Below are 57,671 nucleotides of genomic sequence, written 5' to 3' on the forward strand. Positions count from 1 at the left end.
GCGCCGTCTGCGCTGAACTCCAGCACCGACGGCGCACCGTCGAGGAAGTCGGTCCAGGCGGTGAGCTCGCGTGCTTCGCGTGCCTCGTCCTCGTGCGCCGTGAGCAGGCGCGCGAAGTCGGCGAACTGGGCAGGCAGCGGGCGCCGGAGTGCTGCGGAGCCGCTCCTTCGCGCCGTGTACGCGGTTGCGAGATCGTGGGCGAGGGGGGCCAGCGAGGCTCCGTCGGTCGCGATGTGGTGGATGACGAGCTGGAGCAGCCAGGATCCGTCGCCCTGCTCGGAGAGTCCCGCGCGGAAGGGCAGGTCGCGAGTGAGGTCGAAGCCGGCGGAGGCGTCGACCGGCTCGCTCTGGAGCAGGCCGGAGACCGGGGCGTGGATGCGCTGCACGGGTGCCCCGTCGGCCTCCGGGTAGCTCGTGCGCAGCACCTCGTGGCGGGCGACGAGGTCGTCGAGCGCGCCGACGAGCGCCTCCCGGTCCAGTTCGCCGTCGAGCCGAGCGCTGAGGACGACGTTGTAGTCGCCGGAGCTCGGCGCGAGTCGGTTGAGGAACCAGAGGCGGGCCTGACCGGGGGAGAGCGGGAGCGGCTGTCCGGCCACGCGGGGGTTCGCTGCCGTCCACTCTCGAAGCGGCGGGCGCGTGCTGGAGACCACCATGTGGGCGCCCTCGGTGCGCTCGCCGGTGCGGCCGAGCAGCGCCAGCAGGCCAGCAGGCGTGGGGGCGTCGAAGATCGCGCGGAGCGCCGGTGCGGTGCCGAAGCGCGTGCGCAGCTCCCCGGCAAGCGCGACGGCGAGCAGGGAGTGCCCGCCGAGGCGGAAGAAGTCGTCGTCCAGTCCGACCTCGTCGAGGCCGATGACGGCGGCGAACGCCGCGCAGATGGCGCGCTCGTCCTCGGTCTGCGGGCGCCGCGAACCCGCGGCGGACTCGGGCGCGGGCAGCGCTGCGAGGTCGACCTTCCCGTTCGGGGTCAGGGGCAGACGCTCGAGCACGGTGACGCTCGAGGGCACCATGTAGTCGGGCAGTGCGGCACGGGCGTGGGCGGTGACGGTCTGGCCGTCGGCGGTCCCGGCGACCCAGGCGACGAGCCGCGCGCTGTCCTGTCCGGCAGGCGCGTGGATGGTCGCGACTGCGGCATCCACGCCAGCCGCGCGCTCGAGGCTGCGTTCGACATCCCCGAGCTCGATGCGGTAGCCGCGCAGCTTGATCTGGTCGTCGTCGCGGCGGAGGAACTCGAGCTCGCCCGATCCATGGCGGCGGACGATGTCTCCGGTGCGGTAGAGGCGGGTGCCGTCGCCGGAAGGGTCGGCGATGAAGGCGGTCGCGGTCTCGGCGGCTCGCCCGCGGTACCCGTGCGCCTCCGAGGCGCCGGCGAGGTGGAGCTCTCCCGGCACTCCGTCCGGCACATCCCTGAGGAACGCGTCGAGCACTCGCGCGGTCACGTTCGCGACTGGCCGGCCGATGCGCACGTGTCCTGGTTCGCTGATGCGGGTGACGACGGAATCGACGGCGAACTCGCTCGGGCCGTAGAGGTTCCACGCGTCGACGCCGTCCGCGGCGAGGAGGGAGTCCCAGAGCTCTCGCGAGACAGCCTCGCCGCCGAGCGCGATGAGCAGGGTCGTCTCCCGGTGCGCGGCCCGGTCGAGGAGTCCCGTGCTGATGAGCTGTCGGACGTAGGAGGGCGTGGTCTCGAGCACGTCGATCGCGGCGTCGTCGACGCGCTGCACGAGCTCGTCGGCGCTTCGTCGCGTGCCGTCCGTGGCCATCACGAGCGTTGACCCGGCGGCGAGCCAGAGGATCGGGTCCCAGGCGGCGTCGAAGCCGAGGCCGGCGACGTGGAGGACACGCGGGGCTCGCCCGTCCAGGCGCGAGCGCAGCGGGGCGATCATGGCGTCCTCGTGCTGCGCCTGGACGTTGGCGAGCGCGGAGTGCGGGACCTGCACGCCCTTGGGAGTGCCGGTCGTGCCCGAGGTGAACACGAGGTAGGCGGGCTGCTCGGGGCGGGGGAGCTCTGGCAGGCTCGTGTCCTCGGCGCTCTCCCCGAGCGCGACGAGCGCGGCGGGGGAGGCTGCCGGAGTGCCGGAGTCAGCGGCGAGGGCGGCGAGGCGGTCCGCATCGCTCGCGACGAGCAGCGCGGGCGTGCTCGCCTCGAGGATCTGCGCGATGCGCGCGTCCGGGTAGTCGATGTCGATGGGAACGGCGATCGCTCCGCTGCGGAGCGCGGCGAGCACGAGCGTCACCGCGTCGCCCGATCGCGGAAGCGCGACGGCGACGCGATCGCCGGGACGCACGCCGGAGGCGACGAGCCCCAGGGCCGCGGCGTCGACGCGGGCTCCGAGCTCGGCGAACGAGAGGTGTTCGTGCTCGTCCTCGAGCGCAGAGGCCTGGGGTGCGCGGCGGATGCTGGCCGCGAGCACGTCGAGGACGGTCCCTTCGACGGTCAGCGAGCGGCCACGGGCCTGCGTGTCGATGCGGTGCCGCGTCGCGGCGTCGACGGCGGGGATCTCCGAGAGGGGGCGCTCGACCGACTCGACCATGGCGGCGAGCATCCGGTCGACCGTGTCGCGCATGCGCTCGATCGTCGATTCGTCGAAGAGGGCGAGGTCGTAGGCGAGCGCGGCCTCGAGCGGCCCCTCGTCGCCAGCGGGCGTCGAGAAGTCGAGCATGAGGTCGGTCTTCACGCCCGCCGTCGTCACTTGGCCAGGGACGGTGACCTCGACGTCGCCGAGGTCGAGCCGCGCTGGTTCTGTGTTCTGCAGCGTCAGGAGCACCTGGAAGACGGGGTGGCGATCGGCGACGCGAGGGGGGCGGACGGCGTCGACGACAGCATCGAACGGCACGTCCTGGTGCGCGTAGGCCTCGGTGTTCCCCGCCCGGACGCGCTCGATGAGCTCGGCGAGGGTCGGGTTGCCGACGAGCGAGGTGCGCAGCGCGACCGTGTTGACGAAGAAGCCCACGAGGCGCTCGAGCTTGGGGTCGACGCGGCCCGCGACCGGCGTGCCGAGGACGATGTCGGTGCCTGCGCCGTGCTGGCCCAGCGCGGCGGCGACGGCAGCGTGGAGGACGATGAAGAGGCTCGTGCGGTGCTCAGAGGCGACGCGGCGCAGCGCGAGGTGGCGTTCGGCGTCGAGCTCGAAGGCGAGGTGACCGATGTCGCTCGGCCGGCTCCCGCGCTCGCGGTCTCGCGGTAGGTCGATCTCGTCCGGTGCGCCCGCGAGGGCCCGGCGCCAGAAGTCGAGCTGAGTGCTCATGGCGCTCGTGGAGTCCTCCTCCGAGCCGAGCGACTCCCGCTGCCACAGGGTGTAGTCGGCGTAGGAGACGGGCAGCGCGGGGGACGGGGCGGCGCTCGAGCCGGCGGACTCGGGAGCCGTGCGCGCCGTGTAGGCGGCGGAGAGGTCGGCGGCGAAGGGCGCGAGCGACCAGCCATCCGAGGCGATGTGGTGCATGGTCGCGACGAGCACGTGCGAGGTCGCGGAGCGGCGCAGGAGCACAGCGCGCAGGGGAACCTCGACGGTCACGTCGAAGGGGCGCAGCGATTCCTGCCTGACGATCTCGTCGACCCGGTCCGCGGGGACCTCGACGGCCGTGAAGGAGGGGGCGCCCTCGTCGATCGGGAGGATGCGCTGGCGCGGCTCCCCATCGATGTACGGGAAGACGGTGCGCAGCGGCTCGTGGCGCTCCGCGACGTCCCGGAACGCCCAGCGGAGGGCGGCAACGTCGAGCTCGCCGTCCAGGTGCAGAACGACGGGGATGTTGTAGGCGCTCGAGCCTGGCTCGAGGCTGTTCAGGAACCACAGGCGACGCTGGGCGAGTGAGACGGGGAGCTCGTACGAGTGGGGTGTCGGAACGAGCGGGAGCGTCCGAGCGGCGTCGGCATCCTCGGCATCGAGCGAGGCGAGGCCTGCGACCGTGGGCCGCTCGAACACGTCGCGCACCGTGACCTGGCGTTCGAGGCGCTCGGAGAGCTTCGAGGCGAGCTTCGTGGCGAGCAGCGAGTGCCCTCCCGCGGCGAAGAAGTCCTCGTCGACGCCGATCGAGGTGATGCCGAGCACGTCGGCGAACGCCTCGGCCGTGACGCGCTCCGCGCGGGTGCGGGGCTGCTGCACGGGGTCGCTCGGCGCCTGGTCCGGCGCGGGAAGTGCGCGCCGGTCGAGCTTCCCGTTCGGCGTCATCGGCAGCTCGCTGAGCGCGAGCACGCTGCTCGGAACCATGTAGCCCGGCAGCTCGGTCGCGAGGGAGGCCCTGGTGCGAGCGGCCAGGTCCGTGATCTCGCTGTCACCGGTCACGTAGCCGACGAGGCGGGCGGATGCGCCTTCGCCGACCACGATCGCGGCGGCGGCCGAGACGCCGGGCTGCCGACGCAGCGCGGCCTCCACCTCGGCGAGCTCGACTCGGTAGCCGCGGATCTTGATCTGCTCGTCGATGCGGCCCAGGAAGCGGAGCGAGCCGCTGCGGCGGCGACGCACGACGTCTCCGGTGCGGTACATGCGCGTCCCGTCGCCGGCGAAGGGGTCGGCGAGGAAGCGCTCGGCGCTGAGGCCTGGCTGCCCGACGTAGCCGGAGGCGACGTTCGCGCCGGCAAGGTACAGCTCGCCGATCGCGCCGTCGGGAACGGGCGTGAGCGATGCATCCAGGAGGTAGTGGCGCGTGTTGCGCACGGAGGTGCCGATGTGCGGCTCGGAGCCGCTCTCGATCGGCGCGATGAGGCTGTCGACGGTCGTCTCCGTCGGCCCGTAGAGGTTGAGGGCGCGGACGTCCGGCTGGGCCGCCAGGACATCCCAGAGCGCGGGTCCGACGGCTTCCCCGCCGAGCGCGATCTCGGTCGGGTAGCGGTCCTGGTCGAACAGCCCGCCGGCGATCAGCGCCTCGGCGAACGACGGGGTCGTCTCGATCGCGTCGATCCCGTGCTCGGCGAAGTACGCGGCGAGCCGCTGGGGGTCACGGCGGACGTCGTCGTCGATCATGTGCAGCTCGTGGCCGGCGAAGAGCCAGAGCAGCGGGTCCCAGGCGGCGTCGAACGAGAGGCCAGCCGTGTGCGCGACCCGCGCCGGCCTACCGAGGCGCTCGGCTGCCGGGTCGAAGATCTCTGCCCGGTGGTGCTCGAAGAGGTTCCGGAGGGCGAGGCGGTCGACGCCGACGCCCTTGGGGCGGCCGGTGCTGCCCGAGGTGAACACGACGTAGGCCAGCTCGGAGGGAGCCACCGTCGGAAGGCCGCTGGGGTCCGCCGTCTTCCGACGCCAGGCGACCGACGTGTCGGCGTCGATCGGGAGGGTCGCGACCCGCCACTGCGCTCCCGCCGCCAGGTCGCGCTGCTCCTGCGCCTTGCTCGTGAGCAGGAGCGCTGGCTGTGCGTCTTCGATCATGTTGCCGACTCGGTCGATGGGGTACTCGGGGTCGAGGGGGACGTACACGCCGCCGGCCTTGAGCACCGCGAGCACCAGTACGGGGAGGTGTCGGCTGCGCTCGATGCGCACGGCGACCGTGCGCCCCGCACCGACGCCCTCGCCAACGAGGTGGTGGGCGAGCCTCGTCGAGAGTGCGTCCAGTTCAGCGAAGGTGAGCGTGCCGTCTGCGGCGACGACCGCCGTCTCCGCGTCTCGGACCGCTGCGACCTTCGAGAAGGCACGCAGCACGGACTCCTGGCCGATCGGGACATCGTCGCCTGAGCCCTGCTCGAGGAGCCCCGCGATCTCGTCGGCGCGCACGACGTTGGCGTCGGTGACGGTGGTGGTCGCCGGCTCGTCGAGGACCTGCGAGAGCAGCTCGAGCATCCGCCAGGCGTGCTCGCGCAGGACGTCGCTCGTGTACAGCTCCGCGTCGCCCTCGAGCTGGAGCGTCGGCGCGGCGGCCTCGCTCGTGAGCCCCGAGATGACGACGGACAGGTCATGCACCGGTCCCGTCGACAGGATGTTCACGGTGCCGCGAGCGCGGCCGAAGACCAGCTCGTCGATGACCGGGAGGAGATTGACGGAAGGGCCCGCGAGCGCGTGCGTCTGGGCCACCTCCTCGACTCGGAACTGCTGGTGGGCGACGGCGCCGCGGACCGCGTCACCGGCATTGGCGATGACCTCGGAGAGGCTGAGCCCCGCGGAGACGTCGACGCGCAGGGGGAGGATGCTCGAGAGCATCGAGGGGGTCGTCTTCGCGACCTTGCCGCGCCGCGCTGTGACCGGGAGGCCGAGGGAGACCCGCGCCTGTCCGGTCATCTTCGACAGGTACAGGGCCACGAGGCCCACGGCCGTCTTCGGCAGGTCGCGGCCCAGCGCTCGCAGACGAGCCGCGTCGGCCTCCGGGATGCTCGTCGAGACGCGCACGACGCGCTTGGCGGCGCGTCCGGTCGTGCCCTCGAGGCCCGTGACGACGCTGTCGTCGGCGAGCTGGGCGCGCCAGTAGTCGGCATCCGCCTCGTGCTTCTCCGACGACGCGTACTCGTCGAGATGCTCGTGGAGCTCGTGCAGGCCGGGCAAGGGAGACGCGCTCCTCGCGGCGAGGTGCGCGATGGGCCCGGACAGGAGCGTGCCGAGCACGCCGCGAGGGGCGCTCTTCTCGAGCCGGGTGTACGCGCCGGCGAGGTAGCGCAGGCCGACGACGGCCGAGTAGCCGTCGAGGAGCACGTGGTGGACGCGCTGGAACAGGAGCCAGCGCTCCTCGGCGACGCGGTACAGCGTCGTGCCGAGCAGGTCGCCGCCGGTCATCGACCGGGGCGTCTCCAGCTCGAGGTCCATGCGCTCGCGGGCGACCCGGACCGCCTCCTCCTCGCCGAGGCGACGGAGATCGGACGCCGTGAGGAGGTCGGCCGTCGGGGAGGGGCGCTCGAGCACGGCGTACGGCCCGTCGCCGTCCTCGGCCAGGACGAGGCTCATCGCGTCGAGGTCGGCAACCGTCTTCGTGAACGCGATCCGCAGCAGCCCCTCATCGACCTGGCCACGGAGATCGAGGTACTGCCCGATCTGGTAGCTGGGGTTCTCGGGGTCGAGCTGCTGGGCATACCAGATGCCCAGCTGCGCTGCCGTGAGGGGAAGGCGATCTGGGGAACCCGCGGTGGTCTGCTGGTCCGTCTCGATGCGGCGGCTGGTCTCGGTCACTGTGCGCTCCTCATAGAGGTGCCGAGGTCTCCCTCGGCACCTGATGTCCTGCTCGGCGTGCGGCGCTGGCCGCTGGGCTGCCTCCTTCGGACGGAGGCGGACCCGCTACTGGAACTGGCCGATCTGGAGAGAGTTGAGGAGACCGCCGAGGTCGATGAGCGGGCCGTCGATCAGGGGGCCGTTGATGAGGGCACCGCCGGCCAGCGTCGACACGGAGCTCGAAGCCGACGCGGGTGCGAGCTCGGCGGCGCTCGCGGGAGCGGCCGTCAGGGCGACGGCGCCGAGGGAGAGGGCTGCGGCCGTGGAGAGGCTGGCGATGGTCCGAGTCGTCGTCTTCTTCATGTGTTGCTCCTCAATTCGCTGTGTCCGGGGTTGGTCACGGGGGTCGTTCGGAGCGCATCTGGCGGCGGTTTGGCAACAATCCCGCGTCTCTCGGGCATTTCACAGCTAGCCTGAACCCGTGTTCGACTGGCTCATAGCGCTCCCCCCACTTCTTGTCGTCCTCCTCGTGGCGGTCATCGTCACGCTCGAGAGCCTCGGCCTGCCCCTTCCGGGCGAGAGCGTGCTCATCGCAGCAGTGCTCATGAGCGTCGCGGGCACGGGTATCGACCCCTGGCTGCTCGCCGCTGCCGCGGCCGTCGGTGCCATCGTCGGCGACTCGATCGGCTACTACATCGGCAAGCGCTGGGGCGCCCGCCTGCTGCGCTACCTCTCGCAGCGGTACCCGAAGTACTTCGGCGTCGCGCGCATCAACGCCGCGGTCGGGCTCATGCAGAAGTGGGGCGCGTACGCGGTCTTCTTCGGTCGCTTCATCGCGCTCCTCCGAGTCTTCGCCGGCCCGCTCGCCGGCGCCATGGCCATGCCGTACGGGCGCTTCCTGCTCGCGAACGCGCTCGGCGGTATCGCCTGGGCCACGGGCGTCACCGCCATCACCGTCGCGCTCGGGAAGAGCGCCCTCGCACTCATCCACGCCTTCGGCTGGGCCGCGCTCGCGGTCGCCGCGGTCCTGGTCATCGTCCTCGTCGCGATCGTCGTCTATCGAGCCCGGCGCCGACCAGAGGGTGCGGAGGCGACGAGCGAGACCGAGCAGGAGCTCGACCTCCTCATCCCCGCGGCGAAGGACGCGCAGGACTCCACCCCGGGAGACGCCGCCGCTCGCGACGCCCTCGCCGCAGCCGTGCGCCCGATCGTCACCTTCGCTCGCCGGGCCCCATTCACGACCGCGCTCTCGCTCGTCATCATCGCCATCGGCATCGCGACGGGGGCCATGTGGCACCTCTCACGGGCGCAGCCCTGGTACGGCGATGTCGCCTTCGGCATCCCGCCGCTGGAGGCCGGCATGTGGTGGACCCCCATCACCGGATCGCTGCTCGGCGGCGGCGCCTGGCACTACGCGCTCCTCATCGTGCAGCTGCTCATCGTCGGCGGCGTCTTCGAGTTCCGCTTCGGCTGGAAGCGCACCGCACTCGTGTTCCTCGGCGGCCAGACCCTCGCGGTGCTCGGCACCCTCGCCATCGTCGCGGCGCTCGCCCCGACCGGCTGGGAGTGGGCGACGCGCCTCGCCGACGACCTCGACGTCGGCGCATCCGGCGGCATCGCCGCCCTCACCGCGGCGCTGGTCTGGGTGCTGCGTCCGCCGTGGCGCCTTCGACTCGGGCTCGCGCTCGGGGCGCTCGTCTCCCTGCGCCTCCTCTACGTCGGCGACCTCGCCGACATCGAGCACTTCCTGCCGGTCACCGTCATCTTCACGATCTACGCCGTGCAGCGCCATCGCAAGACGGGCCTCGCGACGAGCACGCGCGAAGACCGGCTGATCGCGTTCACGGCCCTGATCGCGCTCGGGACGGCCCAGGTCGTCGCCGCGTTCTTCTCGCTCGACGGCCCGCTCGGCAAGACGGACGCGGAGACGGAGACGTGGGTGGGCGTCGCCATCGACGTCGTCGTCATCCTCCTCGTCGCCAACGGGATCAGGCGGGGCCAGCGCTTCGCCTGGGTCGTCGCGGTGGCGCTCGGCGTCTTCAACCTCCTGGAGCTCGCCCTCATCGTCGTCGTGGTCGCGACCTCCGGCAGCCTCGACGAGGGCCTCACCATGAACTTCGCCGGCTCCCTGCTCTGGGTGCTCGTCGTGGTCTTCCTCATCGTCGCCCGCCGCTCGTTCGCGGTCCGCGTGCGGCCGTCGAAGAACTCCCTCTCAGGCGAGCGCCGAGGAACGGTCGAGGAGGCTCGCGAGATCCTCCCGAGGGTCGGCGGCAGCACGATCTCGTGGATGACGCTCTGGCCGCGCAACCACTACCTGCTGAGTGCGAAGAAGGACGGCTACATCGCCTACCAGGAGTACTCGGGCGTCGCCCTCGCGCTCGGCGACCCGGTCGCGCCGAAGGAAGAGCTCAGCGACCTCATCCACGACTTCGCCTCTCGGGCCGAGCTGGCCGGGCACACGCCCGCCTTCTTCTCGGCGACCCGCGCGACGGTGGATGCGGCCCCCGCGAGCTGGCAGCGCGTGCAGGTCGCGGAGGACACGATCATCGACCTCCCCGGGCTCGAGCTCAAGGGCAAGCCATGGCAGCCGGTGCGCTCCGCCGTGAACCGTGCAGAGCGCGAGGGCATCCGCTTCAAGATGACGACCCTCGCCGAGGAGCCATGGGCGGTGCTCGCGCAGGTGCGCGCGATCTCGGAGGACTGGGTCGGCGACAAGGGACTGCCGGAGATGGGCTTCACGCTCGGCGGCGTCGATGAGGCCCTCGACCCGGCCGTGCGCCTCGGCATCGCGATCGACGACGACGGCAGCGTGCACGGCGTCACGTCGTGGCTGCCGGTGTACGGACAGGATGGCGCGGTCCGCGGCTGGACGCTCGACCTCATGCGTCGACGTGACGGTGGCTTCAAGCCCGTCATGGAGTTCCTCATCATCTCGTCGGCCCTCGCCTTCCGGGACGAGGGCGCCGCCTTCGCCTCGCTCTCCGGAGCGCCGCTCGCGGGCTCGGGGCAGGCGGAGGCGACGGCGCTCGACCAGGTGCTGAGCCAGGTCTCCGAGATCCTGGAGCCGCTCTACGGCTTCTCCTCGCTGCACAGCTTCAAGACGAAGTTCAATCCGCGATACGAACCCATGTACCTGCTCTACCGCGACGAGGCCGACCTCCCGCGCATCGGCATCGGTCTGACGCGCGCCTACCTCCCGACGGCGACGACGGGTCAGCTCATCAGGGCGGGTCTCGGCGCGGGCAAGTAGTGTCTCGCGTCCTTCGCGCCGAGCCGGGCCGCGTCGGCGAGCCACTGCTCGCGACGCCGCTCGGTCGAGGTCTTGACGGGGGAGTAGCGGGTGACCGCGATGGGCCCGAGGCCGACGAATCCGAGCACGTGGGTCTTGAGCTGCCTGATCGGCGTGTTGCCGGTCAGGCGCAGGTAGATGCCGGGGCTGTCTGCGGTGAGGATGATGCGCGCGCTGCGTCCCTTGAGCAGGCCCTTCGGCAGCGGGCCGGAGGCGTCGTAGGCCATGCGCGGCAGGAGCAGCCGGTCGAAGAACCCCTGCAGGAGTGACGGGACCGAGCCCCACCAGACCGGGGTGACGATCACGATGCGTGCGGCGTCCTGGATCGCGCTCCAGGCTTGCTGCAGATCTGGTTCGAGCTCCTGGCGCCTGGTGTAGCCGCGTCGGAGATTCTGATCGAAGACGAGGTCGCGGACTGCGAGGACCTGAGCGTCGCCGTGGGCGTCGGCATAGCGCGCGGCGAGGGCCGCGCAGAGCGAGTCGGGGTTGGGGTGGCCGTCGATGACGAGGGTGTGCATTCGGGCTCCAGAGCCTTGAAGTGGACAGTGTCAAGATGGGACGACAGCCAGCTTAGCTATGATGTTGCTCATGTCAAGATCGGATGCGCCGTACCACCACGGCAACCTCGGCCCGGTCCTCGAGGCCGCAGGCATGGAGCTGCTCGCGCAGAAGTCGCACGCCACGATGAGCCTCCGGGAGCTGGCCCGCGAGGCGGGTGTCAGCCACAACGCGCCGTACCACCACTTCGGAGACAAGGCCGGGCTCTTCAAGCGCCTCGGCGAGGTGAGCATGCAGCACCTCGTGCACGCGGTCAGCTCGGCGGATGCTCCCGGGGCCGCCCCACAGGAGCGTGCCCTCGCGCTCACCGTCGCCTACGTCGAGTTCGCCGTCGAGCATCCACATGCCTTCACGCTCATCTACGACCCGGAGGTCTGCATCCCGGGGGCGCCAAGTGCCACGATGGCGCCACTCATCCAGGAGCTCGAGGGGCTGCTCGGGAATGCGGCCGCCGGCCTCGACCCGGAGGCAAGCCCCGCCAGGATCGAGGCACGTGCCACGGCGCTCTGGGCAACCGTGCAGGGCCTGTCTCACCTCGTGATCGCGGGCCACCTCACGCTCGCCCAGGTCCGGCCAGCGCTCGCCGAGTCGCTTCGGGGCTAGGCGGACCGGCCGAGCGCGGATGTGACGCGGGAGTTATGCCAGCGACGCGACGACGGCGGCGATCCTGCGTTCGCGAGTCGCGTCGGCCTTCGCTGACTCGACTTTGGTGATGTGGGCCTTCCTGGCGCTCGGTGAGAGGGCATCGAAACGCGCCAGCGCGCCCGCGTCGTCGAGCGCCTCGGCGAGGTCCGCCGGCACCTCCGTGGTGCGCGGCTCGGTGTCGAGCTCGATGACGACGGTGATCGGGTCACCACCCTGTATGCCCGTCTCCTTGCGCTTCTCTGCGCTGAACGAGATGAGGAAGCGCCCGCCCATGACCGCGACAGTGCTCCGGTACGTGTAGCCGTTGACGGTCACGACGACGGCCGGCTTCTTTCCTGCGCCGAGCCGCTCGATGACCTCCACCGGCACCTCGATGCCCGTGTTCCTCCCCATGAGGCTCATGGTCGTCGTGAATTCCATGCCGAGATTGTTTCACGGTATTCCCTGCCGGGATGCCTCGAAATGTCGGCGGCCTGTGCCACGATCGGATGGTGTGACGAGGCCCGTCGTCCATAGGAGAGAAAGGGACGACCATGGCCGTCATCCTCAACCCGTACATCCACCTCCTCGACAACGCGCGCGAGGCGCTCGAGTACTACAGGGAGGTGTTCGGGGGCGAGCTCGTGCTCAGCACGTTCGGCGGCTCCGGCATGCCGATGGACCCCTCCGAGTCGGAGAAGATCATGCACGGCCAGCTGACGACTGCCAGCGGGTTCACGATCATGGCCTCCGACACGCCCTCCTTCATCGAGCCCAACCCCGGACGAACGGTCGAGATCTCGCTCAGCGGCGACGCCGCCGAGGAGCTTCGCGGATACTGGGACAAGCTGGCCGACGGCGGCGAGATCGAGCAGCCGCTCGTGCAGGCGCCGTGGGGAGACACCTTCGGGATGCTGGTCGACCGTTTCGGGGTCGCATGGATGGTCAACATCCTGGGAAGCTGACGAGTGCCCGAAATGCGTTCGGCCTGGCTGCGCCGTACACTTGACGCCGACCTACTGCGAGGTGAGTGACCCTGGTGCCATCGAGTTTCGACGTGACGTCGCTTGCTTCTCTCGACACTTCTGCGTTGCCGCGAATCGGACGAGCCGTTGGGCGCGGAAGCGCGCACGCCAAGCTCATCCTGTTCGGCGAGCACGTCGTCGTCTACGGGAAGCCGGCCGTCGCGCTTCCGCTGCGTGCCATGCGCATGCGAGCGACCGCCTGGCGCGAGGGCACTGAGCCGCGCTTCGAGTCCGACCACTACACGGGGCCGCTCGCGGCAGCTCCGGAGATCGTGGAGGCTCCGAGGAAGGCCATCGAGGAGACGCTGCGCGCGATCGGGGGCGAGCTCGCGGGGCTCACTGTCGCGGTCCGCGGCAACATCCCGCTCGGACGAGGACTCGGGTCGAGTGCCGCGGCGGCCGGCGCGATCGTCGACGCCGTCTCCCGCCTGCACAACGTGACGCTCTCCGGTGGTGAGCACTTCGCGCTTGTCCAGCTGGCCGAGCAGGTGGCGCACGGCAAGCCGAGCGGGCTCGATGCGCTCGCAACGACCATCCCGTCGCCCATCCGCTTCCAGAACGCGAGCGCCGTGCCCGTGCCGGTCGCCCTCGATGCCTGCTTCGTGATCGCCGACACCGGTGTGCACGGATCCACGCGCCAGGCTGTCGACGACGTGCGCACCTCGCTCGAACGCGACCACGACGCCACGATGTCGATCATCGACGCCCTCGGGGACCTCTCCGACCTGGCCATCACCGACCTCGAGACCAACGAGGCACGCTCGCTCGGCTCCCGGATGTCGGAGGCGCACGCGCTGCTCTCCAGTCTCGGCGTGAGCCACCCAGCCCTCGACGAGCTGGTCGAGGCTGCGACCGGCGCTGGCGCGTTCGGCGCGAAGCTCACGGGAGGCGGGCTCGGCGGGTGCATCGTCGCCGTCGTCGATCGGGGAAACGCAGCGGTCGTCGCGGCTGCGCTGCAGAGCGCTGGTGCGATCCAGACCTGGAGCGTCACCAGCACTGGCACGCCGCTGTGACCGCGACCGCCGTCGCCTACCCGAACATCGCGCTCATCAAGTACTGGGGGAAGCGCGATGAGGCGCTCATCATCCCGCAGACCTCGAGCCTGTCGCTGACGCTCGCGGTCTACCCGACGACGACGACCGTCTCGCTCCTGGGGGAGGGCCAGTCCCACGAGATCCTCCAGGACGGCACGGCTATGCCGGAGGCCGCGGCCGCCAAGGTCGCGCGCTTCCTCGACCACGTCGGCGAACTCGCCGGCAGCGCGCGGTCAGCGCGGGTCGAGACGAGCAACGCGGGACCGACGGGCGCTGGCCTCGCATCCTCCGCCTCCGGCTTCGCCGCGCTCGCAGCGGCAGCATCGTCGGCGTACGGCCTCGACCTGTCGCCGAGGGAGCTGTCGCGGCTGGCACGGCGCGGCTCGGGCTCGGCCTCACGCTCGATCTTCGGCGGCTTCGCCGTCTGGAACGCGGGCACCGACGACCTCAGCTCGTACGCCGAGCCGGTCGACGATGCGCACATCGACGCCGCCATGGTGCTCGGCATCGTCAACGCGGGGGCGAAGTCGATCTCGAGCAGGGAGGCCATGCGCCGGACCGTCGAGACCTCCCCATACAACGCGCCATGGGTCGAGACGAACCCAGGCGAGCTGGCGCTCATGCGCGATGCGCTCCGCCGTGGCGACTTCACGGAGGTCGGCGAGATCTCCGAGCGAAACGCCCTCCGCATGCACGCGGCCATGCTCGGGGCCGTGCCCCCGGTCCGCTACCTCACGGCGGGCAGCATGGCGCTGCTCGATGCCGTCGCCGCCCTCCGACGCGGTGGGCTCGAGGCCTACGCGACCATGGACGCCGGGCCGAACGTGAAGACGCTGTGCAGGGCCTCCGAGGCCCCGGCTGTGCGTGACGCGCTCGCATCCGCGGCCCCAGGCACCGAGTTCGTGATCGCCCCGGCCGGTCCGGGTGTGGCGGTCACGAACGCCGACGCACAGGCAGACGCCGCCCCCGGAGTGGTGCGGTGATCGTCGCCGAGGCACCGGGCAAGCTCTTCGTCAACGGCGAATACGCGGTCGTCGAACCGGGCAGGCACGCCGTGATCGTCGGTGTGTCGAGACTCATCCGAGCGAGCCTGCGGGCTGCCTCGGCCGACGAGGGCAGCACCGTCAGCTCGCACCAGTTCGGCGCGCAGCCGGTCCCCGTGAACATCGACGGCGACCTCGTCTCGATCGATGCCCCCGGGGCGGACCTCGTCCGGGAGTGCATCCGAGTGCTCGTCCAGCTGGCGCACGAGCGTGGCATCGAGCCGCAGCCCTTCGCGCTCGACATCGAGAGCGAGCTCGACGACGTCAGCGGTCGCAAGTTCGGCCTCGGCTCGAGCGGCGCGGTCGCCGTCGTCACCGTCCGCGCCGTGGCGGAGCACTTCGGCATCAACGTCGGCGACGACGCGGTGTACCGCCTCGCGAGCCTCGCCACGATCGAGCTGCGCCCCGCCGCATCGTGCGCCGACATCGCGACGAGCACACTCGGCGGGTGGGTGCACTATGCCTCACCGGATCGCCTCGCCGCTCGCGAGCTCCGACGCCGCAGCGGGGTCGAGGCGAGCCTGGTCGAGGCCTGGCCCGGACTCGTCCTCGAGGCGCTTCCGTCCCCGAGCTCCGTCGTCCTGCACGTGGGGTGGACCTCGGCGCCGGCTTCGACCGCGGAGCTCGTCAGCACCCTGCACGCCGGAGATTGGCGATCGACCGAGCAGTACGCGGCCTTCCTGACGGAAAGCGACCGCATAACGGCCGCGCTCGTCGCCGCCGTGCGTGCCGAGCGCAGCGAGCTGGCCCTCGCGGCCATCCGCGACGCCGAGGCCAACCTCGAGGCGCTGGACGAGCTGAGCGGCATCGGCATCCGCACCGAGGCGCTCTCGGCGCTCATCTCGGCAGCACGCTCGGTCGGGATCCCCGCGAAGACCTCCGGGGCCGGTGGCGGAGACTGCGGCATCGCCCTGGCACCCGCCCACAACGAGGAGCTCGATGCCGCGTGGCGCGCCGCCGGCATCGAGGTCCTGGATCTGCACGTCGTACCGCACCGTCGAGTTGGAGTTCGAGAACATGGCTAACCGCAAGGACGAGCACGTCGACCTGGCACTCGCGCAGCGTTCCGGCATCGTCCGGAACGACTTCGACGATGTCCGCTTCATCCATCACGCGCTCGGCGGGGTCGACCGGGCGACCGTCTCGACGGCCGTGCAGGTGGCTGGCGCGAGCTGGCCGGTGCCGTTCTACCTCAACGGGATGACGGGCGGCAGCGAGCGCACGGGCATCATCAACGGCGACCTGGCGCGCGCAGCTCGCGAGACCGGGATCGCGATGGCCGCTGGCTCGCTCTCCGCCTACCTCAAGGACGCATCGACGGCCGCCAGCTTCCGCGTCATCCGTGACGAGAACCCCACCGGCTTCGTCATGGCGAACGTCAACGCGACCGTGTCGCCGGATGACGCTCAGCGCGCCGTCGACCTGCTCGAGGCGAACGCGCTGCAGATCCACATCAACTCGGTGCAGGAGACGGTCATGCCGGAAGGCGACCGGGACTTCGCCGCGTGGCCCGCCGCGATCGAGTCGATCGTGCAGCGCGTGAGCGTGCCGGTCATCGTGAAGGAGGTCGGCTTCGGACTCAGCGCGAGCACCCTGGAGCGGCTGGCCCAGCTCGGCGTGCAGTACGCCGATGTGAGCGGGCGCGGCGGCACCGACTTCGCCAGGATCGAGAACTCCCGGCGCCGCCTCGGCGACTACGCGTCCCTCGTGGGCTGGGGCCAGTCGACGCCGGAGGCGCTCATCGAGGCTGACTCGAGCACTGCCGCTCTGCCGGTCCTCCTGGCGTCGGGGGGAGTGCGCACGCCCCTCGACGTGCTCCGCGCTCTCGCGCTGGGCGCGCGGGCGGTTGGGGTCTCCGGGCACTTCCTCGAGGTGCTCGTCGAGCACGGGGTCGAGACGCTCATCGAGCACATCCGCTCCTGGCAGGAACAGCTCACATCGCTCCAGACGATGCTCGGCGCCGTCACCCCTGGCGCGCTCAGCCAGCAGGAGCTGGTCCTCCACGGCGCCCTCCTCGACTTCTGCACCTCCCGCGGCATCGACCCGGCCACCGTCTCGCGTGCACGCGGGCGGGGCATTCTCCCATCGAAAGGACAGCGATGAGCACCGAGCTCCTCGACCACGCACCAGTTCCGCTCAAGTGGGTCGGTCCGGTTCGCGTGACCGGCAACGTCATGGAGGGTGAGCAGCTCGTGCCGCTCGCGACCTACGAGCAGCCCCTGTGGCCGTCGGTCGGCCGTGGTGCCAAGATGTCGATGCTGGTGCCCGACGGCATCAAGGCGACGCTCATCGATGAGCGCATGAGCCGCTCGGTGCTCTTCGAGGCAGACGACGCCGGCGTCGCGCTCAAGGCGCTCCGCGAGATCGAGGCGCACATGCACCTGCTGCAGGAGGTGGTCGCGACCAGCAGCCGATTCGCGCGCCTCATCGACCTGCACGCGCAGATCGCCGGCAACCTGCTCTTCCTGCGCTTCGAGCTCACGACCGGGGATGCTTCCGGCCACAACATGGTGACGCTCGCCTCTGAGCGACTCATGGACTTCATCCTGCGTCGCTGGCCCGAGCTTCGCTACGAGTCCATCTCTGGCAACTTCTGCTCAGACAAGAAGGCGACTGCCGTCAACGGCATCCTGGGCCGGGGCAAGAACGTCGTCACCGAGCTGGTGCTCCCGCGCCGCACCGTCGAGCGGTGGCTGCGATCGACCCCTGAGAAGATCGCCCAGCTCAACGTCCGCAAGAACCTCATCGGCACGATGCTCGCCGGCGGTCTCCGGACGGGCAACGCGCACTACGCGAACATGCTCCTCGGGTTCTTCCTCGCGACCGGCCAGGATGCGGCGAACATCGTCGAGGGCTCGCAGGGCATCACCCATGCGGAGGTGCGCGACGGCGACCTGTACTTCTCCTGCACGCTGCCCAATCTGATCGTCGGCAGCGTCGGAAACGGCAAGGGTCTCGACTTCATCGAGGCGAACCTCGCCCGACTCGGCTGCAAGGAAGAGCGAGAGCCCGGAGCGAACGCTCGGAGACTGGCCGTACTGTGTGCGGCAACCGTTCTCTGCGGCGAGCTCTCCCTCATGGCCGCCCAGACGAACCAAGGCGAGCTCATGGCCTCGCACATCAAGCTGGAACGCGCCGCGAACTGAGCGACGCTCGGAGACGATCGAAGACTATGACTACACCAATCGGCATCCACGACCTCGCGTTCGCGACGGGGTCACGCGTGCTCGACCTCTCGGTCATCGCCGAGCGGCTCGGGACCGAACTCGAGAAGTACACGATCGGCATCGGCCAGGAGCGGATGAGCATCACCGCGGCCGACGAGGACGTCGTCACGATGGGTGCGGCCGCGGCCAAGCAGATCATCGACCGGCACGGCGTCGAGGGCATCAGGACGGTGCTCTTCGCGACGGAGACCGGCATCGACCAGTCGAAGGCCGCCGGTGTGTACGTGCACCAGCTGCTGGACCTTCCGGCGACCTGCCGCGTCGTCGAGCTCAAGCAGGCCTGCTATTCGGCGACCGCCGCGCTGCAGTTCGCCACCGCCCTGGTCGCCCGTGATCCCCGTCAGCGGGTGCTCGTCATCGCCAGCGACGTCGCGCGCTACGAGCTCGGCTCGAGCGGGGAGCCCACGCAGGGCGCGGGGGCTGTCGCGATGCTCGTCGCTGCGGACCCGGACCTGGTGGTCATCGAGCCAGGCTCCGGAGTCTTCACGAGCGACATCATGGACTTCTGGCGGCCGAACGGGCGAGTCACCGCGCTCGTCGATGGAAAATACTCCATTCGCGCCTACCTGCAGGCCGTCGAGAACGCCTGGAGCGATTACGCGGCCCAGGGTGGATTCCCGATCAGCGAATTTAGCCGCTTCTGCTATCACCAGCCGTTCACCAAGATGGCGTCGAAAGCGCACCGTCACCTCATCAAGACCGCGGGTGGCGATCTCGACGCCGGGGTGCTCGACGCGCAGATCGCATCGACGCTGAAATACAACAGAATCATAGGAAATACCTACACCGCATCGATCTATCTGGCGCTCCTCAGCCTCTTGGACAGCGATGAGGACCTCGAGGCAGCGAAGATCGGGTTCCTCAGCTATGGCTCCGGAAGTGTCGCGGAGTTCTTCGCGGGGACGGTGCAGCCCGGATATCGACAGCATTTGCGTGCCGAGGAGAATCGGGCGGTTCTCGAGGCGCGAGTCCCCATCGACGCCGCGGAATACCTCGTGTGGCATGAGCGACGCGACCCGAGTGGACTTGGCGAGTTCGCGCTCCCCAACGAGACGCCCGGTCCATTCCGACTGGCGGGATTCACGGATCTCAAGCGGGAGTACACCTCTACGCAGTGATTCCACTGGCCGACGGCGTTAGCATTCGGGTATGAGCGAGAACATCACCGTCGGAGTCGCCGGAAACCAGCCTGGAATCGTCGCCACGCGATGGGCGGCCGCGCGAGCATCTCGCGGTCGGAAACGTCTGAAGCTCGTGCACATCGTCGATCCGAGGATCGCGGGGGCCGGAAACCCAGACCTCCTCATCGAAGCGGAGAGCGCTGCGGCTCGCATCCTCCAGGAGGCCGCGGAGGCGGCGCTTGCCGTGGACGCGGCGCTCGAGGTCGAGACGGCCGTCATGACCGGCGCCATCATCGAGACCCTCACGGAGCTGTCCAAGACGTCCAGCCTCCTTGTGGTCGGCAGCAACCGGGGGGAGTCCTCAGGGCGGGCGAGTGGCACGCACAGCGTGCGCGTGGCCGCAGCCAGCGAATCTCCGGTCGCCGTGATCCCCGATGTCGATCTCTCGGGCCGGCGCGGGGTGGTGGTCGGGGTCGACGGCTCCGACCTCTCGGAGCACGCTCTTGCCGTGGCGGCTGAGGAGGCGAGCCTGAGCGGAGAGCCGCTCATCCCGGTGCACGCCTGGCACGCCCCGAACGTCTACGGCGGCGGCGTCATCGTGACCGGCGACTTCTTCGATGAGCTCCGCCTCTCGGCGGAGGAGACGCTCTCACTGGCCCTCGCCGGGCTGCGGGGGCGCTACCCGGATCTCGAGATCACGCCGGTGGTCGTGGAGGGCATCCCGGACATGGCGATCGTCGATGCCGCCCCTTCGGCGTCGCTCGTGGTCGTCGGCAGTCGTGGACGCGGCACCTTCGCTCGTCTCCTGCTGGGTTCCGTGAGCCACGGGGTCCTCGCGCACCTCGAGACGCCGACCATCGTCGCCAAGTAGGGCGTCTCGCTGCCGCGTTTCCCGAGCGTTTTCATGGGGAAGAAGTCGTGAATGCGGCGGGTGAGTGACGAAAGGAGGGCCGGACGGCATTCGCCGTCTGGCCCTCTTCTCTGCGTGCGGTCCGTTCCGGGTTGCCCCTGCGGCCGCTCAGTCCCGCAGCTTAGGAGTTCGCCGCTTCGAAGTCCTCGATGATCGAGCCGGGAATGCGGCCTCGGTCGGAGATCTTGTGTCCTTCAGCGCGAGCCCAGGCACGAATTGCCGCGAGGTCGCGCTTCGGACGGCTGGAGCTGGAACCCGTCGACTTGTTCTTGCGGGTCTTCGCTACCGTGCGGGCCGCCGACACGTAGTCAGCGAGCGCGTCGCGCAGCTTCTTGGCGTTCGCGTCCGAGAGATCGATTTCGTAGTCGGTTCCGTCGAGGGCGAATTGGACGGTCTCGCCTTCGCCTTCGGCGAGTGAACTCGAGTCGATGTCGTCGACGAGCTGATAGATGACTTTCCGAGCCATGTGGATCCCCTTCGTTTAATGCAGAGCGAATACATGCTAGATGATTATCCGGTGATTTGAATCCAGGTTCGTCCAGAAGGCCGAAGTCGGTGCCGAATTCCCCGAACACTAGGTGACGACACGACGAGGTCACGCACAGCCGAAGGGATTTCGGTTGCCGATCCCGCGGCCCGCCGGAATGCCACTCGGACGCTCGGGAGCGAATGACGGCACCTCAGAGCGGACTGGTGGCTGGTGCGGGCAGGATACGATTTCGACAGCTATGAATGTTCTTCAGGGATTCGCGGTCATCGCCGTCATCGTCACGGTGGGCGTGTTCCTGGCACGCAGTGGCGTGCTCGGGCAGACCGGGCAGACCGGCCTCTCGAAGCTCGCGTTCAACGTGGCGACGCCGGCGCTGCTCTTCACGCTCATGGCAGACGCGCACCTCGAGGTCCTCTACTCGAGCCAGTTCGTCGTGACCGCGATCGCGATGACCGCCGTGGCACTCGTGTACGGCGCCATCGGCGCGCTGCGCAAGTGGGGGCTCGGCACGACGACCTCAGGTGCGATGGCGGCAAGCTACGTCAATGCCGGCAACCTCGGCATCCCCATCGCCGTGTATGTCCTCGGTGATGCGACGCTGGTCGCTCCGGTGATGCTCGGACAGCAGCTCATCATGGGTCCCATCTTCATGACCCTGCTCGATATCGCCTCGCGGGCCGAGGACGCGCCGAGGCTCCGCTGGTGGCAGATCGTGCTGCGTCCGTTCCGGAACCCCATCGTCATCGGTGCGCTCGCCGGCATCGTCGTGAGCGCATCCGGCATCACCATCCCGCCCTTCCTGCTCGATCCGCTCGAGCTGCTGGGGGGCATGAGCGTTCCTGCCATGCTGCTCGCGTTCGGCATGTCCCTGTGGGGCAACGCGATCCCCTTCCGGGAGCCAGAGCGGGCTCCTGCGATCGTGGCCACCGTGCTCAAGGTATTCGTGCATCCGGCGCTCGCCTGGCTCATCGGGGCGTGGCTCTTCGGCCTCGATGGGGCGGCTCTGCTCATCGTGGTCGTCACCGCGGCCCTGCCCTCCGCGCAGAACGTCTTCACCTACGCCAGCAACTACGGGGTGGGGATGAGGGTCGCGCGCGAAGCGATCCTGGCGTCGACGTTCCTGTCTGTTCCGGTCATCTTCGTCGTCTCGCTGCTGCTCTCGAAGTAACGAGAGCAGATTGACGCTGGCGCTTCGAATTCGAGGCGGGCTAGCGTGGGGGGCATGGAGCTCTGGCGCGGGGAACTGCGATGGCCGATCAAGTCGTCCTTCGTCGAGTACGTGCGTCGCTCCGGCGGCAAGGTGCTGCTCGAGGGTGGCGCGTTCGTCGACGACGAGGAGTTCGCCTACCCGCGCGGAGCCACCGACTCGGCGTGGCTGGCCGGCGACGCCCCCATGGGCAGCGCCTCCTTCACCGGAGCCGTTCGCCTCACCGGGCACGGCGGCATGCTCGACGTCAGCTTCCGGAACCCGCAGCTCGTCTTCGAGGGTGAGGACGCGAGGCTCGTCGTGCAGGGTGAGGGCGGCGAGCTCATCGACTTCGCCAGCTGCGAGATCGGGACTCCGCTCGTGCGCGACGACGTCGCCGAGTGGCTCGGGGTGCGGGTGATCCTGACTCCGGAGGGCTCGAGGGTCTTTAACGGCATGTACCGCCCGTACTCGGAGATGGACTCCCTGAACTTCACGCTCGCCCTGGGTAGGGCGCAATCCCCGCGGGAGGAGCCCGCCTAGCGGGTCGCGTCGGGTGCCTGTGCCGGTGCCTGCGTGAGGTCGGGCAGGATGCCAGCTTCGGTCAGCTGCTTGGCGAGTCCCGCGCCGTCCGGAGCGTAGACCCACGGAATGGGCGCGTTCTTGCGCCAGTGCGCACTGGCCGCGCGTCCACCCGCCAGCACTGCCTCGCTGGTGGACAGCTGACGGATGGCGATCGCGAGCACACGATCTGGGTGGCGGCTCGTGAACTCGCCGTAGATCTGCTCGTCATGCTGTCCGTCGTCGCCGACGAGGATCCACTTGATGTCCGGGAACTCCCGCGCGAGGCGGTCGAGGTTGGAGACCTTGTGCTCGAGCCCGGAGCGGAAGATGCGATCCGGGGTTGGCCCCCAGTCGGTGAGCAGGAGCGGACCGGCGGGGTAGAGGTTTCGCCCGAGGAAGCGCGCGAGCGTCGGGGCGACGTTCCAGGGGCCCGTCGACAGGTAGACGACGGGGGTCTCGCTGCGCCCGAATGAGGTCAGGATGCGCTCGGAGAGCACGCTCATGCCCGGGGTCGGTGTGCGCGCGTGCACGTCGAGGACGAAGGTGTTCCAGGCTGCGAGCATCGGACGAGGCAGCGCCGTCACCATGACGGTGTCGTCGATGTCGGAGAGCAGCCCGACGCGCTGCTCGTCGGCGACGATGAAGACAGGCGCGGTGCTCGTCTGGCGGTCGAAGCTCTCGAACGTGATGGTGTTCCACCCGGGCTTGAGGTTCGCGGGCAGGTTGATGTCCACGATGCCGCCGCGGTCGGCTTTGACCGAGTGCCGAACGCCGTCGATGATGACGGTCGCGGGGACGTTGCCTGCGGAGACGCGCGCGAAGCTCCGCCATCCGCGGACGACCGATTCGCGGCGCTTGCGCCTGAGCAGCCTGGAGAGGCTGAATCGGCGCCGGTTGCCTGGAGGCGCCATGTGGACCCGCGCGAGGGCGCGAACCCAGGACGTTGTCCCGTACCCGGTATAGGGCTCGAGGACCGTGAGATAGCCGCGCTTGCGGACGAGCTTCACGCGCACGAGGCGCACTCGGTCCTCGATGCGGAAGGCGTTGTCGATCACGGCCCTGACGGGCTTGAGGCTCAGAAGCCAGCGCTCGAGCGGGGACTGGGCGTCGGAGGTCGGCGTCACCCGCTCATCCTCGCACGCCCGCGGTCTCGGCGTCTGAGCCGTCGTGGCCCGTCGGGGCGTCGGAGGCGGCTGATGCAGCGGCAGCCTGCGCGTTCGCTTCGTCGAGATCGCGGTTCATGACCTTGCCGACGGCGCGCTTGACCAGCCACATGATCAGGAGGAACACGACGATGACGCCGACGAAGAGGTAGCCAGCCCAATGCAGTGACGACGAGAGCTCGCGGAAGCTCGCGGAGGCTCCGGCTGCGGCGCTCACGTAGGCCGTCGACCAGATGACGCAGGCGGGGATGGTCCAGGCGAGGAAGCGGCGGTAGCGCATGCCGCCCATCCCTGCCGTCAGCGGCACGAGTGAGTGGAGCACGGGCAGGAAGCGGGAGATGAGGACTGCGGGGCCGCCGCGACGCTGGATGAGGAGTTCCGCACGCTGCCATCGTTCGTCGCCGAGCCACCGGCCGACGCGTGACGCTCGGATCCTCGGGCCGAACGTGCGACCGAGCCAGAACCCGAAGGATTCGCCGAGCAGCGCGCCCACGATGGAGGCTGCGATCGTCAGGACCCAGGGGAGCGGTGCGTCGATGCCGGTGCTCAGGGCGAGCAGGACCGTCTCGCCGGGCACTATGAGGCCGATGAGCACGCTCGTCTCGAGCAGGATCGCGACGCCGACCAGCACGATCCGCCACACCGGAGGCACGGACTCGATGTACTGGAGGGCGGTCTCGATCAGCTCGTTCATGCTCTGCTCCCCGCATCCATGTCGCAGACTCTAGGGCCCGAACTTTGGCATCCCTGGAGATTCCCCTCCGTTATCATTTCGTTACATCCACTACAATATGTAGAAGTACCTGATCCGAAGGCGAAAACAGCAGAACTTAGGGTGTCCTATTCGACACGATGTAGTAGTCGGGGCGGCGTAGCATTGGGCCAGGAGTCGCGCTGCGATCCCGGGGCATCACGCCCAACCTCAGACGCATCAGGAGGCACTGTGGACGCCCTGCTGGATCCACTCATACTCGCGCGGTGGCAGTTCGGTGTCACGACCATCTACCACTTCCTCTTCGTGCCCGTCACTCTTGGGCTGGTCCTCGCCATCGCCATCTGGCAGACGGCCTGGGTCCGCACGGGCAAGGTCACCTACCTTCGCCTCACGAAGCTCTTCGGCAAGATGTTCCTGATCAACTTCGCCATGGGCGTCGTGACCGGCATCGTGCAGGAGTTCCAGTTCGGCATGAACTGGTCCGACTACTCGCGCTTCGTCGGCGACGTCTTCGGTGCGCCGCTCGCGTTCGAGGGGCTCGTCGCCTTCTTCCTCGAGGCCACGTTCATCGGCCTGTGGATCTTCGGCTGGGACAAGCTGCCGCCGAAGCTGCACCTCGCGACCATCTGGCTCACGATGATCGGCACGTGGACCTCCGCCTACTTCATCCTCGCCGCCAACGCGTTCATGCAGAACCCGGTCGGCTACGAGATGAACGAGGCCAACGGGCGAGCTGAGCTCGTCGACTTCGGCGCGGTGCTCACGAACCCCGTCGCGATGGCGGCGCTGCCGCACACGATCTTCGCCTCCCTCATGGTGGGCGCGGCGATCATCATCGCGACCGCCGCCTGGCACCTGAAGCGCGACCAGAACCACGACGTCATGCAGCCAGCGCTGAAGTTCGGCCTCTGGTTCATGCTCGTCGGCGGCGTCGGCACGATGCTCAGCGGCGACCAGCTGGGCCTCGCCATGGTCGAGGCCCAGCCCATGAAGATGGCCGCGGCCGAGGCGCTCTACACGACCGCGACCGGCGCAGACGCCTCCTTCTCGATCTTCACGTGGGGCACCCCGGACGGCTCGTCCGAGCTGTTCTCCATCCGCATCCCCTACCTCCTCTCCTTCCTGTCGACGCACACCTTCGACGGCACCGTCGAGGGCATCAACGACCTGCAGGCCCAGTACACGGCGCTCTACGGCCCTGGCGACTACGCCCCGGTCATCTGGGTCACCTACTGGGCGTTCCGCTGGATGATGGGCTTCGGCATGGCCTCCATCGCGGTCGCCGTCGCCGGTCTCTGGGTCACGCGCAAGAAGGCGAAGAACCCGCCGAAGAAGTGGATGTGGAACCTCGCGATCCTCACGGTGCTGTTCCCGACGCTCGGCATCACGGTCGGCTGGATCTTCACCGAGATGGGCCGCCAGCCGTGGCTGGTCTTCGGCCTCCTCAAGACGGAGGCGGGCGTCTCGCCCAACGTGAGCGGACTCAGCGTGCTCATCTCGCTCGTCGCCTTCACGCTCGTCTACGCGATCCTCGCCGTCGTCGAGGTCAAGCTGCTGCTGAAGGCCGCGCAGGAAGACCCGCCGAGTTTCGATTCCAACGCAGATGGCACCGTCGATGACGTTGCCGCCGTCAAGGTGAAAGCGAGCGTCTACTGATGGATCTGCAAGTCCTCTGGTTCTGGATCGTCGCCTTCTTCTTCGTCGGCTACTTCGTGCTCGACGGCTTCGACTTCGGCGTCGGCATCGCCCTCCCGTTCATCGGCAAGGACGACACCGACCGACGCGTGCTCATCAACACGATCGGCCCCATCTGGGACCTCAACGAGACCTGGGTCATCGTGGCCGGAGCGGCACTCTTCGCGTCCTTCCCGGAGTGGTACGCGACGATCTTCTCCGGCTTCTACCTGCCGCTGCTGCTCATCCTGCTCGCGCTCATCGTGCGCGGCGTCTCGTTCGAGTACCGCCACCAGGGCAAGGGCGTGGAATGGACGAGGTGGTTCGACTGGATGATCTTCGTCGGCTCGGCCGTCCCGGCCCTCCTCTGGGGTGTCGCGTTCGCGAACATCACGCAGGGCCTCGCTCTCGACGAGAACTTCAACTACATCGGCTCGTTCTTCGACCTGCTGAACCCGTACGCCCTGCTTGGCGGGCTCACGACGCTCACGCTGTTCTTCTACCATGGGCTGGTGTTCATCACTCGGAAGACGGAAGGTGACATCCGCGACCGTGCACGATCCCTCGCGCTGAAGGTCGGCGTCGTCGTCGCGGTGCTCGCGATCGCCTTCCTCGGCTGGACCGTCGTCGCGCACTTCTCGGTCGCAGGTCTTGCCCTCGCGCTCGTCGCCGTCCTCGCGTTCGTCGGCTCCTACATCAGCACGCTGCTGGGGCGTGACGGCATCGCCTTCGCGCTCGGCGCGCTGACCGTGGCCGCAGCGGTGCTGACGCTCTTCGCCTCGCTCTTCCCGAACCTGCTGCCCAACACGCTCGACCCCTCCAACCCGCTGACGATCACCAACGGCTCGTCCAGCGACTACACGCTCGGCATCATGAGCTGGGCGGCGCTCATCATCGTCCCGTTCGTCCTCGGCTACCAGGCTTGGACCTTCTGGGTCTTCCGCAAGCGCATCAGCAGGAAGACGATCACGGGAGACGCGCACGAGGAGCCAGCGGTCGTCGCCGCCTGACCCGTGAAACCCCTCGACCCCCGCCTCCTGAGCCACGCCGCGTCGGCACGAAGCTTCTTCGTGCTCGGCGCGGCGCTCGGCGCTGTCCAGACCGCATCCATCATCGGCTTCGCCTGGCTCGTCACGCACCTCATCGTGTCCGCGATCGCTGGCGAGCGCGTCGTGGAGCTGCTGCCGTGGTTCGGCGCCCTGCTCGTCGTGATCGCTGTCAGAAGCGCGGCGACCTGGGGCATGGAGGCCATCTCCGCACGCGCGGCCGCGAAGGTGAAGAGCGAGCTGCGCTCCAAGCTGCTCGCGTCCATCGCGAAGCTCGGCCCTGCCTGGCTCACGGGCACCTCCAGCTCCCGGCTCACGACGCTTGCCGGCCCAGGCCTCGGCGCCCTCGACACGTACTTCGCCAAGTACCTCCCGCAGCTCATCCTGACGGCGATCGCCGCTCCCGTGCTGATCGTCGTGATGGCGCTCTGGGACCTCCCATCCGCCATCACGGTCATCATCACGCTGCCGCTCATCCCCGTCTTCATGATCCTCATCGGCTGGGCGACCGAGAAGGTCCAGAAGCGGCAGTGGACTGCGCTGTCGACGCTCGCGACCGGGTTCCTCGAGGTCGTGGAAGGGCTGTCGACGCTCAAGATCTTCGGCCGTGCGGAACGCCAGCCGGCGCGCATCCGCGAGGTCACCGACGGGTATCGGGTCGCGACCATGAAGGTCCTCCGGCTCTCCTTCATGTCCGGCTTCGCGCTCGAGCTGCTGGCGAGCCTGTCCGTCGCCCTCATCGCCGTCACGATCGGCATCCAGCTCATCAACCGCGACATGACGCTCGAGGTCGGGCTCTTCGTGCTGCTGCTCGCTCCCGAGGTGTACCTGCCGCTGCGCCAGGTCGGAGCTCAGTTCCATGCGGCCGCGGACGGCGTCGCCGCCTCCGACGACGTGTTCTCGATCATCGAGGAAGCGGAGAGGGCGCCTACGCCGAGCGATGCGCGCGCTGCTGCTGCTGCTGCAGGTGGCCCGATCAGTGCAGGCCTCCAGCACCGAGGCCTCGCCTTCACCGGCATCACCGTCGGCTACGAGGGACGCACGGTCCTCCGCGACTACAGCCTCGTCGTGCCTCCGGGCGAGGTGACGGCCATCGTCGGCCCCTCAGGCGCCGGCAAGTCGACGCTGCTCGGCGTCGCGCGCGGCACCGTGGGCGCCTCCGGTGCCGTGACCATCGACGGCGAGCAGCTCACGGGCGACCGCCGCAGGGCCGCGATCGCCTGGATGGGCCAGTCGGCCTCGCTGATCGAGGGGACCGTCGCCGAGAACGTGGCACTCGGCCAGCCGGAAGCAGCACCAGACGAGGTCCGTGCGGCCCTCGCCGATGCCGGCCTCGAGTTCCTCGACGGCGAACGGATGCTCGGGGTCGCGGGCGCGGGCCTGTCCGGTGGGCAGTCGCAGCGCGTCGCGCTCGCGCGCACGCTCCTGCGCGCCCGCCGACTCGACTGCCCCGTCGTGCTCTTCGACGAGCCGAGCTCGGCGCTCGACGCCGACACGGAACAGCGCATCGCTGCCGCCTTCCGGAGCCTGGCACAGGAAGGACGGGCCGTGCTCGTCGTCAGCCACCGGCGCGCGCTCGTCGCCTCCGCCGACTCGGTGCACACCATCGAACGACTCGAGACGGTGGCGAACGCATGACCGGGAACCGGCAACGCGTCTCCGACGACGAGCGGCGGATCCTCCGTCTTGCGATGCCCTCCGCTCGGCGCCTGTGGCCTTCGATCGCCATCGGCCTGCTCAGCGCGATCTGCGCCGTGGCGCTCCTCGCGACGAGTGCCTACCTGCTGACCCGGGCGTCGGAGATCATCCACATCCTGCTCCTGGGCATCGCCATCGTCGGCGTGCGTGCCTTCGCCATCGGGCGAGCGGCCTTCCGCTACGTCGAGCGGCTGCTCGGCCACGACGCGTCCTTCCGGCAGCTCGCCGAGCTGCGCGTCGGCGTGCTCGAACGTCTCATCCCGCTGGCTCCCGCTGGCCTCGCCACGCACCGCCGGGGAGACCTGCTGACACGACTCGTGAGCGACGTCGACGAGCTGCAGTTCCTGCCCCTGCGCGTCGCGCAGCCGCTCATCATCGCGGGCCTCACGTCGACGCTCGCCGTCATCGGCATCTGGCTCGTGAGCGCCCCGGCAGCACTCGTGCTCGCGATCTGCCTCGTGCTCGCGGGGATCGTCGCGACCACCACCAATCTCGCGATCTCGGGACGCGCCGACCGCGAGGCCGCGCCGCTCCGGGCGGCCCTCAACGACCGCATCTACGAGACCGTCTCCAATTTCGAGACGCTCGAGGCCTACGGGGCGCTCGACGCGAAGCTCGCCGAGGTGGACGCCGCGGACGCGAGACTCCGCGACGCGCTCGTCTCGCGGGCACGGGGGAGCGGCGCCGTCGCCGGACTCGTCATGCTCTTCTCCGGCCTCGCGACGGCGGGGGCGCTTGCCGTCGGCATCGGCCCCACCGTCGACGGCACGCTGCTCGCGCCGATGCTCACCCTCATCGCGCTTGTGCCGATGGCCCTGTTCGAGATCTTCGCGCAGGTGCCGCAGGCGGTCGCCGCCTGGCGCCAGGTCAGGGCCAGCGCCGCCAGAGTCGCCGATGTGGCACCGGCGTCAGCGCCGAAGGAGCTCCCGGATGCTCAGCCGCTGCCCGCCCCTCGCGCCGACCCGAGCCTGCCGGTGACGCTGACCCTCGAAGACGTCTCGGCAGCGTGGCCAGGTGCGCCCGAGCCCGCGATCAGCTCCGTCTCGCTCGAGCTGGCTCCCGGCGATCGGCTGCTGGTCGAGGGCGAGTCCGGCGCAGGCAAGACGACGCTCGCCAACGTGCTCGTGCGGTTCCTCGACTACGAGGGCTCGTACCGAGTCAACGGCGTGGAGGCGAAGGCGTACGCGCCCGCGCAGGTGCGGTCCGTCGTCGGCCTCATCGAGCAACGGCCCCACATCTTCGACGAGAGCATCAGGCAGAACCTGCTCTTCGCCAAGCCGGAGGCCGACGACGAGGAGCTCAGCGCCGTCCTCGAACGAGTCGGCCTCGGCGAATGGCTCGACGAGCGGGGTGGGCTGGAGGCGCGCGTCGGCGAGCACGGCGCGCTCGTCTCCGGCGGTCAGGCGCAGCGCATCGCGCTCGCCCGCGGCCTCCTGGCCGACTTCCCGGTCCTCATCCTCGACGAGCCGACGGCCAACGTCGACCCGGGTCTCGCCGACAGGCTCGTCGCCGAGCTGCTCGCTGCATCCGGTGACCAGCGCTCCGTCGTGATCATCTCGCACACCCCGCTCGACCCCGCCCTCGTCACACGCGCGCTTCGGCTCGTCGGCGAGTAGTCTTGGTCGTTGGTGTCCGACGCGAGGAGCCCCGCGCTTCGCGACGACGCCAGACGACCGCGACGAGAACCACCCTCCGTGCAGCAACCGGCAACGCGAAAGAAGAAATCTGTGACCGAAGCGACAGGCGCTGAGCCCCAGGAATACGACTTCAAGGCTCTCGAGGCGAAGTGGTCGGCTGAGTGGGACAAGCTGCAGCCCTTCGCGACGAACCTCCAGGGTGACGATCGCCCGCGCAAGTACGTCCTCGACATGTTCCCGTACCCCTCGGGCGACCTGCACATGGGGCACGCCGAGCAGTACGCACTCGGCGACGCCGTCGCTCGCTACTGGCGCCACCAGGGCTTCAACGTCCTGCACCCCATCGGCTGGGACTCCTTCGGGCTGCCGGCCGAGAACGCCGCCATCAAGAACGGTGGCGACCCCAAGGACTGGACGTACGAGAACATCGCGCAGCAGCGCGCCTCGATGAAGCGCTACGCGGCGTCCTTCGACTGGGACCGCGTCATCCACACCTCCGACCCCGAGTACTACCGCTGGAACCAGTGGCTGTTCCTGCAGATGTACGAGCGAGGTCTCGCGTACCGCAAGTACTCCGACGTGAACTGGTGCCCCAACGACCAGACGGTGCTCGCCAACGAGCAGGTCATCGACGGGCACTGCGAGCGCTGCGACGCGATCGTCGTGAAGAAGAAGCTCAACCAGTGGTACTTCAAGATCACCGACTACGCAGACCGGCTCATCGACGACCTCAACCAGCTCGAGGGGCACTGGCCGCAGAAGGTCATCACGATGCAGCGCAACTGGATCGGGCGCTCGCTCGGCGCTGACGTCGACTTCGTCGTCGAGGGGCGGGATGAGCCCGTCACCGTGTTCACGACACGCCCCGACACGCTCTACGGCGCGACGTTCATGGTCGTGGCCCCCGATTCCGACCTCGCCTCCGAGCTCGCCGAAGGCGCAGACGAGGAGGTTCGCGAGCGCTTCGCGAAGTACCTCGCCGACACCCGCGCGCTCGACTCCATCGACCGCCAGTCGAGCGACCGCCCCAAGACCGGCGTCGACCTCGGTCGCTTCGCTATCAACCCCCTGAGCGGCGAGCGCCTGCCGATCTGGGCCGCCGACTACGTGCTCGCCGACTACGGCACGGGCGCGATCATGGCGGTGCCCGCACACGACCAGCGCGACCTCGACTTCGCACGCGCGTTCGACCTGCCCGTCAAGGTGGTCGTCGACGTCACGCAGGCCGTCACGGGTGTCATCCCGATCATCCCCGAAGACGGGTCGATGCCGGAGTTCGAAGACCTCCACCCCGCCAAGACCGGGGAGGCGCTGTCCGGCGACGGACGCCTCACCAACTCGGGGCCGCTGGACGGGCTCTCGAAGCGCTCGGGCATCCAGGCGGCAATCGAGCTCCTCGACGAGCGTGGCACGGGCCGGGCCGCGAAGAACTACCGCCTCCGCGACTGGCTCATCTCCCGCCAGCGCTACTGGGGAACGCCCATCCCGATCCTCCACGGCGAGGACGGCAAGGAGGTTCCCGTGCCGCTGGACCAGCTGCCCGTGCGCCTCCCCGAGGCCGAAGGGCTCGACCTGCGCCCGAAGGGAGCCTCGCCCCTCGGCGGCGCGACCGACTGGGTGAACACGGTCGACCCGGAGACGGGCGAGCCGATGCTGCGCGACACCGACACGATGGACACGTTCGTCGACAGCTCCTGGTACTTCCTCCGCTTCCTCTCGCCGAACAACGAGCTTGCCGCGTTCGACGAGAAGACGGCCGCGAGCTGGGCACCCGTCGACCAGTACGTGGGCGGCGTCGAGCACGCCATCCTGCACCTCCTCTACGCGCGCTTCATCACGAAGGTGCTCTACGACCTCGGGCACGTCGACTTCACGGAACCCTTCTCGGCACTGCTCAACCAGGGCATGGTCGTCATGGACGGCAAGAAGATGTCGAAGTCCAAGGGCAACGTCGTGAGCCTCTCGGCCGAGCTCGACCAGTACGGCGTCGACGCCGTGCGCCTGACGATGCTCTTCGCGAGCCCGCCGGAAGACGACGTCGACTGGGCGGATGTCTCCGTCGCAGGCTCCGGCAAGTTCCTGGCGCGCGCCTGGCGCATCTCCGGCGAGGTCACGAGCCCCGTCGGCGTCGACTTCGGCGAGGGCGACCGTGGTCTGCGCCGCGAGACGCACCGCTTCCTCGCCGACATCCCGCAGCTGGCCTCCGGCTTCAAGTTCAACGTCGTGATCGCGCGCCTCATGGAGCTCACCAACGCGACGCGCAAGGCCATCGACTCGGGTGCTGGCCCGGCTGACCCCGCCGTGCGCGAGGCCGCCGAGGCCATCGCGGTTGTGCTGGACATGTACGCGCCGCACGCGGCCGAGGACATGTGGGAGCGACTCGGCCACGAGGGCAGCATCTCGCACGTCAAGTGGCCGACCGCGGCTCGCTCGCTGCTCACGCAGGACCAGGTGACGGCGGTCGTCCAGATCAACGGCAAGGTGCGGCACCGCCTCGATGTGCCCCCGACGATCGACGAGGCGTCGCTCGAGCAGCTCGCCATCTCTTCGCCGAAGGTGCAGGCCGCCATCGACGGCCGCGAGATCGTCAAGATCATCGTGCGGGCCCCGAAGCTCGTGAACATCGCGGTCAAGGGCTAGCAGCAGCCAGTCGCCCAAAGCCTGGCGCCAGACGCGCCCCCGCTCAGCCGAGCGAGGGCGCGTCTGCGTCTGCGCGTTTACCGGTCTACCGCCTTCTCGCGGTGGCTTTCCTCGCAGGCGCTTTCCTCGAGGTGGCCTTGCTCGAGGCGGCTTCGCTCGAGGTGGCTTTGCTCGAGGTGGCTTCGCTCGCGGTGGCTTCGCTCGAGGTGGCTTCGCTCGAGGTGGCTTCTTTCCTCTGATCGGCTTCTTCTCCCGTTTCGGGATGGCTTTCGCACTTCGGGATGGGTTGCAACCCATCCCGAAGTGCGAAAGCCATCCCGAGACTTGCGATCGACGGCTTCCGCAGCGTGGTCGGTTGAAGGGCGTCGGGCGCTCGCGGCCCACTCTGCAGTCACCTGCCCTGTGCGAGAGTCGCCCTCCACAGGAGGGGACTTCGCGGGCCAGCGGATGCGCGCGCCGTCGTAGCGTCCGAGGGTGTCCGAATCCGAGCTGGCCGACCTCTTCGAGCGTCCGCCCCGACCGCGTCTGCGGATCGGGGTCGGCGCTGCGGTCGTGCTTGTCCTCGTCGTGCTCGCCGGGGCGATCACGCTCGCGGCTCTGCGTCCCACACCGAGTCTCGGTGCCCTCGGGGAGGTGTCGCCGACCGAGAGCCTCCAGCTGAGCGCAACGGAACCGCCTGCCGGCGTACCGAGCTCCGAGGGGTCGACGCTGCTGGTCCACGTCGTCGGGGCCGTCACGAGTCCCGGGGTCTACGAGGTGCCGTCGACGGCCAGGGTGGTCGACGGGATCGCCGCGGCGGGTGGTCTTGCCGACGACGCCGACCCGTCGCTCCTCAACATGGCTCGAACGCTCGTCGACGGCGAGCAGCTGCGGGTTCCGCGGATCGGCGAGGCCCCCTCCGAGCCCGTCGGAGGGGAAGCGGCGCCGACCGGTGCCGGGGGTGCGGCCGGCGGTGGCCTCGTGAACCTGAACACGGCGTCTGCGGTCGAGCTCGAAGAGCTGCCGAGGATCGGACCGGCCATGTCGTCGCGCATCATCGACCACCGTGAGCAGAACGGCGGATTCGGTGCTGTGGAGGAGCTCAAGGAGGTCGCCGGCATCGGGGACGCCACCTACGAGGGGCTCGTCGACCTGGTGACCGTGTGACGACTCGGAAAGATCGTGCCGTTCAGGTGGGGAATCTGGGAGCGCTGGCCGAGCGGCTCGATGGTCGAGACGCGCGTCTCGTGCCGGCGGCGGCCGGCGCCTGGGTCATGGCCTGGATCTGCGTCACGCATCCCTCCCTCGCCTGGGTGTGCGGCATCGGTCTGGCACTGCTCGCGATCGTGCTCCTGGCCGCGGCGCGTCTGCGGCCAGCGCTCGCGACGTTCGCCGTTGTCGCGGCCGTCATGGCGCTGCTCGCGGTGAGCTCCGGCGCTCAGCATCCCGTGAGGTCTCCCGAGGCGCTTCGCGCGGGCGCCGTGGAGGGGTTTCGGGTGCAGGCGACGGGCACCCTCACGACCCTCGTCGGGGAGGGTGCCGTCGCTGCTCCAGGCGACGACCGTGGGCGCTGGTCCGGCGCGCAGTTGCAGGAGCCGTCCCACTTCGAGGTGCGCCTCGATTCGTTCGAGGTCGATGGGAGAAGCGGAGGCAGTGGCGCCTCGCTGCTCGCGTTCGGCCAGCTGAGCATGCCGACGTCGGCGGGGGAGCGGCTCCCAGCCATCGGCTCACGGGTCGAGCTCGAGGGGGTCCTCGGTCCTGCGGACGCGGGCGACAGCGTCGCCGCTCTGGTCTTCCTCGATGCTCCGGCGCACGTCGTCGCCGCGCCTGGCGGGCTGCTTGAGGTCACCGCAGGGGCGCGAGACCGGTTCGTCGACGCGGCGCGAACCCTCCCTGGTCTCGGCGCGCAGCTGCTCCCGGGGCTGTCCGTCGGCGACACGCGCCTGGTCGGGGCCGAGCTGGACGAGCGGATGAAGACGGCCGCGCTCACGCACCTCACGGCCGTCTCGGGGGCGAACTGCGCGGTCGTGGTCGCCGCGACCCTGGTCCTCGCTCGCCTCTGCGGGCTGCGGCGAGGAGTGCGCCTCGCACTCGCAGCCGCGGTTCTCGCCGTGTTCGTGGCGCTCGTCACCCCGGAGGGCAGCGTCATCCGGGCGAGCATCATGGCCATGGTCGTCCTGGTGCTCGAAGCCACTCCGCGTCGGTCGACAGGTCTTGCGCTCGTCGCCCTCGCCACGGTGGTCGTGCTCGTCGCCGACCCCTGGCGGAGCCGAGACTACGGCTTCGCGCTCTCGGTGCTCGCGACGGTCGGGCTGCTGACGCTCGCGAACCCGATCGGCGATCGCCTCGCACGCGTCATGCCACGGCCCGTCGCGCTCATGCTCGCCGTGCCCGCCTCGGCGCAGCTCGCGTGTCAACCGGTGCTGCTGCTCCTGACCCCGGAACTGCCGCTCTACGGCATTCTCGCGAACGTGCTGGCCGCCCCAGCAGCGCCCGTGGCGACGCTCGCCGGGCTGGTCGGCTGCCTGCTCTTGTGGGCCGCTCCCTGGCTCGGCCAGGCGCTTCTGTGGGTCGCCTGGCTGCCCGCGCAGTGGATCGGACTTGTGGCGATGGCGGTCAGTGACTGGCCCGGGGCGCTGCTGCCGTGGCCTGGCGGACTCCCGGGGGCGCTGCTCTGTCTCGCCGTCGTCGTCGCGCTCATCGTCCTGCTCCACTGCTGGAGAGCGTGGCTGGCGCTCCTGCTCTGCGTCGCCCTGGTGGCGTATGTCGGCACGGTCGTCGGGCAGGCGGTCCACCTCAGCAGAAGCATCCCAAGTGCATGGCGCTATGCGGCGTGCGATATCGGACAGGGGGATGCGCTGCTCGTCACCACTTGGAGCGGCTCGGCGCTCATCGACACCGGTGCGGAGCCCGAAGCACTGCTGGCCTGTCTGAGGACGCTCGGCGTCGACGAGCTGCGTCTGCTCGTGCTCACGCACTTTGATCTGGACCACACCGGGGCGGCGACGGCGTTGCTCGAGTCCGGCGTCGGCGTCGGGTCGCTTGTCGTCCCCGATACTGCCGAGGCGCGAGCGGAGCCGCTCGTCGACGAGCTGCGCGTGACCGGTGCCCAGGTGCACTACGCCGCCAGTGGCGACTCCTGGACGCTCGGCGACCTCGCATGGAGCGTCCTGTGGCCGAAGCGCGGGAGCGGCGGGGAACCGGCGAGTGTCGGTGGCAACGAGGGGAGTCTCGTGACGCTGCTCGAACCGACGACGTCCTGCGTGACGGTCTGCCTGTCGCTCGCCGCCCTCGCCGACCTGGGAGAGGAGGCACAGCGCGGCCTGCTGCGCGAGCACCCGCACCCGCGGGCCGACATCGTCAAGATGGCGCACCACGGCTCGCGCGACCAGAGCGCGCAGCTCTACGAAGAGCTCTCCTCGTCGATCGGACTCGTCTCGGTGGGAGCAGACAACGGCTATGGCCACCCGACGGACGCGGCCCTCGGGATGCTCACCGCGGCAGGCACGCGGCCGCTGCGCACCGACGAGCTCGGCACCATCGTCATCGGCGAGGGAGGTCACGGAGGTTCGGACCCTCCCGCTGTGGCGGGAGTCGCCACGGCCCCGCGAGCCCGAGGGCGATTCGCGCCGCCGCCCGCACTCAGGGCGCGGTCAGGGTGATCCTCGCCGCCCATAACCGACGCGTCGAATCCGCCCAGCCCGGTTCGACAGATCGGGGCCTCGGTCGCACGGCCAGATGCGCGTCGTTACCATTGAGCTATGGCACAGGCGAAGCGGGCGAGCACCCCCAAGAGGGCGATTCCCGTCCTCACCCACCGGGAGGTGCGGCCTGCTGGCATCGTGCTGGTGAGCGGCCCGGAGGACTACTTCGCCGAGACCGCGATCACACGGCTCCGCGATGTGCTCCGCGCAGAGTCACCTGACCTCGAGATCACGGAGATCGAAGCCTCCGGCTACGCAGGCGGGCACCTCACGGCCCTCGTCAGCCCATCGCTGTTCTTCGAACCGCGCCTGGTCATCATCCGAGGCGTGCAGCAGTGCACGGACGCACTCGTCGCCGACGTGGTCGCCTACACGAAGATGCCCGTCGAAGGCGCGACGCTCGTGCTCCGGCACGGTGGGGGAGTGCGCGGGAAGAAGCTCCTGGATGCCGTGCGGGGCGCGAAGGATGTCGCCGTCGAGATCGACTGCCAGAAGCCAAAGCCGAGCGAGCTCGTGGACGTCGTCGTCGCCGAGGTGCGCAACGCTGGCCGACGCATCGAGCCGCAGGCTGCCTCGCTGCTTGTTGCCGCATTCAACACCGACCTCGCTGAGCTCATCGGCGCTGCCCGCCAGCTGCTGACCGTCACGAGTGACACCATCACCGACGAGCACGTCGACAAGTACTTCGGCGGCCGCGTCGAGACGACCGGGTTCAAGATCGCGGACGCCGCACTCGCTGGGCGAGTCCGCGACGCGCTGGCGCTGGTGCGCCACGGCTTCTCGACCGGCCTGCACCCGGTGCCCATCGTCTCGGCCGTCGCCTCGAAGCTGCGCATCATGGCGAAGGTGCAGGGACTCAGCGGCTCGGACGCGCAGATCGCCAGCCGCGCAGGCGCGTCGCCGTGGCAGGTCGGCCAGGCTCGCCGCGAACTCCGCGATTGGGACGACGCATCCCTCGGACGCGCGATCACGCTGGTCGCTGAGACCGACCACGCCGTCAAGGGGGCGGGGAGAGACCCGCAGTTCGCCGTCGAGCGGATGCTGCGCTGCATCGCCCTGCGCGACGTCTGACCGCAGCCGCGCACCCGGGCCAACTTCCGTGATGGAACGGCGCCAGCGGGTCACCATCGTCGCTTGGAGCGCTTCTGATCACGCAAGTTGGTCAGGTGGTCTGGTGGTGGCCGGGATGGTCTGTGCGGCGGTTCCGGCCACCTCCGGCGGGTCCGCGGGCCAACTTCCGTGATGGAACGGCGCTCGCGGGGCACCATCGTCGCTTGGAGCGCTTCTGATCACGCAAGTTGGTCAGGTGGTCTGGTGGTGGCCGGGATGCTCCGTCGCCTGAAGGCGGGCCGCAGATGCACTGACGCTAGAGCTTGGCCGCGACCCGCAGCACCGTGCCCCAGGTGCGCACCGTGGCCGGCCCGCTCGACGTGTCCGAGCTCTTCGGGCGGCCGAGGCGCTGCAGCACCGGGCTCTCGATCTGCCCGTTCGGGCAGGACACGTACAGCTCGCGTCCGCGCGCGACCCACCGATCATCCTTGAGGTCGATGCCCTCGAGCAGCGCCTCGACACGTTCCAGCGGCGGCTCGGCGCAGAACACGACGACGAGGCGGCTCGGGTGGGGATCGAACTGGCGGAACGGATCGTGTTCGACGACCGCCCGCCACTCGTCGGCGTCGCGGACGAGCGTGGGCACGTCGAGGTCGAAGGCGGCCGCGATCTCGGTCCGGAGCCGCGTCTCGAGCTCGGTGTTCGTGACCGCTGCCGGAGCGTCGAGCAGCACGTTGCCGGTCTGCAGGACCGTCGCGATGCTGGTGTGCCCGGCGGCCTCGAGGGCATGCTTGAGCTCGGCCATCGGCAGCTTTCGATGCTGGCCGAGGTTGATGCTCTGCAGGAGCGCGATACGACGAATCGACCCCCGCACCTCGGAAGAGGATGCGGGGGTCGATGTCGGCATGACAGGAGGCTTAGAGCGCTGCGACCGTCTTGGCGATGGCCGACTTGCGGTTCGCTGCCTGGTTCTTGTGGATGACGCCCTTGGAGACGGCCTTGTCGAGCTTCTTGGCAGCGAAGGTGAGCGCGAGCTCAGCCTGCTCCTTGTTGCCCTCGGAGACAGCCGAGCGAACGCGACGGATAGCCGTGCGGAGTTCGCTCTTGTAGGCGCGGTTGCGCTCGGTCGCCTTGCGGTTGGTGCCGATGCGCTTGATCTGCGACTTGATATTTGCCACGTTGCTTCTTTCTTACAGGAAGGTGTACTGGAACGGTGCCGCACGGAAGAGGGCCGTGCCGCCAATCCGCGCCGAGTGGGCGACGCGTAAGCCAAACAGAAACTCTACCAGGCTTCAGGCGACGTCGGTACCTGAATCGGCGATGGTGATCTCGAGCTCGGCTGGAGCATCCGTTTTCGTGCCGAACACGACGGTCCCCGTGGCGACCTTGTCGATGAAGAACCGGTCGTGGCTGACGACGATGACGGCGCCGGGGAAGTGCACGAGCGCGCGCTCCATGACCTGCGTGCTCGGCAGGTCGAGGTGGTTCGTCGGCTCGTCGAGCACCAGCACGGATGCGCCCGACAGCAGGCACTGCGCCATCGCGACTCGCGCCCGCTGGCCACCCGAGAGGGTGCCGATGCGGGACTTCAGCTCGGCCTCGCTGAAGCGGAACATGCTGAGGAACCGGGCGACGGACTTCTTCGTCGCCCGCAGCGCGATGCTGTCCGGCATGGCGTTCACCGAGTGCGACACGGTGTCGGACTCGTCGAGCTCCGCGAGCACCTGGTTGTACGAGACGACCTTCACGCCGTTCGGCCAGTCGACCCGGCCGACGTCGCCGGACTCCTCGCCCGTGAGGACGCGCAGGAGCGTCGACTTGCCGCTGCCGTTGGGCCCGATGACGGCGATGCGGTCGCCGCGGTGCACCTCGAAGGTCACGTCGTCGAAGAGGGTCCGGTCGCCGTAGCTCTTGCCGAGGCCCGAGACGCGGGCGAGCACATCCTTGACGTGCAGCGAGCCGTAGATCTCGGTCACGATCTCGTCGACGGGCCGCGGCGCTCGCTTCTTCTTGATGCTCGAGAGGCGCTTGCCGAGTCCCTTGCCGCCAGCCTTCGCTGCTTCGCGGCGGTCGGAGATGCCCTCCGCCTCGAAGGCGAGCAGCTCGGCCTCGTGGACGAACTGCGCCTGCAGGGTCTTGAGCCGGAACTGCTTCTGGATGACGTACTCGCCGAAGTCGCCCGGGTATTCGTGCAGGTGCAGGTTCTCGACCTCGAGGATGCGCGTGACCACCGCGTCCAGGAACGTGCGGTCGTGCGACACGATGATCGCGGCGCCGCGGAACGAGCGGAACCAGGTCTCGAGCCACTCGACGCCGGCGACGTCGAGGAAGTTGGTGGGCTCGTCGAGGAGCAGCACGTCGGGCTGCTCGAGCAGGAGCTTGGCGAGCGCTGCGCGGTTGCGCCAGCCGCCGGAGAGCTTCTCGATGGGGCTCGTGCGGTGTGCCTCGTTGAAGCCGAGCTTCGTGAGGGCGGTGTCGATGTGGCGGTTGTAGTCCCAGCCGTCCGCGCGGTCCATCTCCTCGAAGAGCTCGGATTGGCGCAGGATGAGGCGGTCGAGCGTATCGGCGTCTGGCTCGGCGGCGATGGCGGCGTCGATCTCGGCGAGCTCCGCCTCCATGTCGTGCACGTGCGAGAAGAGCGTCTCCAGCGTCTCGAGGATCGTCGACGAGCCGTCCAGCTCGGAGAACTGCGAGAAGTAGCCGATGCGCACGCCGTCATCGATCGAGACGGTGCCCGTGTCGGGCGAGACCTGCTCGAGGATGAGCTTCAGCAGCGTCGACTTCCCTGAGCCGTTCTGCCCGATGAGCCCGACTCGATCCCCCCGGTCGAGGGTGAGGAAGATCTCCTTGAGCACGGGGGAGGGGCCGAAGCCGACCTCGACGTCGTTGAGGCGGATGAGACTCATGCGGTGGTGCCTTCCTGGGCCGTTCTCTGGCGGTGCGCACGCTGGCTGCGCGCTGAAGCGCCGGGCGATGAGCGCTGGGTGCGCGGCTCATGGGAGAATAGGCGACACCATGTCACCACGCGCCTCCACTCCGCTCGAGCCGGCTCAGACCGACCCCGCCCGGATCCGCAATTTCTGCATCATCGCCCACATCGACCACGGCAAGTCCACCCTGGCCGACAGGATGCTGCAGCTCACGGGCTCCGTCGACGACCGCGCCATGCGTGCACAGTACCTCGACCGCATGGACATCGAGCGGGAGCGCGGCATCACGATCAAGAGCCAGGCGGTCCGCATGCCGTGGGCCGTCGAGGGCGACACGTTCGCGCTCAATATGATCGACACGCCCGGCCACGTCGACTTCTCCTACGAGGTCTCCCGCTCGCTCGCGGCCTGCGAAGGAGCCATCCTGCTGGTGGATGCGGCGCAGGGCATCGAGGCCCAGACGCTCGCGAACCTGTACCTGGCGATGGAGAACGACCTCGAGATCATCCCGGTCCTGAACAAGATCGACCTGCCTGCCGCCGACCCCGATCGCTTCGCCGCGGAGATCGCGAACCTCATCGGCGGCGACCCCGACGACGTGCTGCGCGTGAGCGGCAAGACCGGCATGGGAGTCGAGGAGCTGCTCGACCGTGTCGTCGAGCGCATCCCAGCGCCGGTCGGTGTGGCGGATGCCCCCGCTCGCGCGATGATCTTCGACTCGGTCTACGACGCCTACCGCGGCGTCGTCACGTACGTTCGCGTCGTCGACGGCGAGCTCAAGGCGCGCGACAAGATCAAGATGATGTCGACCGGTTCCACGCACGAGATGCTCGAGATCGGCGTCTCGTCGCCAGAGCCCACCGTGGCCAAGGGCCTCGGCGTCGGGGAGGTCGGCTACCTCATCACGGGCGTGAAGGACGTGCGTCTCTCGAAGGTGGGCGACACCGTGACGGGCAGCACGCGTCCATCCGACGACCCGCTTCCCGGCTACACGGAGCCGAAGCCGATGGTCTTCTCCGGCCTGTACCCGATCGACGCGGGCGACTACCCCGAGCTCCGCGAGGCGCTGGACAAGCTCAAGCTCTCGGATGCGGCGCTCAACTACGAGCCCGAGACATCGGTGGCGCTCGGCTTCGGGTTCCGCGTCGGATTCCTCGGCCTCCTCCACCTGGAGATCGTCACCGAGCGCCTCATGCGCGAGTTCGATCTCGACCTCATCACGACCGCACCCTCGGTCGTCTACGAGGTCAAGACGGAGGACAAGCAGCTCCACACCGTCACGAACCCCAGCGAGTACCCAGAGGGCAAGATCCTCGAGGTTCGCGAGCCGATGATGCGCGCCGCGATCCTCGCTCCGAAGGACTACGTGGGCAAGATCATGGAGCTGTGCGAGGGCAAGCGCGGAGCGCTCATCAGCATGGACTACCTCAGCGAGGAGCGCGTCGAGCTGCGCTACTCGATGCCGCTCGGCGAGATCGTGTTCGACTTCTTCGACCAGCTCAAGAGCCGGACGCAGGGGTACGCGTCCCTCGACTACGAGCCGATGGGCGACCAGGTCGCCGACCTCGTGAAGGTCGACATCCTGCTGCAGGGCGAGCGCGTGGACGCGTTCAGTGCCGTCATCCACAAGGACAAGGCGTACGCCTACGGGCTGCTGATGACCGAGCGCCTCCGCAAGCTCATCCCGCGCCAGCAGTTCGAGGTGCCCATCCAGGCCGCCATCGGCGCCCGCATCATCGCCCGCGAGACGATCCGCGCCATCCGCAAGGACGTGCTCGCGAAGTGCTACGGCGGCGACATCTCCCGCAAGCGCAAGCTGCTGGAGAAGCAGAAGGCCGGCAAGAAGCGCATGAAGATGGTCGGACGCGTGGAAGTGCCGCAGGAAGCCTTCATCGCGGCGCTCAGCGGCGATGTAGAGAAGAAGAAATAGCAAGCTCGACACCAAGACCCAGTCTTTACCTAGTGGAAGTAGCCTGAGAGACGTGATGGAACAGGACAACCCTTTCGGCCAGGTGCTCGTTGCACTCGTGACTCCGATGACGCACGACGGCGAAGTCGATTGGGCGGGAGTCGAGAAGCACATCGACGACGTCATCTCGGCCGGCGCTGACGGCATCGTCGTCACCGGCACGACCGGTGAGACGTCGACGCTCACGGACGCCGAGAAGCTCAAGCTCGTCGTCGTGGGCAAAGAGGTCTCGGCCGGGCGCGCGAAGATCATCACGGGTGGACCGTCGAACGAGACGGCACACGCCATCCAGCTCGCGAAGCAGTCGGCGGATGCCGGCGCCGACGGCGTCATGGCCGTCACGCCGTACTACAACAAGCCGACGCAGGCTGGGGTGCTCACGCACTTCCGCATGATCGCTGACGCGACCGACCTGCCGCTCATCCTCTACGACATCCCGGGCCGCACGGGCATCCCGATCACCTACGAGACGATCCTGCGCCTCGCCAAGCACCCGAACATCATCGCGGTGAAGGACGCGAAGGGCGACCTCGCGCAGGTGTCCCGCGTGCTCAACCAGACCGAGCTGCTCTACTTCTCGGGAGACGACGCCAACACGCTCCCGCTGCTCTCGATCGGCGCGACGGGCCTCATCGGCGTGACCGCGAACATCGCGTCGCAGCCGTACCGCATGATGGTCGACGCCGTCAACGCGGGCGACCTGCGCACCGCGACGGACGCGCACCAGCGCCTCGAGCCGCTCGTGCGAGCCACCATGACCCACGTTCCGGGAACCGTGGCGACCAAGTACATCCTGCACGGCCTCGGCCGCATCCAGTCCCCCCGCGTCCGGTTGCCGCTCGTCGGCCCGGAGGAGTGGGAAGCCGCCCTCATCGAGGACGAGCTCGACCTGGTTCGCGACGTCGAAGGCGCGAGCTTCACGAACTTCCGGCCTGACCGCAACGCGGCCGCGGGTGGTGCGCTCCCGCGCATCCCAGGCACAACCCGCTGATTCGACCCTCACCTCACCAGCGGCAACGCTGACTTCCTGAAGGCTCATATGACAAAGACCGAACACCTTCCCAAGCTCGCACCAGGCTCGATGCGGATCATCCCGCTCGGCGGACTGGGCGAGGTCGGCCGCAACATGGCGACGTTCGAGATCGACGGCAAGATCCTCATCGTCGACTGCGGCGTGCTCTTCCCAGAAGAGACGCAGCCCGGCGTCGACCTGATCCTGCCCGACTTCGACTCGATCCGCGCTCGTCTGGACGACGTCGTGGGCATCGTGCTGACGCACGGACACGAGGACCACATCGGAGCGGTGCCGTACATCCTCCGCCTCAAGCCGGACATCCCGCTGATCGGCTCCACGCTGACGCTCGCCCTCGTCGAGGCGAAGCTCAAGGAGCACCGCATCAAGCCGTACACGCTCACGGTCGCCGAAGGGCAGATCGAGGAGATGGGGCCCTTCACGCTCGAGTTCGTGGCCGTCAACCACTCCATCCCGGATGCGCTCGCCGTGCACATCACGACGGACGCCGGCACGGTGCTCCACACGGGCGACTTCAAGATGGACCAGCTGCCGCTCGACGGTCGCCTCACGGACCTCCGCGCCTTCGCTCGCCTCGGCGAGGAGGGCATCGACCTCTTCATGGCCGACTCCACCAACGCCGAGGTCCCGGGCTTCACGCCGACCGAGCGCAACATCGGCCCGGTCATCGAGGACGTCATCTCGCGGACCAAGGGCAAGGTCGTCGTCGCGAGCTTCTCGAGCCACGTGCACCGCGTGCAGCAGGTCATCGACGCCGCCGCGGCCAACGGTCGTCGCGTCGCGCTCATGGGCCGCTCCATGGTGCGCAACATGGGCATCGCGTCCGAGCTCGGCTACCTCAACGTGCCGCAGGGCGTGCTCATCGACCACAAGAAGGCGCTCAATCTGCCCGACGACCAGATCGTCTTCATGTCGACGGGGTCGCAGGGCGAGCCCATGGCCGTCCTCAGCCGCATCGCGTCCAAGACGCACGCCATCGAGGTGGGGGAGGACGACACCGTCATCCTCGCCTCGAGCCTCATCCCGGGCAACGAGAACTCGGTGTTCCGCGTCATCAACGCGCTCATCAAGCTCGGTGCGAACGTGGTGCACAAGGCGAACGCGAACGTGCACGTGTCCGGTCACGCTGCGGCAGGCGAGCTGCTCTACTGCTACAACATCCTGCAGCCGCGTCAGGTCATGCCCGTGCACGGCGAGATCCGACACCTCGTCGCCAACGCCGAGATCGCGAAGAAGTCCGGCATCGCGGACGAGAACGTGCTGGTCGTCGAGAACGGCGCCGTCATCGATATGCGGGACGGCATCGCGCGCCAGGTCGCGCAGCTCGACATCGGCTTCATCTACGTCGACGGATCCACGGTCGGCACCATCACCGACGCCGATCTCAAGGACCGCCGCATCCTCGCTGAAGAGGGGTTCATCTCCATCTTCACCGTCGTCGAGGCGGCCACCGGCAACATCCTCGTCGGCCCGGAGATCCACGCGCGCGGGTTCGCGCCGGACGAGGCCGTCTTCGACGACATCATCCCGGGCATCCAGAAGGCGCTCAAGGAAGCCGTCGAGGCGGGCAACTCGAACTCCTACCAGCTCTCGCAGGTCGTGCGACGCACGATCGGCCGCTGGGTCAACACGAAGCACCGCCGTCACCCGATGATCATCCCGGTGGTCATCGAGGCCTGACCTCAGGCCCCGGGAGTCGCCGATCTCGGCGGCTCTCGGGGCGTCATCCTCGATCCTGTCGGTGGCCGCGGGTACCTTGGGCACCATGGCCACAACTCCGTCCAACACCAAGCGAACCCCCGCGCCCAAGAAGCGGGCGAGCGCGGCAGCCGCGAAGGCGCCGGCGGAGACCGAGAAGCCGGGCATCGCGACCCGCGCCTGGATGGCCGCCGCGAACGTCGCCGGCCAGACCGCTCGGGCGCTCGGGCCCGAGACGCTCGAGAAGGACCAGCGGCGCGACGGATTCCCGTTCCTGCTCCTCCTGCTCGCGGTCATCGGCGGCGTGGTCGTCTGGTTCTTCCCCGGGAACGGCGTCGCCACGGCTCTGAACGACTACACGTTCGGCGGGTTCTTCGGCCGCGTCTCCTATGCGCTGCCCGTCGTGCTCGCGTTCTTCGCGCTCTGGCTCTTCCGGCATCCCTCCTCCGTGAGCGACAACGGGCGCATCGGCGTCGGCCTCTTCCTCGGGATCGTCTCGAGCTCCGCGATCTGCCACGTGCTCGCGGACAGCCCCGACCCCGTCAACGGCATGCCAGCGCTCGCCCTGGGCGGCGGAGTCCTCGGCTGGCTCCTCGGCGGCACTCTCGGTGTTGTCATCACCCCCATCGGTGCGGCCATCGTCGCGGGTCTCCTCATCCTGCTCTCCGTCTTCATCATCACGAAGACCCCGCCGCACAAGGTCGTCGTCAGGCTTCGCGAGCTGTGGGCCTGGATGTTCGGCATCGACGAGGAGTCCGCAGCCCACGCCCGCTCGGCGAAGGCCGGCAAGACGGCGTCCGGCGACGACGAGAGCCTGCTGGGCGGAGAAGACCGCGGACGCTCGTCGGAGTCGGACCGCCTCCCGTGGTGGCGACGCAACGACTCCGGCCGCGAAGAAGACGTCGACTACGAGGAGCAGCCGTACGACACCGCTGTCGCCGATACGAAGAAGCACGAGCACCACCGCATCGACCCGGAGGCGACGACGACCGTCCTGCGCGGTCTCACCTCCGAGGACCCGGACAACGCGGTGACCGGACCGCAGCCGACCGCGGTCCTCTCCGGAGTGCGGATGGACGACGCCACCGATGTCATCGACGTCGCCGAGCCCACGCTCTTCTCGGCCACAGGAATCCAGGACGACTCGACGCCGACCGATCCGGACGAGTTCGCCGATCTCTTCGGGCCACCCGCAGCCGCGGCGCCGGCCACACCGGCGCCGACAGCCGCGACGGCAGAGCCTTCGGCCTCGGCGGAAGACGGAGCCGAGCAGTGGGATTCCCGCGACGCGGGCGCCCCGGGCCAGGCATACAGCCTCCCGGTGCAGTCGATGCTCTCGCGCGGTGCGCCGGCACTCGCGCGCACCGAAGCCAATGACCTCATCGTCGAGGCGCTCAACTCGACGTTCGCGCAGTTCAAGGTCGACGCGAAGGTCACGGGCTTCTCGCGCGGCCCGACCGTCACGCGCTACGAGGTCGAGGTGGCCCCCGGCGTCAAGGTCGAGCGCGTCACTCAGCTCTCCAACAACATCGCCTACGCGGTCAAGAGCAATCAGGTCCGCATCCTCTCGCCGATTCCCGGAAAGAGCGCCATCGGCGTGGAGATCCCGAACTCCGACCGCGAGGTGGTCTCGCTCGGAGACGTCCTGCAGTCCCCGGAGTCGATCGCAGCGCGCCACCCCATGACGATCGGCGTCGGCAAGGACGTCGAGGGCGGCTTCGTGCTCGCGAACCTCGCCAAGATGCCGCACCTCCTCGTGGCGGGTGCCACGGGGGCCGGAAAGTCGAGCTTTGTCAACTCCATGATCGTGTCGCTGCTCATGCGCGCGACCCCTGCCGAGGTGCGAATGGTCCTCGTCGACCCGAAGCGCGTCGAGCTCACGCCGTACAGCGGCGTCCCGCACCTCATCACCCCCATCATCACGAACCCCAAGAAGGCGGCGGAAGCGCTGCAGTGGGTCGTGAAGGAGATGGAGATGCGCTATGACGACCTCGAGAGCTTCGGCTACCGCCACGTCGACGACTTCAACGCGGCCATCCGCTCGGGCGGCATCGTCCTCCCTGAGGGTTCGAAGCGGAAGCTCAAGCCGTACCCCTACCTGCTTGTCGTGGTCGACGAGCTCGCCGAGCTCATGATGGTTGCCCCGCGCGACGTCGAGGACTCGATCGTCCGCATCACCCAACTCGCGCGTGCCGCCGGAATCCACCTCGTACTTGCGACGCAGCGCCCCAGCGTCGATGTCGTCACCGGTCTCATCAAGGCCAACGTGCCGAGCCGCCTCGCGTTCGCGGTGACCAGCTCCACCGACTCGCGCGTCATCCTCGACCAGGTCGGCGCCGAGTCGCTCATCGGCCAGGGCGACGCCCTCTTCCTCCCATCGGGAGCCAACAAGGCTGCCCGCGTGCAGGGTGCCTGGGTCAACGACAAAGAGATCATGGAGATCGTGGCGCACGTCAAGCGCCAGGCGCAGCCCGAATATCGAGCCGACGTCGCGCAGGTCGTGGAGAAGAAGGAGATCGATGCCGACATCGGCGACGATCTCGAGCTCCTGCTCGCGGCAGCCGAGCTGGTCGTGAACTCGCAGTTCGGCTCGACCTCGATGCTGCAGCGCAAGCTGCGCGTCGGATTCGCGAAGGCCGGCAGGCTCATGGACCTCATGGAATCCCGAGAGATCGTCGGTCCCTCCGAGGGGTCCAAGGCGCGAGACGTCCTCGTCACCGCCGAGGAGCTCCCCGGCGTGCTCGCGCGCATCCGCGGCCAGGACCCGGCGGCAGGTGCTCCGGCATCCAATGCGGCGTCGATGGCCGAGCAGGATGGCATGGCCGCGTCGTTCGACGCCGTCGCGGCCCAATACGATGGGCTGGAAGAAGTCGAAGCCGAAAGCGGCGACGACGACGCCTGGAGTCTGACAGGGCGCGACTAGCGAGAGGCACAACGATGACCGGCCGAATACTCCGCGGGGGCGATGGACCGGTGAGCAACTGGTGCGTGCCGAACCTCATCACCATCGCGCGCATCCTGCTCGTGCCGGTCTTCGTCTGGTTCCTCCTCCTCGACGAATCGAGCGACGGCCCTTGGCGCTGGGCGGCCGCGGTGCTCTTCATCGTCGCGATCGCCACCGACAGCCTCGACGGGCACATCGCGCGCAGCAGGAACCTCATCACGGACCTCGGCAAGCTGCTCGACCCCATCGCAGACAAGGCGCTCACCGGCACGGCACTCGTCATGCTGTCGGTACTCGGAGAGCTGCCGTGGTGGGTGACGATCATCATCCTCGTCCGCGAGCTCGGCATCACCTTCTGGCGTCTCGCCGTCGCCAAGAAGCGCGTGCTCCCGGCCGGACGCGGCGGGAAGCTCAAGACCCTGGTCCAGGCCATCGCTATCTCGCTCGCCCTGCTCCCGCTCTGGGTCGTGTTCGGGGATTGGGTGCACTGGGTCAACGGGATCCTCATGTCCGCGGCGTTCATCCTCACGGTGTGGTCTGGTCTCGATTACCTGTGGGAGGCCTACCGGCCACAGAAGAAGAAGGCGCCCGAACTGCGGGCCGATGATGGGAGCACCCTGCGATGACCGGCGGAATCACACCAGCACTCCCACAGACGGTCGAGTTGGGGCGTGTCCTCCTCGAGGCCGGCCTCAGCATCGGCGTCGCGGAGTCCCTGACCGGCGGGGCGCTCGTCGCCGAACTCGTGAAGATCCCTGGGATCTCGGCGTCGCTGGCGGGCGGAATCGTCGCCTATCGCACAGAGCTCAAGCACTCGCTGCTCGGAGTCGACGAGGACCTGCTCGCGGAGCGGGGCCCGGTCGATCCTGACGTCGCTGCGGCGATGGCGCTCGGCGCTCGGACAGCGCTCGCAGCGGGTCGCGCCGATCGCCTCGACATCGGGCTGTCGACGACGGGGGTCGCCGGTCCGCAGGCGCAGGCCGGGCGAGCGCCCGGCATCGTCTTCGTGGGCATCTCCTCGCTCTTCGGCGATCGGGTGATCGACCTGGACTTCTCCTCGCTCGTTCGACTCGACGACCCCGAGGGCAGTCGGCAGCGCGTGCGTGGGGCGACGGTCGAGGCGGCTGTTCACAACGTGCTCGAAATGCTCGTGGAACACTGACGAGGTATCGTGGTCGGAGCCACACGAAGGTTGAGTCGGATCGCCTCAACATTCGGCTTTCTTTCAGGAATACCATCGGGGTTTGCTTGGTTGTTCTCAGCGTGACGAAGTCTCCACGAAGTCTCGTAAGTTACAGTTCTTGGCACACGGCAGTAAGGAGGACCCCGCTATGGTCCTAGCGCGTCAAGAGATCGGTGAAGTCCTGCGCGATGTGCGCCTGCGCAAGGGGCACACGCTCCGGCAGGTCGCGGGTCGCGCCTCGGTTGCACTCGGGTACCTGAGTGAGGTCGAGCGCGGGCAGAAGGAAGCCTCGAGCGAGATCCTCGCTTCGGTGGCCGAAGCCCTCGAGACCCCCCTCTCAACCATCTACCGCGAAGTGGGCGACCGTCTGGCCGTTCATGAGCGCTTTGAGACGAGCATCCCGGACACGGTTCCGGACGACCTCCTGCTCGGCATGCGCAAGCCGCTCGTCACTCGTTAGCGGGACGGCTTCGAAGGTACGTCCAACGGCGTCGCAGCATCTGCTGCGGCGCCGTCGGCGTACGCTTGAGGGATGCGCAAGAGCGAGTTCGACAGGGCCGTGGTCGATGAGTTCGGCGAGGCCTACGGGCGCTCGCTGATGAGAGACCTCGTGTTGGGGGCCCTTGGCGATCGCACCGCGAAGCAGGCCCTCGACGATGGCGTCGAGCCGCGTGCGATCTGGCTCGCGCTCTGCATCGACACCGGTGTTCCCGAGGGTAGGCGCCACGGAGTCGGCACGATAGATCCCGACCGTCGAGGCTGATCTCCGGCCCGCGCGACTCCGTGTCGGATCCGACACGCCTGCGGAATGTTCGAAGTCGTGTTCTAAGCGCGTAGGGTGTTCCTGTCGGACTCCTCGGAGACTTGTCCACAGTTGCAGGGTCTCGATCACCGAATGTCGGTGGTCGCCTCTACCGTGAAACTCGAGTAGCCAAGGAACCCGATCCGCCTTGTCGTCAGCGCTCTCCATCAGCGCGCGACAGCCGAGAGGCGACCGCCACATCCCGAGAGGATCACCACCATGCCAAACCCAGCAGACCGCGAAAAGGCGCTTGACGCCGCACTCGCTCAGATCGACCGCCAGTTCGGCAAGGGGTCGGTCATGCGCCTCGGAAGCGACGAGCGCGCACCCGTTGAGACCATCCCGACCGGCTCCGTCGCGCTCGACGTCGCCCTCGGCATCGGCGGACTCCCTCGCGGACGTATCGTCGAGATCTACGGTCCCGAGTCCTCGGGTAAGACGACCCTCACGCTGCACGCCATCGCGAACGCCCAGCGAGCGGGCGGTATCGCGGCGTTCATCGACGCCGAGCACGCCCTCGACCCCGAGTACGCGAAGAAGCTCGGTGTCGACATCGACGCCCTCCTCGTCGCTCAGCCAGACACCGGAGAGCAGGCGCTCGAGATCACCGACATGCTGATCCGCTCGGGCTCGGTCGACCTGGTCGTCATCGACTCCGTCGCAGCACTCGTGCCGAAGGCCGAGATCGAGGGCGAGATGGGCGACAGCCACGTCGGCCTGCAGGCACGCCTCATGTCCCAGGCGCTCCGCAAGCTGACGGGTGGTCTCAGCCAGACCAAGACCACAGCCATCTTCATCAACCAGCTGCGCGAGAAGATCGGTGTCTTCTTCGGCAGCCCCGAGACGACCGCCGGTGGCAAGGCGCTGAAGTTCTACGCCTCCGTCCGCCTCGATATCCGTCGTATCGAGACCCTCAAGGACGGCACGGAAGCCGTCGGAAACCGCACGCGAGTCAAGGTCGTCAAGAACAAGATGGCGCCGCCCTTCAAGCAGGCGGAGTTCGACATCCTCTACGGCGTCGGAATCTCTCGCGAGGGCTCGCTCATCGACTTCGGTGTCGAGCACGGCCTGGTGCGCAAGTCCGGCGCTTGGTACACCTACGAGGGTGACCAGCTCGGCCAGGGCAAGGAGAACGCCCGCAACTTCCTCATCCAGCACCCCGAGATCGCTGAGGAGATCGAACGCAAGATCCTGGCGAAGCTCGGCGTCGGGCAGTCTGCCGAGGCTCCTGCCGAGGCAGTCGAGGCACCACTGGCGCCCGTCGCCGACGCGAAGGTCGCTCAGCGGCGCGGCGCATGACCGACGACCTCGCTCCGGTGACGCCCCTCTTCGGGGCGTCACCGGAGGGGCGCAAACCCGCCCCCGCTGCCGCTGAAGCTCCGGCTGAAACACGCCCCTCGGCGCCTGAGGCCCCGGCGTCGGGCGTTCACACCGCAGCGGAGAGCGCTCCAAGACTCGTTTCCATCCCTGGCGGGCAAGGCGATACACAGGCTTTCACGGCCGTCGTGCCCGCTGGGATGGACTCGGAAGCTCGAGAGCGGCTCACCGCGGAGGCGCAGGAGACGCTCGTGCGGGCCCTTGCTCGCAGCGACCGGTCCACGGAGGAGGCGCGACGCCTCCTCCGGGCTTGGCGTGGTGAAGATCCCAAGGGTGCGCATGCTCCGGAGGACGGCACCGAGGAAGCCGCCGAGTTCGAAGAGTCCCTTCGCCTCGACGACGACGAGATCGAACAGGTCATCGAACGGTGCACGGAACTCGGCTACCTCGACGACCTGCGGCTCGCCGAGCTGCTTGTTCACAAGGCGCGAGACAAGAAGCACTCCGGCATCCAGGGAGTCGAGCGCGCGCTCCGAGAGCGCTTCATCTCGGCCGAGGCCATGACGGAGGCCCTCGCCGAAGTCGACCGTGACGACGAGCTCGAACGGGCTCGCGACCTCGCCGCCGACCGGCTTCGACGTGTCAAGGGCCTGGAGCCCGACGTCGCGATCCGGCGCATCGCCGGTTTCCTGTCACGACGCGGCTATTCCGCTGGTGTTGCCTTCAACGCGGCACGCGAAGTCGTGCAGGGCGGACCGAGGTCAGGCAGGTCTTCGAGCGGTTCAGCCGGCGTGTTCTTCGGCGCCACGCCCGTCGAGTAGCGCCAGCGCCACTCGCTGGCCCTCGGCGTCGCGCGTCACCTCGAGGCGGACAAGCGCCTCCTCGAGGGCTCGGCGAGCGGCAGCCGGGGCACCGGCACGGTCATGGGCCTCCGCGAGCACGAATCCGACTCGGCCAGCGGCGCGCAGATCACGTTCCGCTTCGAGCGCAGAGATCGCCGCCATAGCCTGAGCCGTCGCCCCTGCCGGGTCTCCGTCACGCAACGAGGCGCGCGCTCGCCGCACCAGAACGATCGCAGCCTCCTGCTCATGCTCGGCAACCGGCGCAAGATGCACTGCAGCGATCTGCAGGCCAGCATCGAACCCGGCGAAAACCGCGGCACCCGACGGGAACGAGACGGACGACAGGGCCAGGAGCACCTCACTTCGACCAGCGAACGCCACAGCAACCGCCGCTTCCGAGCTCGCGGCTGCGGCGGGGGCCACAACCTCGTCGACCCAGCGATCCCACGCGAAATCACTCTGCCGGTACTGGTCGCGCAGCCCCGCGTCGCACACGATCAGCAGACCGTGACGGGGCTCGACCACCGGTACCTCGCCCTGCAGCTCGCCAGGCAGCGAATGCCAGTACGCCTCCTCGCGGGGCGCATCGCGCCAGCGCTCGGGCTCGTCGTTCGTCGAGACCGTGAGTGCTTCCACTCGCGAGGCCCCAGACGCATCCGACACCACCGTCGTCGTCGCAGCCAGCGGGCCGCCGCTCGTCCGGAGGACCAGGCCATCGACACCGTTCTCACCGCCAGCGGGACCTACGTACAGAGCCCCGCTCGGGGCCGAGATCGCAGCGACCCGCGCACCATGAGCCTCCACTGGGCCGGCATCGGTCTGCAGCAGACCTCGCTGAAGAGCAAGAGAAGTCGCCGGCGTGACGCCGTCATCTGAGGTCATGGCTCGCATCCCGTCAGCGTAGCGGTGGGAATGGCCAGGCGTGAAGCGAACGTAGAATTGACGGATCATGAGCGAGACAGCCACACCCATCGCATCATCCCCGGCAGCACTCAAGCCGGACGGTACTCCGCGGAGCTACGAAGTGCGCACTCTGGGCTGCCAGATGAACGTGCACGACTCCGAGCGCATGTCCGGATCCCTTCGTGCGGCAGGCTACGTCGAAGCCGACGGAGCCGACCCGGACATCGTCGTCATCAACACCTGTGCGGTTCGAGAGAACGCCGACAACCGGCTCTACGGCAACCTCGGCCAGCTCGCCGCGATCAAGCGCGAGCACGAGGGCATGCAGATCGCCGTCGGCGGATGCCTCGCGCAGAAGGACCGCGGGACGATCCTCGAGAAGGCCCCATGGGTCGACGTCGTGTTCGGCACGCACAACATGGGTGCGCTCCCGAGTCTCCTCGAGCGAGCCCGGCACAACGAGGAAGCACAGCTCGAGATCCTCGAGTCCCTCGACGTGTTCCCCTCCACACTTCCGACGAAGCGTGACTCGACCTACTCGGGGTGGGTCTCGATCTCCGTCGGCTGCAACAACACCTGCACGTTCTGCATCGTCCCATCTCTGCGGGGCAAGGAGAAGGACCGCAGGCCAGGCGATGTCCTGAACGAGATCCAGGCGCTCGTCGACGATGGCGCCATCGAAGTCACCCTCCTCGGGCAGAACGTCAACTCGTACGGAGTCGAGTTCGGCGACCGGCAGGCGTTCAGCAAGCTCCTCCGTGCCGCTGGCAACATCGATGGGCTCGAGCGGGTGCGCTTCACCAGCCCGCACCCGGCGGCCTTCACGCAGGACGTCATCGATGCCATGGCCGAGACGCCCAACGTGATGCCCCAGCTGCACATGCCGCTGCAATCGGGCTCCGACCGCATCTTGAAGGCCATGAGGCGCTCCTATCGGAGCGCCAAGTTCCTCGGCATCCTCGACAGCGTCCGCGAGCAGATGCCTCACGCCGCGATAACGACGGACATCATCGTCGGCTTCCCCGGCGAGACCGAGGAAGACTTCGCAGAGACGATGCGTGTCGTCGAGGCGTCCAGATTCGCGAGCGCATTCACCTTCCAGTACTCCATCCGGCCAGGAACCCCGGCCGCGACGATGCCCGATCAGGTGCCGAAGGCAGTCGTGCAGGAGCGCTACGAGCGACTCATGAAGCTGCAGGATCGCATCAGCCGGGAAGAGAACGAGAAGCTGATCGGCAGCGTCCAGCGCATCCTGGTCAGCGCAGCAGAAGGCAAGAAGGACGACGAGACACACCGCATGTCGGGACGCTCGGAGGACAACCGGCTTGTGCACTTCTCGCTCCCAGACGGCGCAGAACGTCCACGACCCGGTGATGTCGTCACCGCTGAGATCACGGGAGCGGCATCGTTCCACCTCGTCGCAGATGCCACATCGAGCCGCCTCGACGTCCGTCGCACGAGAGCGGGGGACGCCTGGGACCGCTCGCTTGCCGAGAGCTGCGCAGTCCCCGCGCCGGCCGGGGCACCTGCTCGCGTCTCGCTCGGACTCCCGACGATCCGGCGCGGCTGAGCGTGTTCATCGCCATCGGGGGAGCAACCGGCACGGGGAAGTCGCAGCTGTCGCTGGACATCGCCGCCCGCCTGCGCGCCTCCGGGCGCGGAGCTCAGGTCATCAACGCCGACGCCATGCAGCTCTATCGGGGCATGGATGTCGGAACCGCCAAGCTCGCCCCCGAAGACCGTGAGGGGGTGCCGCATCACCTGCTCGACGTGCTCGATGTCACGGAAGACGCGAGTGTCGCCTGGTATCAAGAGCGGGCTCGAGGGCTGATCGAGGAGATCGAGGCCGAGGGAGATGTGCCCATCCTCGTCGGGGGCTCGGGGCTCTACATCGCGGCCGTCTGCTTCGATCTGCGCTTTCCAGGGACCGACCCCGCCGTGCGAGCCGAACTCGAGGCGGAGCTGCAGCTCGAGGGTCCCGGTCCGCTCTTCGCGCGGCTCCGTGCACTCGACCCCCAGGCCGCGGCCACCATCGACGCGCGCAACGGACGGCGCCTCGTACGGGCGCTCGAGGTGATCGAGGTCACGGGGGAGCCGTTCAGCGCTCAGCTGCCTGACCAGGAAGCCAGATGGCGGGACGTGACGTTCGCCGTCGTCGAAGAGCACCGGGAGGTGCTCACCCCCAGGCTCGACGCCCGCGTCGAGCGCATGTGGGAGTCGGGGCTGCTGGAGGAGACGCAGGCGCTTGCCGAGGCCGGGCTGGAGCAGGGCGGCACCGCCAAGCGCGCGATCGGGTACCAGCAGGCACTCGCGGAGCTTCGGGGCGAGATGAGCCGTGCCGAGGCGATCGCGGAGGCGCAGCTCTTGACCCGGAAGTACGCCAGGCGCCAGGTCTCCTGGTTCCGACGCTACGAGAGCGCGGTCCGCGCCCAGAGCGGGGAGGGGTTCGCGGCGCAGCGCATCCTCCAGGCCGCCGGACTCTGACCGGGAGACCACGCACGGCGCACACGGGGATCGAGAGTTCCGTAGCATTGGCCCCATGACACAACTCGCGTTCACCAAGGCGCAGGCCACCGGCAACGACTTCGTCCTCGTCTCCGACCCGGACGGGGAGCTGGACCTCGGGCCTCAGCGCGTGGCGCGGCTGTGCGATCGCAATTTCGGTGTCGGCGCGGACGGTCTCATCCGAGCGGTTCGCTCGCAGAACCTCGCTGAAGGGCGCGAGCTGCAGGCAGCCCACCCCCTGGCCGAATGGTTCATGGACTACCGCAACGGCGACGGATCGATCGCGGAGATGTGCGGCAACGGGGTGCGCGCGTTCGCGCGCTTCCTCACGGAAACAGGGCTGGTGACCCTTGAGGCGGGTGAGCGGCTGGAGATCGGCACGCGTGCCGGTCTGCGAGTCGTCGAGCGAGACGGCACGGGCTTCAAGGTCGACATGGGGCCGTGGCGCCTCGAAGGTGGCGAGCCGCTCGTCACCGTCCCGCACATCGGCGTCTCACGCCCGGGGCTCGGGATCGACGTCGGAAACCCTCACGTCGTCGTCGCGCTCTCGAGCGAGGAAGAGCTCGAGCGGCTCGAGCTCTTCCATGCACCGCTCATCGATCCAGCCCCTGAGCTGGGAGCCAACGTCGAGTTCGTCGTCCCGCACGACCAGCTCGTGCAGGACGGCGTCGGGCACATCCGGATGCGCGTGCACGAGCGGGGCGTCGGCGAGACCCTCTCCTGCGGCACCGGGGCCGTCGCGTCAGCACTGGCGGTTCGCTACTGGGCGGGCGCTGGCGCGCCGGATGCCTGGTCGGTCGGTGTGCCGGGTGGCGTGCTGCAGGTGACGGTCGGAGCTGTCGACGGCGTCGAGCATGTCTTCCTGGCGGGGCCGGCCGAGATCGCCTTCACTGGCAGTATCGAGGACGAGCTCGCTAGCGAACACGCCTCACCCGCAGCACTCTGAAGCCCGCGTCCGTCGAGTGCCGCTCGACGGACAGCTCTGGTCCGAACTGCGCCGCGATCCAGGACTGCAGTGAGTCGCCGCCGAGCTTCTTGGCGACGACGAGCCAGGCTTCTCCTTCGGCGCTGAGGCGCGGCAGCCACGCGGAGAGCAGCTCGTGCAGGGCCTCTTTGCCGATTCGGATGGGCGGGTTCGACCAGATGAGGTCGAAGGTCGTGTCCTCGGGGACATCCTCGGGGCGCGTCGGCGTGATGTTGTCGAGTCCGAGGGCCTGCGCGTTCTCACCGGTGAGCAGCAGCGCCCGTTCGTTGACGTCGACGGCCCGCACGTCCAGTTCGGGCGACTCGAGTGCGAGTGCGAGCGCGATCGGTCCCCAGCCGCACCCGAGGTCCAGCGCGGTTCCGGTCGAGGGCGGCGGGGGTGCTGCGTGCAGGAGCGCCTGGGTGCCGCGGTCCACGTGCTCAGGGCTGAAGGTACCGCCTGCCGTGATGACGGTCACCGTTCGGCCCCGGAGGTTGGCGACGACGCGTCGCCGCTCGAGAGGCCCGTCCGGGGTTGCTGAGAAGTAATGCTGAGCGGTCACCCCTAGACGCTAGCACCGGCGTAGAATAGTACGAATATGCGAGATTCTGAGACTCCTCCAGGCGAGAGCAACGACGCGATCGACCGAATCCTCCGAGCCGCGAAGGAACCGGGCGCCACGATGACCCTGTTCTCCTCCGGCAGAGCGCAGGCGCTGCAGGACGGCGCCAGCACGAGCTATGACGGCGAGGCCGACGGCGACCAGCTCGAACGAGAAGCCAGGCAGTCGCTGCGACGAGTCGAGAGCCTGCGAACGGAACTCGAGGACGTCACCGAGGTCGAGTACCGCAAGGTGCGCCTCGAGCGGGTCGTGCTCGTCGGCGTCTACCGCAGGAACTCCCTCGAGGAGGCCGAGAACTCGATGCAGGAGCTGGCCGCACTCGCCGAGACTGCGGGAGCCGTCGTCCTCGACGGCGTGCTGCAGCGTCGGCCGAACCCCGACCCCGCCACGTACCTCGGCCGAGGCAAGGTCGCTGAGCTCAAGGAGATCGTCGCGGCGCTCGAAGCCGACACGGTGGTCGCCGACACCGAGCTCGCGCCCAGCCAGCGTCGCGCGCTCGAAGACGAGATCAAGGTGAAGGTCAT

46 protein-coding genes (2 of these 46 running past the window's edge) are annotated in these 57,671 nt (G+C 68.8%); 34 read left to right on the forward strand and 12 right to left on the reverse strand.

Going from position 1 to position 57,671, the window contains the following annotated elements:
• Together C5B99_RS05775 and C5B99_RS05780 are read right to left on the reverse strand one after the other, a co-directional pair.
• Positions 1 to 7,079, reverse strand: the 5' portion of a protein-coding gene (locus tag C5B99_RS05775; protein ID WP_104240837.1) for a non-ribosomal peptide synthetase. Its footprint begins 3,358 nt before the window's first position; the window shows 7,079 of its 10,437 coding nt (coding positions 1–7,079); the start codon lies at positions 7,077 to 7,079; its stop codon lies beyond the left edge, outside the window.
• A 105-nt stretch (positions 7,080 to 7,184) separates the two neighbouring features.
• A complete protein-coding gene (locus tag C5B99_RS05780; protein ID WP_104240838.1) occupies positions 7,185 to 7,421 on the reverse strand; it encodes a hypothetical protein in 237 nt (78 codons plus the stop codon).
• Positions 7,422 to 7,539: 118 nt separating this feature from the next.
• Between C5B99_RS05780 and C5B99_RS05785 the strand changes: the two genes are divergently transcribed.
• Complete coding sequence (locus C5B99_RS05785; protein ID WP_104240839.1) at positions 7,540 to 10,308, forward strand: rhomboid family intramembrane serine protease; 2,769 nt, start codon at positions 7,540 to 7,542, stop codon at positions 10,306 to 10,308.
• Here the strand turns inward: C5B99_RS05785 and C5B99_RS05790 are convergent.
• Positions 10,272 to 10,865: an NAD(P)H-dependent oxidoreductase gene (locus tag C5B99_RS05790; protein WP_104240840.1), complete on the reverse strand. Its 594-nt coding sequence runs from the start codon at positions 10,863 to 10,865 to the stop codon at positions 10,272 to 10,274. The two genes, C5B99_RS05785 and C5B99_RS05790, sit on opposite strands and share 37 nt — an antisense overlap.
• A gap of 70 nt (positions 10,866 to 10,935) precedes the next feature.
• On the opposite strand from C5B99_RS05790, the gene C5B99_RS05795 reads away from it, so the two are divergent.
• Positions 10,936 to 11,508 carry a TetR/AcrR family transcriptional regulator gene (locus C5B99_RS05795; RefSeq protein WP_104240915.1) on the forward strand — a complete coding sequence of 191 codons (573 nt, stop codon included), beginning with the start codon at positions 10,936 to 10,938 and terminating at the stop codon, positions 11,506 to 11,508.
• A 33-nt stretch (positions 11,509 to 11,541) separates the two neighbouring features.
• Here the strand turns inward: C5B99_RS05795 and C5B99_RS05800 are convergent, their stop codons facing one another.
• A complete protein-coding gene (locus C5B99_RS05800; RefSeq protein WP_104240841.1) occupies positions 11,542 to 11,970 on the reverse strand; it encodes a YdeI/OmpD-associated family protein in 429 nt (142 codons plus the stop codon).
• 113 nt (positions 11,971 to 12,083) lie between these two features.
• On the opposite strand from C5B99_RS05800, the gene C5B99_RS05805 reads away from it, so the two are divergent.
• From C5B99_RS05805 to C5B99_RS05840, 8 genes are all read left to right on the forward strand, one after another.
• Complete coding sequence (locus C5B99_RS05805) at positions 12,084 to 12,494, forward strand: VOC family protein (protein WP_104240842.1); 411 nt, start codon at positions 12,084 to 12,086, stop codon at positions 12,492 to 12,494.
• A 125-nt stretch (positions 12,495 to 12,619) separates the two neighbouring features.
• The gene (mvk, locus tag C5B99_RS05810) at positions 12,620 to 13,567 is read left to right on the forward strand and encodes a mevalonate kinase (RefSeq protein ID WP_104240916.1); all 948 of its coding nucleotides are present in this window, start codon (positions 12,620 to 12,622) and stop codon (positions 13,565 to 13,567) included.
• Positions 13,564 to 14,571: a diphosphomevalonate decarboxylase gene (gene mvaD / locus C5B99_RS05815; protein WP_219819622.1), complete on the forward strand. Its 1,008-nt coding sequence runs from the start codon at positions 13,564 to 13,566 to the stop codon at positions 14,569 to 14,571. Before mvk ends, mvaD begins: the two co-directional genes overlap by 4 nt.
• Positions 14,568 to 15,656: a phosphomevalonate kinase gene (locus tag C5B99_RS05820; RefSeq protein ID WP_181062903.1), complete on the forward strand. Its 1,089-nt coding sequence runs from the start codon at positions 14,568 to 14,570 to the stop codon at positions 15,654 to 15,656. Before mvaD ends, C5B99_RS05820 begins: the two co-directional genes overlap by 4 nt.
• On the forward strand, positions 15,649 to 16,734 hold the full coding sequence (gene fni, locus C5B99_RS05825; RefSeq protein ID WP_104240844.1) for a type 2 isopentenyl-diphosphate Delta-isomerase: 1,086 nt from the start codon (positions 15,649 to 15,651) through the stop codon (positions 16,732 to 16,734). Before C5B99_RS05820 ends, fni begins: the two co-directional genes overlap by 8 nt.
• The gene (locus tag C5B99_RS05830) at positions 16,731 to 17,777 is read left to right on the forward strand and encodes a hydroxymethylglutaryl-CoA reductase (RefSeq protein ID WP_104240845.1); all 1,047 of its coding nucleotides are present in this window, start codon (positions 16,731 to 16,733) and stop codon (positions 17,775 to 17,777) included. Before fni ends, C5B99_RS05830 begins: the two co-directional genes overlap by 4 nt.
• A 26-nt stretch (positions 17,778 to 17,803) precedes the next feature.
• A complete protein-coding gene (locus C5B99_RS05835; protein ID WP_104240846.1) occupies positions 17,804 to 18,976 on the forward strand; it encodes a hydroxymethylglutaryl-CoA synthase in 1,173 nt (390 codons plus the stop codon).
• A 31-nt stretch (positions 18,977 to 19,007) separates the two neighbouring features.
• Positions 19,008 to 19,850 (forward strand): universal stress protein, encoded by an 843-nt coding sequence (locus tag C5B99_RS05840; RefSeq protein WP_104240847.1) that lies wholly within the window; start codon positions 19,008 to 19,010, stop codon positions 19,848 to 19,850.
• Positions 19,851 to 20,010: 160 nt separating this feature from the next.
• Here the strand turns inward: C5B99_RS05840 and C5B99_RS05845 are convergent, their stop codons facing one another.
• On the reverse strand, positions 20,011 to 20,355 hold the full coding sequence (locus C5B99_RS05845; protein WP_104240848.1) for an Lsr2 family protein: 345 nt from the start codon (positions 20,353 to 20,355) through the stop codon (positions 20,011 to 20,013).
• A gap of 262 nt (positions 20,356 to 20,617) precedes the next feature.
• Between C5B99_RS05845 and C5B99_RS05850 the strand changes: the two genes are divergently transcribed.
• Together C5B99_RS05850 and C5B99_RS05855 are read left to right on the forward strand one after the other, a co-directional pair.
• On the forward strand, positions 20,618 to 21,547 hold the full coding sequence (locus C5B99_RS05850) for an AEC family transporter (protein ID WP_104240849.1): 930 nt from the start codon (positions 20,618 to 20,620) through the stop codon (positions 21,545 to 21,547).
• 54 nt (positions 21,548 to 21,601) lie between these two features.
• A complete protein-coding gene (locus C5B99_RS05855) occupies positions 21,602 to 22,108 on the forward strand; it encodes an HtaA domain-containing protein (protein ID WP_104240850.1) in 507 nt (168 codons plus the stop codon).
• On the opposite strand, the gene C5B99_RS05860 is transcribed toward C5B99_RS05855, so the two are convergent.
• Together C5B99_RS05860 and C5B99_RS05865 are read right to left on the reverse strand one after the other, a co-directional pair.
• The gene (locus tag C5B99_RS05860; protein ID WP_308471580.1) at positions 22,105 to 23,253 is read right to left on the reverse strand and encodes a phosphatase domain-containing protein; all 1,149 of its coding nucleotides are present in this window, start codon (positions 23,251 to 23,253) and stop codon (positions 22,105 to 22,107) included. The genes C5B99_RS05855 and C5B99_RS05860 overlap by 4 nt on opposite strands.
• Positions 23,254 to 23,257: 4 nt before the next feature.
• Entirely contained in the window at positions 23,258 to 23,986 is a 729-nt protein-coding gene (locus tag C5B99_RS05865) for a DedA family protein (protein ID WP_104240851.1), read from the reverse strand.
• Positions 23,987 to 24,235: 249 nt separating this feature from the next.
• Here C5B99_RS05865 and C5B99_RS05870 point away from each other — a divergent pair, with 249 nt between their 5' ends.
• The 8 genes from C5B99_RS05870 to holA all read left to right on the forward strand — a co-directional run bounded on the left by C5B99_RS05870 (position 24,236) and on the right by holA (position 37,456).
• Positions 24,236 to 25,663: a cytochrome ubiquinol oxidase subunit I gene (locus C5B99_RS05870; protein ID WP_104240852.1), complete on the forward strand. Its 1,428-nt coding sequence runs from the start codon at positions 24,236 to 24,238 to the stop codon at positions 25,661 to 25,663.
• Positions 25,663 to 26,691, forward strand: coding sequence for a cytochrome d ubiquinol oxidase subunit II (gene cydB, locus C5B99_RS05875; RefSeq protein ID WP_104240853.1), 1,029 nt, complete (start codon positions 25,663 to 25,665; stop codon positions 26,689 to 26,691). Before C5B99_RS05870 ends, cydB begins: the two co-directional genes overlap by 1 nt.
• A 3-nt stretch (positions 26,692 to 26,694) precedes the next feature.
• Positions 26,695 to 28,365 carry a thiol reductant ABC exporter subunit CydD gene (gene cydD, locus C5B99_RS05880; protein WP_104240854.1) on the forward strand — a complete coding sequence of 557 codons (1,671 nt, stop codon included), beginning with the start codon at positions 26,695 to 26,697 and terminating at the stop codon, positions 28,363 to 28,365.
• On the forward strand, positions 28,362 to 30,041 hold the full coding sequence (cydC, locus tag C5B99_RS05885; RefSeq protein ID WP_104240855.1) for a thiol reductant ABC exporter subunit CydC: 1,680 nt from the start codon (positions 28,362 to 28,364) through the stop codon (positions 30,039 to 30,041). Before cydD ends, cydC begins: the two co-directional genes overlap by 4 nt.
• A 111-nt stretch (positions 30,042 to 30,152) precedes the next feature.
• Positions 30,153 to 32,702 (forward strand): leucine--tRNA ligase, encoded by a 2,550-nt coding sequence (leuS, locus tag C5B99_RS05890; protein ID WP_104240856.1) that lies wholly within the window; start codon positions 30,153 to 30,155, stop codon positions 32,700 to 32,702.
• A gap of 474 nt (positions 32,703 to 33,176) precedes the next feature.
• The gene (locus C5B99_RS05895; protein WP_258063087.1) at positions 33,177 to 33,848 is read left to right on the forward strand and encodes a ComEA family DNA-binding protein; all 672 of its coding nucleotides are present in this window, start codon (positions 33,177 to 33,179) and stop codon (positions 33,846 to 33,848) included.
• 26 nt (positions 33,849 to 33,874) lie between these two features.
• Positions 33,875 to 36,343 carry a ComEC/Rec2 family competence protein gene (locus C5B99_RS05900; RefSeq protein ID WP_104240857.1) on the forward strand — a complete coding sequence of 823 codons (2,469 nt, stop codon included), beginning with the start codon at positions 33,875 to 33,877 and terminating at the stop codon, positions 36,341 to 36,343.
• 99 nt (positions 36,344 to 36,442) lie between these two features.
• Positions 36,443 to 37,456: a DNA polymerase III subunit delta gene (gene holA, locus C5B99_RS05905; protein ID WP_104240858.1), complete on the forward strand. Its 1,014-nt coding sequence runs from the start codon at positions 36,443 to 36,445 to the stop codon at positions 37,454 to 37,456.
• Between the two features lie 295 nt (positions 37,457 to 37,751).
• Here the strand turns inward: holA and C5B99_RS05910 are convergent, their stop codons facing one another.
• From C5B99_RS05910 to C5B99_RS05920, 3 genes are all read right to left on the reverse strand, one after another.
• The gene (locus C5B99_RS05910; protein ID WP_104240859.1) at positions 37,752 to 38,342 is read right to left on the reverse strand and encodes a DUF1697 domain-containing protein; all 591 of its coding nucleotides are present in this window, start codon (positions 38,340 to 38,342) and stop codon (positions 37,752 to 37,754) included.
• A gap of 10 nt (positions 38,343 to 38,352) precedes the next feature.
• A complete protein-coding gene (rpsT, locus tag C5B99_RS05915; protein ID WP_068493103.1) occupies positions 38,353 to 38,613 on the reverse strand; it encodes a 30S ribosomal protein S20 in 261 nt (86 codons plus the stop codon).
• A 114-nt stretch (positions 38,614 to 38,727) separates the two neighbouring features.
• Positions 38,728 to 40,341, reverse strand: a complete 1,614-nt coding sequence (locus C5B99_RS05920) for an ABC-F family ATP-binding cassette domain-containing protein (RefSeq protein ID WP_104240860.1) — start codon at positions 40,339 to 40,341, stop codon at positions 38,728 to 38,730.
• A 109-nt stretch (positions 40,342 to 40,450) separates the two neighbouring features.
• On the opposite strand from C5B99_RS05920, the gene lepA reads away from it, so the two are divergent.
• The 10 genes from lepA (at position 40,451) to C5B99_RS05970 (ending at position 52,132) form a co-directional block, all read left to right on the forward strand.
• The gene (gene lepA, locus C5B99_RS05925) at positions 40,451 to 42,295 is read left to right on the forward strand and encodes a translation elongation factor 4 (protein ID WP_104240861.1); all 1,845 of its coding nucleotides are present in this window, start codon (positions 40,451 to 40,453) and stop codon (positions 42,293 to 42,295) included.
• 55 nt (positions 42,296 to 42,350) lie between these two features.
• On the forward strand, positions 42,351 to 43,325 hold the full coding sequence (gene dapA / locus C5B99_RS05930; RefSeq protein ID WP_104240862.1) for a 4-hydroxy-tetrahydrodipicolinate synthase: 975 nt from the start codon (positions 42,351 to 42,353) through the stop codon (positions 43,323 to 43,325).
• 48 nt (positions 43,326 to 43,373) lie between these two features.
• Positions 43,374 to 45,047, forward strand: a complete 1,674-nt coding sequence (locus C5B99_RS05935; RefSeq protein WP_104240863.1) for a ribonuclease J — start codon at positions 43,374 to 43,376, stop codon at positions 45,045 to 45,047.
• A gap of 85 nt (positions 45,048 to 45,132) precedes the next feature.
• Positions 45,133 to 47,988, forward strand: a complete 2,856-nt coding sequence (locus C5B99_RS05940) for a DNA translocase FtsK (RefSeq protein ID WP_104240864.1) — start codon at positions 45,133 to 45,135, stop codon at positions 47,986 to 47,988.
• Between the two features lie 14 nt (positions 47,989 to 48,002).
• A complete protein-coding gene (gene pgsA / locus C5B99_RS05945; RefSeq protein WP_104240865.1) occupies positions 48,003 to 48,635 on the forward strand; it encodes a CDP-diacylglycerol--glycerol-3-phosphate 3-phosphatidyltransferase in 633 nt (210 codons plus the stop codon).
• Complete coding sequence (locus tag C5B99_RS05950) at positions 48,632 to 49,171, forward strand: CinA family protein (RefSeq protein ID WP_104240866.1); 540 nt, start codon at positions 48,632 to 48,634, stop codon at positions 49,169 to 49,171. Before pgsA ends, C5B99_RS05950 begins: the two co-directional genes overlap by 4 nt.
• Positions 49,172 to 49,340: 169 nt before the next feature.
• Complete coding sequence (locus C5B99_RS05955) at positions 49,341 to 49,652, forward strand: helix-turn-helix domain-containing protein (protein WP_104240867.1); 312 nt, start codon at positions 49,341 to 49,343, stop codon at positions 49,650 to 49,652.
• A 72-nt stretch (positions 49,653 to 49,724) separates the two neighbouring features.
• Positions 49,725 to 49,955, forward strand: coding sequence for a DUF3046 domain-containing protein (locus C5B99_RS05960; protein WP_104240868.1), 231 nt, complete (start codon positions 49,725 to 49,727; stop codon positions 49,953 to 49,955).
• A 258-nt stretch (positions 49,956 to 50,213) separates the two neighbouring features.
• Positions 50,214 to 51,293 carry a recombinase RecA gene (gene recA, locus C5B99_RS05965; protein WP_104240869.1) on the forward strand — a complete coding sequence of 360 codons (1,080 nt, stop codon included), beginning with the start codon at positions 50,214 to 50,216 and terminating at the stop codon, positions 51,291 to 51,293.
• A 218-nt stretch (positions 51,294 to 51,511) separates the two neighbouring features.
• A complete protein-coding gene (locus C5B99_RS05970; RefSeq protein WP_181059691.1) occupies positions 51,512 to 52,132 on the forward strand; it encodes a regulatory protein RecX in 621 nt (206 codons plus the stop codon).
• Here C5B99_RS05970 and C5B99_RS05975 read toward each other — a convergent pair.
• The gene (locus C5B99_RS05975) at positions 52,094 to 53,035 is read right to left on the reverse strand and encodes a hypothetical protein (RefSeq protein ID WP_146080541.1); all 942 of its coding nucleotides are present in this window, start codon (positions 53,033 to 53,035) and stop codon (positions 52,094 to 52,096) included. The genes C5B99_RS05970 and C5B99_RS05975 overlap by 39 nt on opposite strands.
• Positions 53,036 to 53,102: 67 nt before the next feature.
• Here C5B99_RS05975 and miaB point away from each other — a divergent pair, with 67 nt between their 5' ends.
• Genes miaB through dapF form a run of 3 tightly spaced genes read left to right on the forward strand, consistent with a single transcriptional unit; the run spans position 53,103 to position 56,507 of the window.
• A complete protein-coding gene (gene miaB / locus C5B99_RS05980; RefSeq protein WP_104240872.1) occupies positions 53,103 to 54,626 on the forward strand; it encodes a tRNA (N6-isopentenyl adenosine(37)-C2)-methylthiotransferase MiaB in 1,524 nt (507 codons plus the stop codon).
• Positions 54,623 to 55,540: a tRNA (adenosine(37)-N6)-dimethylallyltransferase MiaA gene (miaA, locus tag C5B99_RS05985; RefSeq protein WP_104240873.1), complete on the forward strand. Its 918-nt coding sequence runs from the start codon at positions 54,623 to 54,625 to the stop codon at positions 55,538 to 55,540. Before miaB ends, miaA begins: the two co-directional genes overlap by 4 nt.
• 55 nt (positions 55,541 to 55,595) lie before the next feature.
• Positions 55,596 to 56,507, forward strand: a complete 912-nt coding sequence (dapF, locus tag C5B99_RS05990; RefSeq protein ID WP_104240874.1) for a diaminopimelate epimerase — start codon at positions 55,596 to 55,598, stop codon at positions 56,505 to 56,507.
• Here dapF and C5B99_RS05995 read toward each other — a convergent pair.
• The gene (locus C5B99_RS05995) at positions 56,476 to 57,087 is read right to left on the reverse strand and encodes a class I SAM-dependent methyltransferase (protein ID WP_104240875.1); all 612 of its coding nucleotides are present in this window, start codon (positions 57,085 to 57,087) and stop codon (positions 56,476 to 56,478) included. The genes dapF and C5B99_RS05995 overlap by 32 nt on opposite strands.
• 36 nt (positions 57,088 to 57,123) lie before the next feature.
• Between C5B99_RS05995 and hflX the strand changes: the two genes are divergently transcribed.
• Positions 57,124 to 57,671, forward strand: partial view of a GTPase HflX gene (hflX, locus tag C5B99_RS06000; protein ID WP_104240876.1) — the 5' end (the start) only. Its footprint extends 979 nt past the window's final position; the window shows 548 of its 1,527 coding nt (coding positions 1–548); the start codon lies at positions 57,124 to 57,126; its stop codon lies beyond the right edge, outside the window.

Source organism: Pseudoclavibacter sp. Z016 (assembly GCF_002931215.1).
Classification (GTDB): Bacteria; Actinomycetota; Actinomycetes; order Actinomycetales; family Microbacteriaceae; genus Pseudoclavibacter.

Bases quoted from the DNA above. Each gene is read 5' to 3' on its own strand.
- C5B99_RS05910 (WP_104240859.1), bottom strand. From the start codon at position 38,342: ATGCCGACATCGACCCCCGCATCCTCTTCCGAGGTGCGGGGGTCGATT.
- C5B99_RS05935 (WP_104240863.1), top strand. From the start codon at position 43,374: ATGACAAAGACCGAACACCTTCCCAAGCTCGCACCAGGCTCGATGCGG.
- recA (WP_104240869.1), top strand. From the start codon at position 50,214: ATGCCAAACCCAGCAGACCGCGAAAAGGCGCTTGACGCCGCACTCGCT.
- C5B99_RS05975 (WP_146080541.1), bottom strand. From the start codon at position 53,035: ATGACCTCAGATGACGGCGTCACGCCGGCGACTTCTCTTGCTCTTCAG.
- C5B99_RS05795 (WP_104240915.1), top strand. From the start codon at position 10,936: ATGTCAAGATCGGATGCGCCGTACCACCACGGCAACCTCGGCCCGGTC.
- C5B99_RS05960 (WP_104240868.1), top strand. From the start codon at position 49,725: ATGCGCAAGAGCGAGTTCGACAGGGCCGTGGTCGATGAGTTCGGCGAG.
- cydB (WP_104240853.1), top strand. From the start codon at position 25,663: ATGGATCTGCAAGTCCTCTGGTTCTGGATCGTCGCCTTCTTCTTCGTC.
- C5B99_RS05790 (WP_104240840.1), bottom strand. From the start codon at position 10,865: ATGCACACCCTCGTCATCGACGGCCACCCCAACCCCGACTCGCTCTGC.
- C5B99_RS05950 (WP_104240866.1), top strand. From the start codon at position 48,632: ATGACCGGCGGAATCACACCAGCACTCCCACAGACGGTCGAGTTGGGG.
- C5B99_RS05845 (WP_104240848.1), bottom strand. From the start codon at position 20,355: ATGGCTCGGAAAGTCATCTATCAGCTCGTCGACGACATCGACTCGAGT.
- fni (WP_104240844.1), top strand. From the start codon at position 15,649: ATGGCTAACCGCAAGGACGAGCACGTCGACCTGGCACTCGCGCAGCGT.
- miaB (WP_104240872.1), top strand. From the start codon at position 53,103: ATGAGCGAGACAGCCACACCCATCGCATCATCCCCGGCAGCACTCAAG.
- C5B99_RS05850 (WP_104240849.1), top strand. From the start codon at position 20,618: ATGAATGTTCTTCAGGGATTCGCGGTCATCGCCGTCATCGTCACGGTG.
- C5B99_RS05970 (WP_181059691.1), top strand. From the start codon at position 51,512: ATGGACTCGGAAGCTCGAGAGCGGCTCACCGCGGAGGCGCAGGAGACG.
- lepA (WP_104240861.1), top strand. From the start codon at position 40,451: ATGTCACCACGCGCCTCCACTCCGCTCGAGCCGGCTCAGACCGACCCC.
- C5B99_RS05940 (WP_104240864.1), top strand. From the start codon at position 45,133: ATGGCCACAACTCCGTCCAACACCAAGCGAACCCCCGCGCCCAAGAAG.
- C5B99_RS05955 (WP_104240867.1), top strand. From the start codon at position 49,341: ATGGTCCTAGCGCGTCAAGAGATCGGTGAAGTCCTGCGCGATGTGCGC.
- pgsA (WP_104240865.1), top strand. From the start codon at position 48,003: ATGACCGGCCGAATACTCCGCGGGGGCGATGGACCGGTGAGCAACTGG.
- holA (WP_104240858.1), top strand. From the start codon at position 36,443: ATGGCACAGGCGAAGCGGGCGAGCACCCCCAAGAGGGCGATTCCCGTC.
- C5B99_RS05920 (WP_104240860.1), bottom strand. From the start codon at position 40,341: ATGAGTCTCATCCGCCTCAACGACGTCGAGGTCGGCTTCGGCCCCTCC.
- cydC (WP_104240855.1), top strand. From the start codon at position 28,362: ATGACCGGGAACCGGCAACGCGTCTCCGACGACGAGCGGCGGATCCTC.
- dapF (WP_104240874.1), top strand. From the start codon at position 55,596: ATGACACAACTCGCGTTCACCAAGGCGCAGGCCACCGGCAACGACTTC.
- C5B99_RS05840 (WP_104240847.1), top strand. From the start codon at position 19,008: ATGAGCGAGAACATCACCGTCGGAGTCGCCGGAAACCAGCCTGGAATC.
- C5B99_RS05835 (WP_104240846.1), top strand. From the start codon at position 17,804: ATGACTACACCAATCGGCATCCACGACCTCGCGTTCGCGACGGGGTCA.
- C5B99_RS05800 (WP_104240841.1), bottom strand. From the start codon at position 11,970: ATGGAATTCACGACGACCATGAGCCTCATGGGGAGGAACACGGGCATC.
- C5B99_RS05830 (WP_104240845.1), top strand. From the start codon at position 16,731: ATGAGCACCGAGCTCCTCGACCACGCACCAGTTCCGCTCAAGTGGGTC.
- C5B99_RS05855 (WP_104240850.1), top strand. From the start codon at position 21,602: ATGGAGCTCTGGCGCGGGGAACTGCGATGGCCGATCAAGTCGTCCTTC.
- C5B99_RS05865 (WP_104240851.1), bottom strand. From the start codon at position 23,986: ATGAACGAGCTGATCGAGACCGCCCTCCAGTACATCGAGTCCGTGCCT.
- C5B99_RS05780 (WP_104240838.1), bottom strand. From the start codon at position 7,421: ATGAAGAAGACGACGACTCGGACCATCGCCAGCCTCTCCACGGCCGCA.
- dapA (WP_104240862.1), top strand. From the start codon at position 42,351: ATGGAACAGGACAACCCTTTCGGCCAGGTGCTCGTTGCACTCGTGACT.
- C5B99_RS05805 (WP_104240842.1), top strand. From the start codon at position 12,084: ATGGCCGTCATCCTCAACCCGTACATCCACCTCCTCGACAACGCGCGC.